General features: G+C 53.0%; 46 protein-coding genes, 1 tRNA gene, 1 pseudogene and 1 riboswitch (1 of these 49 running past the window's edge). Of the genes and pseudogenes, 19 read left to right on the top strand and 29 right to left on the bottom strand.

Annotated features, from left to right (window positions below; all coding sequences use genetic code 11):
• The first annotated feature begins 95 nt into the window (after positions 1–95).
• From HVZ39_RS01050 to nikR, 3 genes and pseudogenes are all read left to right on the top strand, one after another.
• On the top strand, positions 96–956 hold the full coding sequence (locus tag HVZ39_RS01050; RefSeq protein ID WP_181633127.1) for a LysR family transcriptional regulator: 861 nt from the start codon (positions 96–98) through the stop codon (positions 954–956).
• Positions 953–1,033 (top strand): annotated as a pseudogene (nikE, locus tag HVZ39_RS26510) (nickel import ATP-binding protein NikE); the annotation flags it as partial. The gene HVZ39_RS01050 and the pseudogene nikE, both read left to right, overlap by 4 nt.
• Positions 1,034–1,047: 14 nt before the next feature.
• A complete protein-coding gene (gene nikR / locus HVZ39_RS01045; RefSeq protein WP_005121550.1) occupies positions 1,048–1,449 on the top strand; it encodes a nickel-responsive transcriptional regulator NikR in 402 nt (133 codons plus the stop codon).
• Positions 1,450–1,528: 79 nt separating this feature from the next.
• Here nikR and HVZ39_RS01040 read toward each other — a convergent pair whose 3' ends face one another.
• The 3 genes from HVZ39_RS01040 to HVZ39_RS01030 are packed head-to-tail and all read right to left on the bottom strand — an operon-like array spanning position 1,529 to position 6,464.
• A complete protein-coding gene (locus tag HVZ39_RS01040) occupies positions 1,529–2,653 on the bottom strand; it encodes an ABC transporter permease (RefSeq protein WP_019078107.1) in 1,125 nt (374 codons plus the stop codon).
• A complete protein-coding gene (rbbA, locus tag HVZ39_RS01035; RefSeq protein ID WP_181633126.1) occupies positions 2,653–5,400 on the bottom strand; it encodes a ribosome-associated ATPase/putative transporter RbbA in 2,748 nt (915 codons plus the stop codon). The genes HVZ39_RS01040 and rbbA overlap by 1 nt, the downstream gene beginning before the upstream one ends.
• A complete protein-coding gene (locus HVZ39_RS01030) occupies positions 5,397–6,464 on the bottom strand; it encodes an HlyD family efflux transporter periplasmic adaptor subunit (protein WP_181633125.1) in 1,068 nt (355 codons plus the stop codon). The genes rbbA and HVZ39_RS01030 overlap by 4 nt, the downstream gene beginning before the upstream one ends.
• A gap of 411 nt (positions 6,465–6,875) precedes the next feature.
• Positions 6,876–7,059: riboswitch (M-box (ykoK) riboswitch) on the top strand.
• A gap of 55 nt (positions 7,060–7,114) precedes the next feature.
• Here HVZ39_RS01030 and HVZ39_RS01025 point away from each other — a divergent pair.
• Positions 7,115–8,128: a magnesium transporter gene (locus HVZ39_RS01025; RefSeq protein WP_016154873.1), complete on the top strand. Its 1,014-nt coding sequence runs from the start codon at positions 7,115–7,117 to the stop codon at positions 8,126–8,128.
• 38 nt (positions 8,129–8,166) lie between these two features.
• Here HVZ39_RS01025 and HVZ39_RS01020 read toward each other — a convergent pair whose 3' ends face one another.
• On the bottom strand, positions 8,167–9,360 hold the full coding sequence (locus tag HVZ39_RS01020) for an NAD(P)/FAD-dependent oxidoreductase (RefSeq protein WP_046274493.1): 1,194 nt from the start codon (positions 9,358–9,360) through the stop codon (positions 8,167–8,169).
• A 229-nt stretch (positions 9,361–9,589) separates the two neighbouring features.
• Between HVZ39_RS01020 and pitA the strand changes: the two genes are divergently transcribed.
• Positions 9,590–11,089, top strand: a complete 1,500-nt coding sequence (pitA, locus tag HVZ39_RS01015; RefSeq protein ID WP_016154875.1) for an inorganic phosphate transporter PitA — start codon at positions 9,590–9,592, stop codon at positions 11,087–11,089.
• A gap of 64 nt (positions 11,090–11,153) precedes the next feature.
• Here the strand turns inward: pitA and uspB are convergent, their stop codons facing one another.
• Positions 11,154–11,489 carry a universal stress protein UspB gene (uspB, locus tag HVZ39_RS01010; RefSeq protein WP_003023371.1) on the bottom strand — a complete coding sequence of 112 codons (336 nt, stop codon included), beginning with the start codon at positions 11,487–11,489 and terminating at the stop codon, positions 11,154–11,156.
• 393 nt (positions 11,490–11,882) lie between these two features.
• Here uspB and uspA point away from each other — a divergent pair, with 393 nt between their 5' ends.
• Positions 11,883–12,320, top strand: coding sequence for a universal stress protein UspA (uspA, locus tag HVZ39_RS01005; RefSeq protein ID WP_003023368.1), 438 nt, complete (start codon positions 11,883–11,885; stop codon positions 12,318–12,320).
• Positions 12,321–12,601: 281 nt separating this feature from the next.
• Complete coding sequence (dtpB, locus tag HVZ39_RS01000) at positions 12,602–14,074, top strand: dipeptide/tripeptide permease DtpB (RefSeq protein ID WP_019078104.1); 1,473 nt, start codon at positions 12,602–12,604, stop codon at positions 14,072–14,074.
• 199 nt (positions 14,075–14,273) lie between these two features.
• Here dtpB and HVZ39_RS00995 read toward each other — a convergent pair whose 3' ends face one another.
• Positions 14,274–14,777, bottom strand: a complete 504-nt coding sequence (locus tag HVZ39_RS00995; protein WP_181633124.1) for an Rrf2 family transcriptional regulator — start codon at positions 14,775–14,777, stop codon at positions 14,274–14,276.
• A 232-nt stretch (positions 14,778–15,009) separates the two neighbouring features.
• Here HVZ39_RS00995 and HVZ39_RS00990 point away from each other — a divergent pair, with 232 nt between their 5' ends.
• Entirely contained in the window at positions 15,010–16,209 is a 1,200-nt protein-coding gene (locus HVZ39_RS00990; RefSeq protein ID WP_181633123.1) for an NAD(P)/FAD-dependent oxidoreductase, read from the top strand.
• Between the two features lie 46 nt (positions 16,210–16,255).
• Here HVZ39_RS00990 and rsmJ read toward each other — a convergent pair whose 3' ends face one another.
• A complete protein-coding gene (rsmJ, locus tag HVZ39_RS00985) occupies positions 16,256–17,005 on the bottom strand; it encodes a 16S rRNA (guanine(1516)-N(2))-methyltransferase RsmJ (protein WP_161623134.1) in 750 nt (249 codons plus the stop codon).
• An 8-nt stretch (positions 17,006–17,013) separates the two neighbouring features.
• A complete protein-coding gene (gene prlC, locus HVZ39_RS00980) occupies positions 17,014–19,056 on the bottom strand; it encodes an oligopeptidase A (RefSeq protein WP_046274490.1) in 2,043 nt (680 codons plus the stop codon).
• A gap of 214 nt (positions 19,057–19,270) precedes the next feature.
• On the opposite strand from prlC, the gene HVZ39_RS00975 reads away from it, so the two are divergent.
• Both HVZ39_RS00975 and gorA read left to right on the top strand, forming a co-directional pair.
• Positions 19,271–20,113 carry a 23S rRNA (adenine(2030)-N(6))-methyltransferase RlmJ gene (locus HVZ39_RS00975; RefSeq protein WP_016154881.1) on the top strand — a complete coding sequence of 281 codons (843 nt, stop codon included), beginning with the start codon at positions 19,271–19,273 and terminating at the stop codon, positions 20,111–20,113.
• A gap of 104 nt (positions 20,114–20,217) precedes the next feature.
• Positions 20,218–21,570 (top strand): glutathione-disulfide reductase, encoded by a 1,353-nt coding sequence (gene gorA / locus HVZ39_RS00970; RefSeq protein ID WP_016154882.1) that lies wholly within the window; start codon positions 20,218–20,220, stop codon positions 21,568–21,570.
• 41 nt (positions 21,571–21,611) lie between these two features.
• Here the strand turns inward: gorA and HVZ39_RS00965 are convergent, their stop codons facing one another.
• Positions 21,612–23,006: a cytochrome-c peroxidase gene (locus HVZ39_RS00965; protein ID WP_016154884.1), complete on the bottom strand. Its 1,395-nt coding sequence runs from the start codon at positions 23,004–23,006 to the stop codon at positions 21,612–21,614.
• 425 nt (positions 23,007–23,431) lie between these two features.
• Here HVZ39_RS00965 and HVZ39_RS00960 point away from each other — a divergent pair, with 425 nt between their 5' ends.
• Complete coding sequence (locus HVZ39_RS00960; RefSeq protein WP_016154885.1) at positions 23,432–25,081, top strand: alpha,alpha-trehalase; 1,650 nt, start codon at positions 23,432–23,434, stop codon at positions 25,079–25,081.
• Positions 25,082–25,108: 27 nt separating this feature from the next.
• Here the strand turns inward: HVZ39_RS00960 and HVZ39_RS00955 are convergent, their stop codons facing one another.
• Complete coding sequence (locus tag HVZ39_RS00955; protein WP_016154886.1) at positions 25,109–26,698, bottom strand: STY4199 family HEPN domain-containing protein; 1,590 nt, start codon at positions 26,696–26,698, stop codon at positions 25,109–25,111.
• Between the two features lie 167 nt (positions 26,699–26,865).
• On the opposite strand from HVZ39_RS00955, the gene HVZ39_RS00950 reads away from it, so the two are divergent.
• Both HVZ39_RS00950 and HVZ39_RS00945 read left to right on the top strand, forming a co-directional pair.
• The gene (locus tag HVZ39_RS00950) at positions 26,866–27,420 is read left to right on the top strand and encodes a GNAT family protein (protein ID WP_181633122.1); all 555 of its coding nucleotides are present in this window, start codon (positions 26,866–26,868) and stop codon (positions 27,418–27,420) included.
• A gap of 71 nt (positions 27,421–27,491) precedes the next feature.
• Positions 27,492–27,842 (top strand): lysozyme, encoded by a 351-nt coding sequence (locus tag HVZ39_RS00945; RefSeq protein WP_181633121.1) that lies wholly within the window; start codon positions 27,492–27,494, stop codon positions 27,840–27,842.
• Between the two features lie 18 nt (positions 27,843–27,860).
• Here HVZ39_RS00945 and HVZ39_RS00940 read toward each other — a convergent pair whose 3' ends face one another.
• Positions 27,861–28,463 carry a response regulator transcription factor gene (locus HVZ39_RS00940; RefSeq protein ID WP_181633120.1) on the bottom strand — a complete coding sequence of 201 codons (603 nt, stop codon included), beginning with the start codon at positions 28,461–28,463 and terminating at the stop codon, positions 27,861–27,863.
• A gap of 536 nt (positions 28,464–28,999) precedes the next feature.
• Positions 29,000–29,758 (bottom strand): SDR family oxidoreductase, encoded by a 759-nt coding sequence (locus HVZ39_RS00935; RefSeq protein WP_016157705.1) that lies wholly within the window; start codon positions 29,756–29,758, stop codon positions 29,000–29,002.
• A 119-nt stretch (positions 29,759–29,877) separates the two neighbouring features.
• On the opposite strand from HVZ39_RS00935, the gene HVZ39_RS00930 reads away from it, so the two are divergent.
• From HVZ39_RS00930 to HVZ39_RS00920, 3 genes are all read left to right on the top strand, one after another.
• Complete coding sequence (locus HVZ39_RS00930; RefSeq protein ID WP_181633119.1) at positions 29,878–30,777, top strand: LysR family transcriptional regulator; 900 nt, start codon at positions 29,878–29,880, stop codon at positions 30,775–30,777.
• Between the two features lie 47 nt (positions 30,778–30,824).
• Positions 30,825–31,853, top strand: coding sequence for an inner membrane protein YhjD (gene yhjD / locus HVZ39_RS00925; RefSeq protein WP_016154892.1), 1,029 nt, complete (start codon positions 30,825–30,827; stop codon positions 31,851–31,853).
• A 294-nt stretch (positions 31,854–32,147) separates the two neighbouring features.
• Positions 32,148–33,470: an MFS transporter gene (locus HVZ39_RS00920; RefSeq protein WP_003023312.1), complete on the top strand. Its 1,323-nt coding sequence runs from the start codon at positions 32,148–32,150 to the stop codon at positions 33,468–33,470.
• 93 nt (positions 33,471–33,563) lie between these two features.
• Here HVZ39_RS00920 and HVZ39_RS00915 read toward each other — a convergent pair whose 3' ends face one another.
• Positions 33,564–35,624 carry an AsmA family protein gene (locus HVZ39_RS00915; RefSeq protein WP_181633118.1) on the bottom strand — a complete coding sequence of 687 codons (2,061 nt, stop codon included), beginning with the start codon at positions 35,622–35,624 and terminating at the stop codon, positions 33,564–33,566.
• Between the two features lie 77 nt (positions 35,625–35,701).
• Positions 35,702–36,469: a cyclic-guanylate-specific phosphodiesterase gene (gene pdeH / locus HVZ39_RS00910; protein WP_016157708.1), complete on the bottom strand. Its 768-nt coding sequence runs from the start codon at positions 36,467–36,469 to the stop codon at positions 35,702–35,704.
• Positions 36,470–36,699: 230 nt separating this feature from the next.
• Between pdeH and HVZ39_RS00905 the strand changes: the two genes are divergently transcribed.
• Entirely contained in the window at positions 36,700–37,629 is a 930-nt protein-coding gene (locus HVZ39_RS00905) for a sugar kinase (RefSeq protein WP_016157709.1), read from the top strand.
• A 64-nt stretch (positions 37,630–37,693) separates the two neighbouring features.
• Here the strand turns inward: HVZ39_RS00905 and HVZ39_RS00900 are convergent, their stop codons facing one another.
• The 4 genes from HVZ39_RS00900 to HVZ39_RS00885 form a co-directional block, all read right to left on the bottom strand.
• The gene (locus HVZ39_RS00900) at positions 37,694–39,187 is read right to left on the bottom strand and encodes a pitrilysin family protein (protein ID WP_181633117.1); all 1,494 of its coding nucleotides are present in this window, start codon (positions 39,185–39,187) and stop codon (positions 37,694–37,696) included.
• A 222-nt stretch (positions 39,188–39,409) separates the two neighbouring features.
• Positions 39,410–40,696 carry a C4-dicarboxylate transporter DctC gene (gene dctA, locus HVZ39_RS00895; RefSeq protein ID WP_003023301.1) on the bottom strand — a complete coding sequence of 429 codons (1,287 nt, stop codon included), beginning with the start codon at positions 40,694–40,696 and terminating at the stop codon, positions 39,410–39,412.
• 157 nt (positions 40,697–40,853) lie between these two features.
• Positions 40,854–42,860, bottom strand: coding sequence for a biofilm formation regulator HmsP (hmsP, locus tag HVZ39_RS00890; RefSeq protein ID WP_181633116.1), 2,007 nt, complete (start codon positions 42,858–42,860; stop codon positions 40,854–40,856).
• 226 nt (positions 42,861–43,086) lie between these two features.
• On the bottom strand, positions 43,087–43,194 hold the full coding sequence (locus HVZ39_RS00885; RefSeq protein ID WP_016154898.1) for a type I toxin-antitoxin system toxin Ldr family protein: 108 nt from the start codon (positions 43,192–43,194) through the stop codon (positions 43,087–43,089).
• Between the two features lie 425 nt (positions 43,195–43,619).
• Between HVZ39_RS00885 and megL the strand changes: the two genes are divergently transcribed.
• Entirely contained in the window at positions 43,620–44,816 is a 1,197-nt protein-coding gene (megL, locus tag HVZ39_RS00880) for a methionine gamma-lyase (RefSeq protein WP_003023295.1), read from the top strand.
• A gap of 117 nt (positions 44,817–44,933) precedes the next feature.
• Positions 44,934–46,232, top strand: a complete 1,299-nt coding sequence (locus tag HVZ39_RS00875) for an amino acid permease (RefSeq protein ID WP_046274482.1) — start codon at positions 44,934–44,936, stop codon at positions 46,230–46,232.
• A 33-nt stretch (positions 46,233–46,265) separates the two neighbouring features.
• Here the strand turns inward: HVZ39_RS00875 and HVZ39_RS00870 are convergent, their stop codons facing one another.
• From HVZ39_RS00870 to HVZ39_RS00820, 11 genes are all read right to left on the bottom strand, one after another.
• Positions 46,266–47,468, bottom strand: coding sequence for a sigma 54-interacting transcriptional regulator (locus tag HVZ39_RS00870; protein ID WP_181633115.1), 1,203 nt, complete (start codon positions 47,466–47,468; stop codon positions 46,266–46,268).
• Between the two features lie 176 nt (positions 47,469–47,644).
• Complete coding sequence (dppF, locus tag HVZ39_RS00865; RefSeq protein ID WP_003827418.1) at positions 47,645–48,649, bottom strand: dipeptide ABC transporter ATP-binding subunit DppF; 1,005 nt, start codon at positions 48,647–48,649, stop codon at positions 47,645–47,647.
• Positions 48,646–49,629, bottom strand: a complete 984-nt coding sequence (gene dppD / locus HVZ39_RS00860; protein WP_181633114.1) for a dipeptide ABC transporter ATP-binding protein — start codon at positions 49,627–49,629, stop codon at positions 48,646–48,648. The genes dppF and dppD overlap by 4 nt, the downstream gene beginning before the upstream one ends.
• A 10-nt stretch (positions 49,630–49,639) precedes the next feature.
• On the bottom strand, positions 49,640–50,542 hold the full coding sequence (gene dppC, locus HVZ39_RS00855; protein WP_016154902.1) for a dipeptide ABC transporter permease DppC: 903 nt from the start codon (positions 50,540–50,542) through the stop codon (positions 49,640–49,642).
• Between the two features lie 9 nt (positions 50,543–50,551).
• Positions 50,552–51,571 carry a dipeptide ABC transporter permease DppB gene (gene dppB, locus HVZ39_RS00850; protein ID WP_016154903.1) on the bottom strand — a complete coding sequence of 340 codons (1,020 nt, stop codon included), beginning with the start codon at positions 51,569–51,571 and terminating at the stop codon, positions 50,552–50,554.
• Between the two features lie 161 nt (positions 51,572–51,732).
• On the bottom strand, positions 51,733–53,340 hold the full coding sequence (gene dppA, locus HVZ39_RS00845) for a dipeptide ABC transporter periplasmic-binding protein DppA (RefSeq protein WP_016154904.1): 1,608 nt from the start codon (positions 53,338–53,340) through the stop codon (positions 51,733–51,735).
• Complete coding sequence (locus HVZ39_RS00840) at positions 53,255–53,491, bottom strand: hypothetical protein (RefSeq protein ID WP_137398959.1); 237 nt, start codon at positions 53,489–53,491, stop codon at positions 53,255–53,257. Before HVZ39_RS00840 ends, dppA begins: the two co-directional genes overlap by 86 nt.
• Positions 53,492–53,978: 487 nt before the next feature.
• Positions 53,979–54,055, bottom strand: a tRNA-Pro gene (locus HVZ39_RS00835).
• Between the two features lie 91 nt (positions 54,056–54,146).
• Complete coding sequence (eptB, locus tag HVZ39_RS00830; RefSeq protein WP_016157716.1) at positions 54,147–55,841, bottom strand: kdo(2)-lipid A phosphoethanolamine 7''-transferase; 1,695 nt, start codon at positions 55,839–55,841, stop codon at positions 54,147–54,149.
• Between the two features lie 210 nt (positions 55,842–56,051).
• Positions 56,052–57,254 (bottom strand): MFS transporter, encoded by a 1,203-nt coding sequence (locus HVZ39_RS00825; RefSeq protein ID WP_181633113.1) that lies wholly within the window; start codon positions 57,252–57,254, stop codon positions 56,052–56,054.
• Positions 57,255–57,505: 251 nt separating this feature from the next.
• Positions 57,506–57,671, bottom strand: the final stretch of a protein-coding gene (locus HVZ39_RS00820; protein WP_016154907.1) for an autotransporter outer membrane beta-barrel domain-containing protein. Its footprint extends 536 nt past the window's final position; only the last 166 of its 702 coding nucleotides appear in the window; its start codon lies off the right edge, out of view; it ends in the stop codon at positions 57,506–57,508.

Here is a 57,671-nt window from a genome sequence, read left to right as displayed (position 1 = left end):
GTTCTCCTCTTACTTGATGCGAGGATCTTACCGCTTCAAAAATTGGATGAATAACGCTATGTTTACATCATATTCATTCAATTTTTAGATGAGTTATGCACAAGACAACGCTGGAGCAATGGGCCTTACTGGAGAAAGTCGTGGAGCTGGGCAGCTTTGCGAAAGCTGCGGAAGAGACCAACCGTAGCCAGTCTTCGGTGAGCTACAATCTGGCGCTACTGCAGGAGCGGCTTGGCGTGACGCTGCTGACGCCGGAAGGTCGCAGGGCGGTATTAACCCCTGCGGGAGAGCTACTGTTGGGCCAGGTCAAACCGTTACTGAAGTCCTTTTTATGGGTGGAAACCCGGGCAGCAACGTTGCAAAACGGCACGCGAACGCGGCTGGATTTCATGGTAGATAGCATCTTCCCACGCAAACGCCTGTTCGCGATCCTCAAGCAGTTTCAGCAGGCGTGGCCGCAGACGCAGGTACGTTTGACCGAAGTGCTGGAGAATGCTGACGATCGACTGGCAGCGCATGCCGATGCGGACGTGATGGTCCTGACCCGACGCCAGGATATCACCGGCCGCGGCGAATGGCTGATGAATATTGACTTCGTGGCCGTTGCCCACCGCGATCACCCGCTCTGCATGCTGGATGCGCCGCTGGATGAAGACGCGTTACGCGCGTGGCCGCTGATTCGCATTGCCGATCGCGACAACCCGCAGCAAGCGGTGCGCGATGCCTGGACCTTCTCGACCATTGATGCCGCGATTGAGGCGGTGATGTATCAGGTCGGTTACGGCTGGTTGCCTGAGGAGCGAATTCAGCAGCAGCTTGAGCAGGGGCTATTACGACCGCTGCCGTTAAGCCATGGCGCTCGCCGTGCCACCCCGCTGCATCTGATCGTCAAAGACACGCTCGCGCCGCTGGATGAACAGGTAACAACCCTGCTGCGTTTATTGCGAGAGCATTAACCTTTTCCCCGGATGCCGGACGTGTGTTACAAAATACGCTATTCCCCTTACTCCCTGTGCGCCCACGCGCCACATGAAAGGTTAATTGCAGATGCAACGAGTCACCATTACCCTCGATGACGATTTACTGGAAACGCTCGACAGCTTGAGCCAGCGCCGTGGCTATAACAACCGTTCCGAAGCGATCCGCGATATTCTGCGCGGCGCACTGGCGCAGGAAACCACCCAGGAGCACGGCACTCAGGGATTCGCAGTGCTCTCGTATGTTTATGAGCATGAGAAGCGTGACCTGGCGAGCCGTATTGTTTCCACCCAACATCACCACCACGATTTATCAGTCGCCACACTACACGTGCACATCAACCATGACGACTGTCTGGAAATCGCTGTGCTAAAAGGTGACATGGGCGATGTGCAGCATTTTGCCGATGACGTGATTTCCCAGCGCGGCGTGCGCCACGGTCATCTGCAGTGCCTGCCGAAAGAAGAGTAATTGCCTGTTATGTTGCCCGGCCTACACTCGTTTCCGTTTGTAGGCCGGATAAGGCGCAGCCACCACCCGGCAATAATATTTACGCCATCGTGCCAATCGTCTTTCTGAAACGCAGCAGCGCTATCAGGAAGAACGTACTGCCAATCGCCAGCAGCGTCAGGAACTGCGGCCAGACAATGTTAAACCCTGCGCCGCGGTAAAGAATCGCCTGCGCAAGGCTAACAAAATGGGTAGTCGGCATCGTCAGCATAATGTCCTGCACCGCCTGCGGCATGCTTTCACGCGGTGTAGAGCCGCCGGAGAGCATCTGTAACGGCAGCAGTACCAGAATCATCAGCAGCCCCAGTTGTGGCATGGAGCGCGCCAGCGTGCCCATAAAAATGCCGATTGATGTGGTGGCGAACAGGCTCAGCGCTACTCCCAGCATAAACAGCGGTATCGAGCCTTCAATCGGTACGCCAAGCACACCTTTTACCATCAGCATCAGCGACAGACCGGAAACCACCAGCACCACCAGCCCCATCGACCAGATTTTTGCCATCATGATTTCAAACGGCGTCACCGGCATCACCAGCAGGTGCTCAATGGTCCCGTGCTCACGCTCGCGAATCAGCGCCGACCCGGTAAGCACAATCGCCAGCATGGTGATGTTGTTGATAATCGCCATCACCGCGCCAAAGCGGGCGGGTTCCAGATTAGGGTTAAAGCGCATACGCATTTCCAGCGCCACCGGCAGCTCGCTGTTATCGCGGTAACGCGACACAAAGCTGTTCACCTCGCCACTGATGATATTTTGGATATAGCTGTTGCCGGTAAAGGCCTGGCTCATCCGCGTGGCATCGACGTTAACCTGAATATCCGGCTGCCGCCCGGCCAGTACATCGCGCTGAAAATCAGGCGGAATGTTCACGGCGAAGGTATAGCGCCCGGCATCCAGCCCGGCATCCATCTCATCGGCGGTAATCATCTCCGGCGGTAAAAACCACGGACGATAAAAACTGTTCACAATGCGATTCGACAACTGCGACTGGTCCATATCAGCAATGGCAATCGGCGCCAGGTGCAGCGACCCAGGCAGAACGGTCGCAGAAGAGTAAACCGAGACCGTGAAGGCGAAGACGATCAGCGTCAGCATCGCTTTGTCACCCAGCAGGCTGCGTAACTCTTTGATGCCGAGGTTATAAATATTCCGTAATCGGCGCATCACCCCTCCTGTTTTTTCAGCAGCAATACGCTCAGACCAATGACCACTGGAATGGCTACCGCCAGTGGAATAAACAGCGGCCAGAGATCGGTCAGATCCAGCGCTTTAGAGAACGTCCCGCGCGCGATGGTCAGAAAATGGCTGGTCGGGTAAATTTCGCCAATCCACCGTCCCGGCCCTTCCAGCGAGGCGACCGGGTCGATCATCCCGGAAAACTGCGTCGCCGGGATCAGCGTAATAATCGCCGTACCAAAAATGGCGGCGATCTGACTTTTCATAAACGTGGAAATTAACAATCCCAGCCCGGTGGCAATGGTGACGTACAGCAGCGCGGCCAGCGTCAGGGTCACAAAACTCCCCTTATGCGGGACGCCGAATACAAACACCGACAGCGCGCACAGCAGCAGGAAGTTCAGCATGCCCAGCACGATGTAAGGCAACTGTTTGCCGAGTAAAAACTCGCTGCGGGTAGTGGGCGTCACGTACAGGTTGATAATCGACCCCAGCTCTTTCTCACGCACCACGCTCAGAGCGCTGAGCATGGAGGGGATCATCATCAACAGCAGCGGGATCACCGCCGGAACAATCGCTGGCAGGCTTTTCACATCCGGGTTGTAACGATAGCGAGTTTCAATGGTCATCAGTCCGTTTTGCCCGCTGGTATTTGGCTGACGCGCCATCACATCCTGCAGCCAGGTCTGGTGCATCGCCTGCACGTAGCCTCTGACCGTTTCCGCACGGCTCGGCATTGCGCCATCGACCCAGACGCCAATCTTCACCGGCGTTCCACGCGCGATATCGCGGCCAAAATTTGGCGGGATCTCTATGGCTACCGCGACTTCGCCCGAGCGCATCCGTTTGTCCAGCTCGTCATAACTGGTGAGCGGCGGCTGCTCGATAAAATAGCGCGATCCCGCCAGATTCAGCGTCCACGCCTGGCTGCTGACTGTCTGGTCACGATCGAGCACCGAAAAACGCAGGTTTTCCACATCCATGCTGATGCCGTAGCCCATGATCAGCATCAGGATCACCGTGCCCATCAGCGCCAGCGTTGAACGTACCGGGTCACGTCGCAGCTCCAGCGCTTCGCGGCGGCTGTAGCTGAACAAGCGCCGCAGGCTAAATCCCTGGTGCGGCGGCTGACTGTTTTCATGCACTGCCGGGACATTGGCTGGCGGTAACTGAGCCTCCGGCGCCGGACCTGCCGCTTCCTGTAACCAGGAGATAAACGCTTCTTCCAGACTGGCGGCACCACGCTGTTTCACCAGCTCCTGCGGCGTACCGCTGGCCAGGACTTTTCCGGCGTGCATCAGCGACATACGGTCGCAGCGCTCCGCTTCGTTCATAAAATGGGTGGAGATAAAAATGGTCACTTTATCCTGACGCGACAGATCGACCATCAGTTGCCAGAACATGTCTCTCGCCACCGGATCGACCCCGGAGGTTGGTTCATCGAGAATGAGCATCTCCGGGCGATGGATCACCGCCACCGCCAGCGACAGGCGTTGACGGATCCCCAACGGCAGCGCGCCAGGCAACGCGTCTTCGACTTCGGTCAGCGAAAAGCGCTCACTCATCTCTTGTACCCGCCCCGGGATTTCTGCTTCGGGGATATGGAACAACCGCGCGTGTAGCTCGAGGTTTTGCCGTACGGTCAGCTCGCTGTAGAGCGAAAACGCCTGCGACATATAGCCTACCCGGCGACGGGTATCGATATTCTTCGGGTCAACCGCTTGCCCAAACAGCCACGCCTCACCTTCACTTGCGGGTAGCAGCCCGGTGAGCATTTTCATGGTAGTGGATTTACCGCAGCCGTTGGAGCCGAGAAAACCGAAGATTTCCCCGCGCGGAATACGAAAGTTAACGTGGTCAACGGCCACGAACTTGCCGAAGCGCATGGTCAGATCTTTCGCCTCGATGGCAATCTCTTCCTGCTCAGCGTGATACGGCGGGATCACCACTGGCTTATGCGCCTGGCGCTGGGCTTCGGGTAACAGCGCGATAAACGCCTGCTCCAGCGTGTCGGAGTTGGTTTTTTCGCGTAGCTGCTGCGCGCTCCCGGTGGCCAGCACCTCCCCGGCGTTCATCGCCACCAGCCAGTCAAAGCGCTCGGCTTCTTCCATGTAGGCGGTCGCAACCAGCACGCTCATGTTGGTCTGCCGTTGGCGAATGCTGTTAATCAGATCCCAGAACTGGGCGCGGGACAGCGGGTCGACCCCGGTGGTAGGTTCATCGAGAATTAACAGTTCTGGGTCATGGATCAACGCGCAGCACAGCCCCAGCTTTTGCTTCATCCCACCCGAGAGTTTCCCGGCCGGACGATCGCGAAACGGCGCCAGTCCGGTGCTGTTCAGCAGCTCGGTAATCCGCGCTTCGCGCTCCGCTTTGTCATGGCCAAACAGCCGGGCAAAGAAATCGACGTTCTCATACACCGACAGCGTGTGGTACAGGTTTTTCCCCAACCCCTGCGGCATCCAGGCAATGCGCGGGCAGACATCCCGGCGATGTTTCGGGTCGCGCATATCGCCGCCCAGCACCATCACGTTACCGTGTTCAATGACTCGCGCGCCGGAGATGAGCGACAGCAGGCTTGATTTTCCGACGCCATCCGGGCCAATCAGCCCCACCATACAGCGGGCGGGGATATCCAGCGTGATATTGTTCAGCGCTACCGTTTTCCCGTAATGCTGACTCACGCCGTCAAGGTGCGCCACGGGAGGAACGGGAACCAGCGCCAGATGCGTCATTGCGGCAACCTCACCATCAGGTCGTCAGGCCAGGCTCGATTTTCATCGATACGCACCCACGCCATGCCCGGCAGACCGGTTTTCACGTACTCGAGATGCTGCTGCAATAGCTCTGGTGGGATCCGCGCTTTAACGCGGAACATCAGCTTCAGCCGCTCATCGCTGGTTTCGACCGTTTTCGGTGTGAACTGCGCGACGCTTGCCACAAAGCTGATGGTCGCCGGAACACGCAGATCCGGTGCGGCATCCAGCACCAGGCGCGCTTCGCCGCCAATCTTCAGTAAGCCAGCCTGTTCGGTAGGCAAGAAGAACGTCATGTAGACATCGCTGAGATCGACCATATTCAGGACGCGCCCACCCGCAGAAAGCACCTCACCCGGCTCAGCAACGCGGTACTGCACGCGACCATCGCGCGGGGCTTTCAGCTCACTGTCATCAATATCAGCCGCAATACGACGTTCGGTGGCCTGCGCGGCTTCTACGCGGGTTTGCGCCTGAATGATGCTGGTGCGAGCGGCTTCAATTGCGGCTTTTGCCGCTGAGACCTGCGCCTTTGCGGATTCCAGCGCCGCACGTGCGCTTTCTGCCGCGGCCCGATCGTCATCCAGTTGTTGCTCAGACACGGCCCCACGCTGGGATAGCGAACGGGAACGCACGTGGCGTTTAGAAACCGACTGCAGCTCCGCCTCGCGCTGTTTTACTACCGACTGCGCGGCGCGCATTTCACTTTGCCGCTGTTCCAGCAGCGCTCGCGCCGCCGCCACCGCGCTTTCGGCCTCTTTGATTTGCGCGATCGCTTCCAGCCGCTGCTCCTGCAGCACGCGAGTATCCATTTTCGCCAACACCTCGCCCTGACGAACGAACTGCCCTTCCGACACAAGGATCGTGTCAATTCGCCCGGCAATCTTGGTAGCAATATCCACTTCGGTGGCTTCAATTCTGCCGTTGCTGGCTGCAAACCCCTCCGGTATTCCGGCAGGACGGAGCATCCACCATGCTATCGCAGCCACCGCGACCAGGGTGCCCGCCCCCCACCACATCACATGACGCTTAAACTTATCCATATTCGACCCGCCGTAATCCCTGTTATCAAACGATGCGTGTCACAAAGCCCACTGAATAGCTATTCAGCGGGAGATTCCATCCGGGATGAGAAGGAATAAGAAACCATGGCCAGAGAGCGGACAGGCGTTAAGGCAACCTGCGCCGCGCAGGAAGTGAATGACGAAAATGCTGTGAAATCGGGTAGTAATGTTGTCATCATCAGCGTTCCTGGCCGGAAATGAAACACGCATACTCATAACTGCTGTCTATTGAATACTAACACCTGAATTCAATATGTCTATTCGGTTGTAGTTTCCACTTCAGCCCTATCGCGCTCTGGCACAGGGAATATTTCGTATATCAACGATTGATAAACATTCACAACTATAAACATAATCAATAATTAGACATCGCTATAATAGTGGCTCATTTACCGATCTCGTTATGGCGAGGCTCCTGTACAAATACAAGTTACCGCCCTGCTGGTATCGAGAGAGGCCACTCAGGGAAATACAGGCATCCATCGAATCAAGGTGTTGCCAAGGTAACTTCTGACGATTTCACCATCGGGCAGATACGTTGTTCAGTGCTAAAACCAGGACGTAGGGATCCGCCTGCGCTAACCCTGTCTTGTTCGCCCCTATGAGAGATTTTTATAGGGAATTACACCATGTCATCTATGCCACTCTGCGCCGCCCATCATCCTATGCCGGATTTCAATGGCGATGCTATCGCGCAATATATGCGCACCGATTTTATTACCCTGCCGGATCATCTCAGCGTGAACGGCGCTCGTGAATACTTTGTCTCCCAGCTCACAACGGATGATATTCCAGGCCAGGTCTTTGTTGTAGCTGGAAAAGCGCTGCGCGGGGTGTTATCCATCAAGCGCTTATTGCAAGAAAAAGATACATCGCTGAACATCAACCATCTTACGGACAGTTGTTTGTTTCATGTAAAGCCTGATGATGAACGGGCACAGGTCGTTGCCGAGTTAGCCGAACGCGAACTCGATCTGGTGGCTGTCGTTGAGAAAGGTGAGCTGGTCGGTTGTCTGATGGAAAAAGAGATCGCTCATCTACAGGAAGATGATGTTACCGAAGATGTTCAGCTTCAGGGGGCAACGTTACCGCTGGAAAAACCCTACCTGGAGATTAGCCCGTGGACATTGTGGAAAAAACGTTCTGTCTGGCTCCTGCTACTTTTTGTCGCAGAGGCCTATACCAGCAGCGTTCTTCAACATTTTGAAGAGGCGCTGGAATCTGCTATTGCACTGGCCTTTTTTATTCCACTATTAATTGGTACTGGCGGCAACAGCGGTACGCAGATCACCTCAACGCTGGTACGTTCAATGGCGCTGGGAGAAGTGCGGCTGCGCGATATGGGTCGGGTGATCCGCAAAGAAGTTTCAACTTCGCTGCTGATCGCCCTGACGCTGGGTCTGGCAGGCTGCTTGCGCGCGTGGATGATGGGTATCGGAGTGGAAATCACGCTAATCGTTAGCCTGACGCTGGTTTGCATTACGTTGTGGAGCGCCGTGGTGTCATCAGTGATCCCCATGGTGCTCAAGCGTATCGGCATTGATCCCGCCGTGGTTTCCGCCCCGTTTATCGCCACGCTTATCGACGGTACCGGGTTGATTATCTACTTTAAAATCGCCCAGTATTTTCTTGGTCTGAACTAATGATAACGCCCGGCAGCCCAGGTTGTCGGGCACCACGGTCAGGCAGGTGTCAAATCCTGCGCGCATGCCCAGGCGCTCGACCACGCCCACTGGAAGTTATAGCCGCCCAGCCAGCCGGTGACGTCCATGACTTCGCCGATAAAGTAGAGTCCCGGCACTTTGCGCGCTTCCATCGTGCGCGATGACAGCTCGTTGGTATCGACGCCGCCCAACGTGACTTCAGCGGTACGATACCCTTCCGTACCGTTCGGCTGCACCCGCCACTCGGTCAGCGTCTCAACCAGCGTTTGCTGATCGCGCACATTAAGCTGCTTCAGCGAGACATCCGGGATTTGCCCTAACTGCTGTAAGCATTCCACCAGACGCTTTGGCAACTGCATTGCCAGGGTGTTCTTTAAGCTTTGATTAGGGTGTGCGCTACGTTGGTCATCGAGGAAGCTTGCGAGGTCAACATCCGGCAACAAATTAATGCTGACAAATTCACCTGGCTGCCAAAAACTGGAAATCTGCAGCACGGCCGGACCAGAAAGCCCGCGGTGCGTAAAGAGCAGGTTTTCACGAAATACGGTGCCGTCCTCGGCGGTGATAACGGAAGAAACGGATACGCCAGAGAGCACCTGAAGCTGCTCCAGTAGCGGCTTATGTAAGGTGAAAGGCACCAGCCCTGCGCGCGTAGGCAAAACGTTCAGGCCGAACTGTTCCGCAATTTTATAACCAAACGGCGTCGCGCCCAGACCCGGCATAGAGAGACCACCGGAGGCAATAACCAGCTTTTTCGTGCCGACACTCATCCCATTCAATTCCAGGATAAAATCGTCACCATCTCGCTCAACGCTCAGGATTTCGCTACGTAACCGCATAGTTACGTTACCTTTTTCACACTCATCCACCAGCATATCGACAATTTGCTGGGCGGAATCATCGCAGAAAAGCTGGCCTAGCGTTTTTTCATGCCAGGCAATACCGTGCTTACCCACCAGATCGATAAAATCCCACTGTGTATAACGCGCCAGCGCCGATTTGCAAAAATGCGGGTTTTGGCTCAAATACGCAGCCGGCTCGACATAAAGGTTGGTAAAGTTGCAGCGGCCCCCGCCAGACATGAGAATCTTGCGCCCGGGCTTTTTACCATTATCAATTAGCAGTACGCGACTACCTGCTTGTCCTGCCTGTGCGGCACAAAACATACCCGCTGCGCCAGCGCCTATAATAACGGTATCAAACCTTTCCACGTTGCGATCCTCTCTAAAAAGCGGGAGTGAATTGTAAAGATTCCTCAGTGGTCGCACCAGCACCAAACTACCGATAAAGGGTATTTATCTGAAATATATAGGATAATTCTTTAGTGGTGTAAAACAAAGCAGGAGACAAATCAAAAAAACTCTATATTTCACTTTGCCCGCGCCGCCAAAGTCACTGATAATGCGCCGCGTTCATGTCCTCAAAATGGCGTAACGTCCTATGCTACATTTGTTTGCTGGCCTGGATTTACATACCGGGCTTTTACTATTGCTTGCTCTGGCTTTCGTGCTGTTCTACGAAGCAATTAATGGCTTCCATGATACAGCCAATGCTGTCGCAACTGTGATCTATACCCGTGCAATGCGTTCGCAATTGGCGGTGGTCATGGCTGCGGTGTTCAACTTCTTTGGTGTTTTGCTGGGCGGTCTCAGCGTGGCGTATGCCATCGTGCATATGTTACCAACGGATCTGCTGCTTAATATGGGATCGTCACATGGCCTCGCCATGGTGTTCTCCATGTTGCTGGCGGCAATTATCTGGAACCTGGGTACCTGGTACTTTGGTCTGCCTGCATCCAGCTCCCACACGCTGATTGGCGCCATTATCGGTATTGGTTTAACCAATGCGCTGATGAACGGCACCTCGGTGGTGGATGCACTTAACATCCCGAAAGTTATCGGTATTTTTGCCTCGCTTATCATCTCACCCATTGTCGGTCTGGTGGTTGCAGGTGGTCTTATTTTCATTCTGCGTCGCTACTGGAGCGGTACGAAAAAACGTGCCCGTATCCACCTGACGCCGGCAGAACGTGAAAAGAAAGACGGAAAGAAAAAGCCGCCGTTCTGGACGCGTATTGCACTGATCCTCTCCGCTATCGGCGTGGCGTTCTCCCACGGCGCGAACGATGGTCAGAAAGGCATTGGTCTGGTGATGCTAGTGCTGATTGGCGTAGCGCCAGCAGGTTTCGTGGTGAATATGAATGCTTCCGGTTACGAAATTACCCGTACCCGCGATGCAATCAATAACGTCGAAGTCTTCTTCCAGCAGCGCCCTGACCTGCTTAAACAGGCCACAGGCGTAGACCAGCTGATTCCGTCCCCGACGGACGCGGCGCCAGCGACGCCGACAGAGTTCCATTGCCACCCGGCGAATACCATCAACGCGCTGGAACGTGCGAAAGGTATGCTGGCGAATCTGGAAACCTACGACAAGTTAAGCGTCGAACAGCGTGGTCAGTTGCGCCGTATTATGCTGTGCATCTCTGATACCACCGATAAAGTGGTTAAGCTGCCTGGCGTAAGCGCTGACGATCAGCGTCTGCTGAAGAAACTGAAATCTGACATGCTGAGCACCATTGAGTACGCGCCTATCTGGATCATTATGGCCGTCGCACTGGCGCTGGGTATTGGTACGATGATTGGCTGGCGTCGCGTGGCAACCACTATCGGTGAGAAAATCGGTAAGAAAGGCATGACCTATGCCCAGGGGATGTCGGCGCAGATGACTGCCGCAGTCTCTATCGGTCTTGCCAGCTACACCGGTATGCCCGTTTCCACCACACACGTTCTCTCCTCTTCCGTTGCGGGAACGATGGTTGTTGATGGCGGCGGTTTGCAGCGTAAAACGGTGACCAGCATTCTGATGGCCTGGGTCTTCACCCTCCCAGCAGCAATTCTTCTTTCCGGCGGGCTGTACTGGCTCTCCCTGAAGCTTATCTAAGCGAATGCGCGGTAAAAAAGCGGGTCAGGAAACTGGCCCGCTTTTTTTGTATCTGTCGTTGGAATCAGTGCCAGATAATCAGCGCAACCATGCTGATTAGCACCAGGCCGCATAGCGCGCTGGTGAGAATGAACTGACCGCGAACCCGCTCACAGCGGCGAATAAATTCATCATCATGATGATCGCGGTAACGCTGAGCGTAGATATACCACACCAGACGCATCTGCTTGTTCGGTTGCCCATGCGAGGTAAAAAAGCCCCCTCCATCTACATACTGGTAAAGCAATGGATCGCAACCACGAAGTACTACTAGCAGTGCGCGTAGCGAAGAAAAATAGCGCGCCATATTAACAATGCAAACGACACATAAAGCCCAGAACAATGCAATGGTGCTTATCATACCCCCTCCCCGGCGACCCGCCCACGGAACTCCTTTCCGGGACTACCGCTCCCCGATACCCTGCCAAACCATTCAGTGAAGAGTACTGAAGAAACCGTTCGTATTAGTATCACGCATTCGAACGCCCCTCTAGATAGTGTAGGAGATTAGTTAATTTTTTTGCCAGAAGGTTAATCGCTATCAATGCAATTAACTAAAAAATTTGTTTAACTGCTTGGCAAGCAAGGCGGATTGACGGATTATTCTGGTCGCTATAATGTAAGGATAGTCCTTATATGATACGTTTTTACGACTGGGCTAGCCCCGCGCACAAGGTTCGCAGGACGCGGATGACGCGGCGGCAGAGAAACGCCAGCAGGCTAGTCATCGACAACTTATGGAAGGAGTAACACTATGGCTTATAAACACATTCTTATCGCGGTTGATCTTTCTCCGGAAAGCAAAGTTCTGGTTGAAAAAGCGGTCTCTATGGCGCGGCCTTACAATGCTAAAGTTTCCCTTATCCACGTTGACGTAAACTATTCCGACCTGTACACCGGCCTTATCGACGTGAATCTGGGCGACATGCAGAAACGCATTTCTGAAGAAACCCACCACGCGTTAACCGAGCTGTCCACCAACGCAGGCTACCCTATCACCGAAACCCTGAGCGGTAGCGGCGACCTGGGTCAGGTTCTGGTTGATGCCATCAAAAAATACGACATGGATCTGGTCGTTTGTGGTCACCACCAGGATTTCTGGAGCAAACTGATGTCCTCCGCGCGCCAACTGATCAACACCGTCCACGTCGACATGTTGATTGTTCCGCTGCGTGACGACGAAGAAGCATAAAATGCTTGCCGCCGGGATATAGCCCGGCCTGCTGCAAGTAGTTAAGCCTGTAAACGCCCGCCTGTGCGGGCGTTTTTGTTTTTATCATTCGGACACAATTAGTACATCAATCCAACAAACAAATCATAATTAGTGTGATCAACTAATTGGATCGAAAACCATCTCTATAATACTCTACTCTCGCGGCCAATAGCCGCAGTCTATAACAAAATAAGACTTTTTCGGCGCGTTTAAGCATACGCGTTCATACTTTTCGGGATGGCTTTGAAAGGCGATGGAATATGAATAAAACTGCACCTACGGGCTTGCTGCAGCAACCTCGTCCGTTCTTCATGATCTTCTTTGTAGAATTATGGGAACGATTTGGCTATTACGGCGTTCAGGGCATCCTAGCGGTATTCTTTGTTAAGCAGCTAGGATTTTCACAGGAACAGGCATTTGTCACCTTTGGTGCCTTTGCTGCGCTGGTCTACGGCCTGATCTCGATCGGCGGCTACGTCGGCGACCACCTGTTAGGCACTAAGCGCACGCTGGTTCTCGGTGCCATTGTGCTGGCAATCGGCTACTTCATGACCGGGATGTCGCTGCTCAAGCCCGATCTGATCTTTATTGCTTTGGGTACCATTGCCGTCGGTAACGGGCTGTTTAAAGCCAACCCGGCAAGCCTGTTGTCAAAATGCTATCCACCAAAAGACGCCCGTCTGGACGGTGCTTTCACCTTGTTTTATATGTCGATTAACATCGGTTCGTTGCTGTCGCTGTCGCTGGCGCCGGTGATTGCCGATAAGTTTGGCTACGCGGTGACCTACAACCTGTGCGGGGCCGGGCTTATCGTCGCGCTGCTGGTCTACTTTGCCTGCCGTGGGATGGTAAAAAATATCGGTTCTGAGCCAGACCATAAACCGCTGAATTTCCGTAATCTGCTGTACGTGCTGGCCGGTACGGTAGTGATGGTATTTATCTGCGCCTGGCTGATGCACAACGTGCAGATTGCCAACCTGGTGCTGATCGTCCTGTCGATTGCCGTGACTATCATCTTCTTCCGTCAGGCATTCAAACTGGATAAAACCGGGCGCAACAAGATGTTCGTGGCCTTCATCCTGATGCTGGAAGCGGTTGTGTTCTACGTGCTGTACGCGCAGATGCCGACATCGCTGAACTTCTTTGCTATCAATAACGTGCACCATGAAATTCTCGGTTTCGCCATTAACCCAGTGAGCTTCCAGGCGCTGAACCCGTTCTGGGTTGTGTTGGCAAGTCCGGTACTGGCCGCAATCTATACCCGTCTGGGAAACAAAGGCAAAGACCTGACTATGCCGATGAAATTTACGCTCGGTATGTTCCTGTGCTCGTTGGGCTTCCTGACGGCAGCCGCTGCCGGGATGTGGTTTGCGGATGCGCAGGGGCTGACGTCGCCGTGGTTTATCGTGCTGGTATATCTGTTCCAGAGCCTGGGTGAACTGCTGATTAGTGCCCTGGGACTGGCGATGGTCGCCGCTCTCGTGCCGCAGCACCTGATGGGCTTTATTCTCGGGATGTGGTTCCTGACGCAAGCCGCCGCCTTCCTGATGGGCGGGTATGTCGCCACGTTTACTGCCGTACCGGAGAACATCACCGACCCGCTGCAAACGCTGCCGATCTACACCAACGTCTTCAGTAAGATAGGCCTGGTCACCCTGGCTGTCACGGTGGTGATGGCGATTATGGTGCCCTGGCTGAACCGAATGATTAATACGCCAGATAGCAGTAAATAAGCTTTTTTTAACATTAACCGCGAGTCACATCGCGGTTTTTTTGCCTTTTAAGTCCTGCATTGTAAGAACGTAGTTTATACAAACAGGTGATCATGAATGGACATGACCATGAACGATATTGCGTTGATTAAGACTTCAGTTTTATCACGCCAGCGGAAAACGCTTCTCACCGAGGATGAGCACCGGGCATTTTCAATCGCTACCCTTTGCGCGCGTTAATCCACTCCTGAACTTCGACCACAAAAGTGTCCGGCGCTTTGCGGTACATTTTGCGCGCCAAATCCAGAATCGTATGCTGACCGAGCGCTTCTTCCATTCGCTGCTGAGCCATATCCATTACCGAGCGCACACCACAAATGCCTTCACAGGCCCACTCCGGCGGATGCTCCTCAAATAGCGCCAGCCGCTGGCGAATCTCACGACACTCAAAGATGCGCTTATCGCCATCAATGGCATTCACCACGTCCAGCACCGTAATGTGTTCAGCAGGTTTAGCCAACTGGAAACCGCCCCCCTTTCCCTCAATGCTGCGCACCAGGCCCGCTTTCGACAAACGGGTGAAAATTTTCGCCAGGTAGTCATACGGCACGCTTTGCAGCTCGGCAATTTCCCGCACGCTCATATCCCGCGCGTCGCCCTTGCTGTCGACCATACACATCAGGCTATGAATGCCGTACTCAACCCCGGAACTGTAAAATGCCATTCTCTTATCTCAGCCAAAATGAATCTGAGTTAATTGTAGCTTTTTCGTCTCACTCATTCCAGACAGCAGCACAACCCATATTTATATAAAAACTTTAATCATATATTTATCAAATAGATAATCAAACACCCTACGACATCAGGACAAAAAGGTTCCTGATCGCATTGCAATCCTTAACTACGACAAATAAAATCCGAGTAAATTGTTCGTAGTCACCAGAGAGAACCCCCCAATGCGTAAACGAATTCTGATCGTGGGCGCCGGCTTTGCCGGTATGTGGGCAGCATTAAGCGCCGCACGACTGGCGGATAAATATCAGCAGGCCATTGATATTACAGTAATTGCACCACAGCCAGAGCTGCGTGTCCGCCCACGCTTTTATGAACGCGCCGTACAAACCCTGGTCGCCCCGCTGCAACCCTTGTTTGACGTTACCGGCGTCAACTTCCTGCAAGGTCACGTCGAGCAGATCATCCCGGACTCTAAAGAGGTGAGCTGGAAAGATGCCAACGGTGAAATTCATCTGCGCCGCTACGACCGCCTGGTACTCGCCAGCGGGAGTCACGTTAACCGCGACGCCGTTGTCGGTGCAGCCGAGCATGCGTTTGACCTCGACCAGCTCGAGAGCGCCACCGCACTGGAGCAGCACATTACAGACCTGGCATTACAGCCGGAAAGCGAGGCTCGCAATACGGTGGTGATCTGTGGCGGCGGCTTTACCGGGATTGAGATGGCGCTGGAATTGCCTGGTCGTCTGCGTGAGATTCTGGGTGCCGATGCTAAGACCAGAGTGGTCGTAGTTGAACGCGGCGCTCAGCCTGCCGGGCGCTGGAGCCAGGAATTACGCGACGTGATAATCGAAGCCTCCGCTGAACTGGGCATCGAATGGTTGGTAAATGCAGAAGTAGAAAGCGTGGATGCCGGCGGCGTAACGCTGAAAGATGGGCAGGTTATTGCCTCTCAGACAGTTATCTGGACCGTCGGCGTGCAGGCCAATAACCTGACAGCACAGATTAACGCCCCGCGCGATCGACAGGGCCGCCTGCATGTGAATGCCAATCTGCAGGTCGTGGGTCATGATGATATCTACGCCACTGGCGATGTGGCCTACGCCGCCACCGATGACAAAGGCAACCATGCGTTAATGACCTGCCAGCACGCTATTTTGTTGGGTAAATTTGCCGGTAATAACGCCGTTGCAAGCCTGCTAGGAGTAGAACCTTCACCGTACCGTCAGGAGATGTACGTCACCTGTCTGGATCTCGGCGCGTGGGGCGCGGTGTATACCGAAGGATGGGATCAGCAGGTCAAACTCACTCGCGCAGAAGCGAAGAAACTGAAAGTATCGATTGTCAGTGAACTGATTTACCCGCCGAAAGCGGAAAGAGCCGTCGCATTTGAGATGGCTGACCCATACGCACCGTTTGTTTAAGCAGTAATGCCGGATAGCGCGGCTAACGCCTTATCCGGCCTACAAACTACGCGGTCCCCGCGTAAATATCAAACCGATGCCCTTTCGTGACTACCGCGTTCGGCGTGGCGACATCCGCCAGCGGCGGTGCGTAATCCGGGCGCTTCACTACCACACGTTTAGTGGCTAGCTGACGCGCAGGCTCCAGCAGCCCATCCGCATCCAGGTCCGGCCCCACCAACGACTGAAACACGCGCATCTCTTTTTTCACCAGCGCACTTTTCTGCTTATGCGGGAACATCGGGTCGAGGTACACCACCTGCGGACGCGGGGTGATATCGGTTAACGCCGTCAGGCTTGAGGCGTGGATCAGTTGTAAACGTTCCTGCAGCCACGGACCGATTTCCGGGTCAGCATACCCTCGCGCCAGGCCATCATCCAACAGCGCCGCCACGACCGGGTTACGTTCCAGCATTCGCACGCGGCAGCCTACTGAGGCCAGCACAAACGCATCGCGCCCCAGCCCTGCAGTCGCATCAACCACATCCGGCAGGTAATCGCCTTTAATGCCAACCGCCTTCGCCACCGCTTCGCCGCGACCACCGCCAAATTTGCGCCGATGGGCCATCGTACCGCCAACGAAATCCACGAAGATACCGCCGAGTTTGGGCTCATCACGTTTGCGCAGTTCCAGATGTTCCGGTGTCATCACCAGCGCCATCAGGTTATCTTCATCGTGCGTAAGATTCCAGCGGACGGCAAGAACAGATAAGGCGCCGTCTCCGGCGCCAGTTTCATCTACTAAGCAGATTTTCACGTGAATAATCAGCCTTTAATCCCGTAATGCTCCAGCATTGCATCCAGTTGCGGCTCACGGCCACGGAAGCGCTTGAACAGTTCCATCGGCTCTTCAGAACCACCACGGGTGAGAATGTTATCGAGGAACGATTGTCCGGTTTGACGGTTGAAAATCCCTTCATCTTCAAAGCGAGAGAATGCATCCGCCGCCAGCACGTCGGCCCACAGGTAGCTGTAGTAACCCGCCGCATAGCCACCAGCAAAAATATGGCTGAAGGCATGCGGGAAGCGGCCCCACGTTGGGCCCGGCACCACGGCGACCTGCTTTTTAATTTCCGCCAGCGTTTCGAGGATTTTCGCCCCTTGCTGTGGGTTAAACTCCGCGTGCAGACGGAAATCAAACAGGCCAAACTCCAGTTGACGCAGAATAAACAGTGCCGCCTGGTAATTTTTCGCCGCCAGCATTTTATCCAGCAGCTCCTTGGGCAGCGGCTCACCGGTCTCAAAGTGACCAGAGATAAATGCCAGCGCTTCGGGCTCCCAGCACCAGTTTTCCATAAACTGGCTCGGCAGTTCGACCGCATCCCACGGCACGCCGTTGATACCTGAAACACCGGCAGTTTCGATACGGGTCAGCATATGGTGCAGACCGTGGCCGAACTCGTGGAACAGGGTGATCACTTCATCGTGGGTAAACAGCGCGGGTTTGCCGTTCACCGGGCGGTTAAAGTTACAGGTCAGGTAGGCAACAGGCTTTTGCAGCGTACCGTCGGCTTTACGCATCTGGCCGACGCAGTCGTCCATCCACGCCCCGCCACGTTTATGTTCACGGGCATACAGGTCAAGATAGAAACTGCCGCGCAGTTCGTTGTTTTCGTCATACAGTTCGAAGAAACGTACTTCCGGGTGCCAGACGTCAACATCAGTGCGCTCTTTAGCGGTAATGCCGTAAATACGTTTAACCACTTCAAACAGGCCGTTAACGGCTTTGTTTTCCGGGAAGTATGGACGCAGCTGCTCGTCGCTGATGCTATAGAGGTGCTGTTTTTGTTTCTCGCTGTAGTAAGCGATATCCCACGGCTGCAGCTCATCGACACCAAATTCCGCTTTCGCGAAGGCGCGCAGTTGAGCCAGCTCTTTCTCGCCCTGAGGACGGGCACGTTTCGCCAGGTCCGTCAGGAAGTCGAGTACCTGCTGCGGGTTTTCCGCCATTTTGGTGGACAGAGATTTAAAAGCGTAGCTTTCAAAGCCCAGCAGCTGTGCCAGCTCGTGGCGCAGCGCGAGGATCTCTTCCATTATCGGGCTGTTGTCCCATTTACCAGCGTTTGGCCCCTGGTCAGACGCGCGAGTGGAGTAAGCGCGATACATCTCCTCACGCAGCCCCTGGTTATCACAGTAGGTCATCACCGGCAGGTAGCTTGGGATATCCAGCGTTAACAGGTAGCCTTCCTGCTGTTTAGCATCAGCCTGGGCTTTTGCAGCCGCCAGCGCGCTTTCCGGCATGCCGGAGAGTTCCGCTTCATCAGTCACCAGCTTAGTCCAGCCCATCGTGGCATCGAGGACGTTATTGCTGTAGAGATTGCCCAGCTCAGACAGGCGGGTGGCAATCTCACCATAGCGCAGCTGTTTTTCCTTCGGCAGACCAATACCAGAAAGCTCAAAATCGCGCAGCGCGTTATCGACCGCTTTTTTCTGTGCGGTGTTCAGGGTAGCGTAATGATCGCCGTCACGCAGGTCGCGGTACGCTTTGTACAGACCTTCATGTTGCCCAACCCAGGTGCTGTATTCAGACAGCAGCGGCAGCGTTTGTTCGTAGGCTTCGCGCAATTCCGGGCTGTTTTTCACCGAGTTCAGGTGGCTAACCGGAGAGAAAATACGCCCCAGCACATCGTCAACTTCCGCCAACGGCTGGCAAAGATTTTCCCAGGTGTACGGCGCGCCCTGCGCAACCACTCGCTCAACGTTTTCGCGGCAATCGTTCAGCGCCTTAGTAACGGCAGGCACAACGTGCTCAGGCTGAATTTTAGAAAACGGCGGCAGTTCGAAGGGGGTCAGCAATGGATTGGTCATTAGCGCGGTCCTGTTGAAAAGAGTGAATGAAGCGCGTATCCGGCGCTGTGCATATTAATTTGTACAATGGGGTTAAGTGTAGAGGATTTCAATGCCAGGCGTTGCGCTTTCGCGGCAGTGACGACTTTTCTGTATACTGTGGCGATACGCTTTATTTTCGCCCGATATTGCGCTGTTTTCGGGCCTACGTTTATAACCTGGAACACGTTTACCCATGCTGAGTTATCGCCACAGTTATCACGCTGGCAACCACGCCGACGTCCTTAAACACACCGTCCAGAGCCTGATCATCGAATCGCTTAAAGAGAAAGAAAAACCGTTTCTCTATTTGGATACCCATGCTGGCGCAGGCCGTTATCAGCTGAGCAGTGAGCATGCCGAACGTACCGGTGAATATCTGGAAGGGATCGCCCGTATCTGGCAGCAGGACGATTTGCCTGCCGAACTGGAACCCTACATTGGCGTGGTGAAGCACTTCAACCGTAGCGGCCAGTTGCGCTATTACCCCGGCTCTCCGTTAATTGCTCGCCAGCTGCTGCGAGAACAGGACAGCCTGCAATTAACGGAACTGCACCCGAGCGACTTTCCTTTGCTGCGCGGCGAATTCCAGAAAGATGAGCGCGCACGCGTGGCCAAAGCCGATGGTTATCAGCAGCTAAAAGCAAAATTACCGCCGGTTTCCCGTCGCGGGCTGATCCTTATCGATCCCCCCTACGAAATCAAAAGCGACTACCAGGCGGTGGTGACCGGTATTAACGAAGGCTATAAGCGTTTCGCAACCGGCACCTATGCGCTGTGGTATCCGGTAGTTCTGCGCCAGCAAATCAAACGCATGATCCACGACCTGGAAGACACCGGTATCCGCAAAATTCTGCAGATTGAGCTGGCGGTGCGTCCGGACAGCGATCAGCGCGGCATGACGGCGTCCGGTATGATTGTAATAAACCCGCCGTGGAAGCTGGAGCAGCAGATGAACAGTGTCCTGCCGTGGTTGCACAGCAAACTGGTTCCGGCAGGAACCGGTCATACGTCGGTAAGCTGGATCGTGCCGGAGTAATCGCAGTCATCGGTGGAACCTTTTAATTTCAGGTATACAATCGCGAATATTTTGGCGGATGGCGTAACGCTTCTCCGCCCTACAATGAACATGAAGGAGCGGTCATGACCAAGCACTATGATTACATCGCTATTGGCGGCGGCAGCGGCGGTATTGCCTCCATTAACCGTGCAGCAATGTACGGCCAGAAATGCGCGCTGATTGAAGCCAAAGAGCTAGGCGGCACCTGCGTTAACGTTGGCTGCGTACCGAAAAAAGTGATGTGGCATGCCGCACAGGTCCGCGAAGCAATCCACATGTACGGGCCGGATTACGGTTTCGACACCACCATCAATAAGTTCGATTGGGATAAACTGATCGCCACGCGCACCGCTTATATTGATCGCATTCATACCTCGTACGACAACGTGCTGGGCAAAAATAATGTCGATGTGATTAAAGGCTTTGCCCGCTTTGTGGATGCCAAAACCATTGAAGTGAACGGTGAAACCATTACTGCCGATCATATTTTGATTGCTACCGGTGGTCGCCCGAGCCATCCGAGCATTCCGGGTGTGGAATACGGTATCGACTCCGACGGTTTCTTTGAGCTGCCCGCGCTGCCAAAACGCGTGGCCGTTGTTGGCGCAGGCTACATCGCCGTTGAACTGGCGGGCGTAATTAACGGTCTGGGCGCAGAAACGCATCTGTTCGTGCGTAAACACGCGCCGCTGCGCAGCTTCGACCCGATGATTGTCGACACGCTCGTTGAGGTGATGAACGCCGAAGGCCCGACTCTGCATACTCACGCGATACCAAAAGCGGTCGTTAAAAACGCTGATGGCAGCCTGACCCTGCAACTGGAAGATGGTCGTAGCGAAACGGTAGATTGCCTGATTTGGGCGATCGGTCGTGAACCTGCCACCGACAACTTCAACCTGGCGGTTACTGGCGTGAAAACCAACGAAAAAGGCTACATCGTCGTTGATAAATTCCAGAACACCAGCGTGCCGGGTATTTATGCCGTCGGCGATAACACCGGGGCCGTTGAGCTGACGCCGGTTGCCGTTGCCGCGGGCCGTCGTCTGTCCGAGCGTCTGTTTAACAACAAGCCGGACGAGCATCTGGACTACAGCAACATCCCGACCGTGGTCTTCAGCCATCCGCCTATTGGTACCGTGGGCCTGACCGAGCAGCAGGCTCGCGAACAGCACGGCGATGATCAGGTGAAAGTGTATAAATCATCGTTTACCGCGATGTATACCGCTGTCACCACCCACCGTCAGCCGTGCCGCATGAAGCTGGTTTGCGTCGGTCCGGAAGAGAAGATTGTCGGTATTCATGGCATTGGTTTTGGGATGGATGAAATGCTGCAAGGCTTCGCGGTCGCTCTGAAAATGGGCGCAACCAAGAAAGACTTTGATAACACCGTTGCCATTCACCCAACGGCATCTGAAGAGTTCGTGACCATGCGTTAATCAATAAAAAACCGGATGGCACTTTGCCATCCGGTTTTCTCTTATTTACCCTGCATATACGGTGTATATACCCCATTAAGGCTTTCGAGGAATGCCACGATATCGTCGATATCTTCCTGCGGTAGTTCTTTACCCACCTGATAACGCAGCATCAGTTTTACCGCACCGTCGAGCGTAGGCACATCACCGCGATGGAAATAAGGCGCAGTCAGCGCAACGTTACGCAATCCAGGGACTTTCTGACGCAGCTTGTCACGTAATTCATTGGTGACGTTCATGCGGCCAATATCTGCAGCAGTGACCTCGCCGAAATTAAAGTCCTTTTTCAGCCCCAATGGCTCAAATGAACGTCCGCCTAAAATAATACCGCCATGACAGGTCGCGCACTTATTATCTTTAAACAACTGATAGCCATGTTTTTGCTGAGCGGTTAAGGCCGCTTCATCACCACGCAGCCATTTATCAAACGGCGAATTTGGCGTAATCAGCGTTTTCTCAAATTCAGCAATCGCATCGGTAATATTATCCCCACTGAACCCCTGCGGATAAACGGCAATGAACTCTTGCTTAAGTTGCGGATCCTTATCCAGTTTCTGGATAATTTCATCCCAGGATTTAGACGCCATTTCGATAGGGTTCAACGGTGGACCACCGGCCTGCGCCTGCAGTGTTGGCGCACGGCCATCCCAGAATTGCTCAACGTTAAAGACCGAGTTAAATACCGTTGGCGCATTGATAGGGCCAACCGCGCCGCCTACACCGATTGACGTTTTCCGGCCATCCACGCCGCCCGCATTCAGGGCGTGACAGTGCGCACAAGAAATCGTGCTGTCGCCGGAAATACGCGGGTCATGGTAAAGCGTAAAACCAAGCGCTACTTTGCGGGCATCGGTCGGAATGCTTTCCGGTATCGGCTGTACAGGTTCATTACGATGCTGCGTGGCAGTATCGTTACTGGCGTAGTACTGCTCACGCTGTTTCGCAATCCAGCCCAGGATCTCTGCTCGCTCCGTATCGCTTACCTTGCCAGCCCAGTGCAGTGCGGTATAACGCGTCGGCGGCATGGTGTCGTACTGCATCACCCACTCAATTTTATTCAGATCGCTTTGCGAAACGGGTTTATCCGCGACCAGCGCCGCACGAACGGCCTCCAGATTGAATGATTTGTATCCCAGTTGAATATCATAATTCATCAACTGCTTAGCGACGGGAAAAGAAGAATAGAAAGGTAGTTCAGCCGAAGGAGTGTGACAATAATCGCATCCTTTTTCACGTAAGAACCCTAGTACTTTATTATTTTCTTCCAGCGTAGAGGCCTGAACATCAGCCTGTTTACTCCGTTGATTATCGTGATACCACACATAACCGGATAATCCAAAATAACAAATCGCGACGCCAGCTATGGCAATCACGGTAAGACGGGTAATGATTTTCATTATTTTACCCTCACCGTTGTGAGTTATTGTGACCCAGAAAATTAGAATAATTAATAGACAGTCTTTGTCAGACCTGACCATCATAGGAAATGAGGGGATTACTATTTTGATAAGTATCAAGCAATTACATGGAGGAGAACTATCGATAGAATAGCCTGTACCTATTATAGAGTTAAACGTTACCAGGTTGTGTTCACACCTCGTTGCAATCGAATGTTCTGAAAATGGAATATCCTCAGGTTGTGCAGAATTCAGAATTATTCATTATTTTCATTAGGATAGATTTATTTTTTGGATATTGCGCAGCACTAAAATGTGATCGACCGCACGCTTTACTCACCAGATACAGAAGCGAATGTCTACGCTTAATTGACGAGCGGGCAATAGCCTTAATCTTTCAACGTCCATCGGAGGTCTTTCGCATTATGCTCAACCAGAAACTACCCCACGCCCCTTCTGAAGAAATGACGATCGACATCGATCTGCTTTATGAAATGGATCCGTGCGAGTTAAAGCTGGATGAAATGATTGAGGCGGAGCCTGAACCGGAGATGATTGAAGGGTTACCCGCCTCAGATGCGTTAACTCCCGCCGATCGTTACCTCGAGCTGTTCGAACACGTTCAGTCGTCGAAACTGTTTGCCGATAGCAAAACCTTCCCCGACTGTGCACCGAAAATGGATCCGCTGGATATTTTGATCCGCTATCGCAAGGTTAAACGCCACCGCGACTTTGATCTGCGACGCTTCGTCGAGAACCACTTCTGGCTCCCGGAAACGCCCTCCAGTGAATATGTTTCTGACCCGGCAAATTCGCTGAAAGAGCATATCGATCAACTGTGGCCGGTGCTGACGCGCGAACCACAGGACCACATTCCCTGGTCCTCGCTGCTGGCGTTACCGCAGTCATATATTGTGCCCGGCGGACGTTTTAGTGAAACCTACTACTGGGATTCCTACTTCACCATGCTGGGTCTGGCGGAGAGCGGTCGCGAAGATCTGCTGAAATGTATGGCGGACAACTTTGCCTGGATGATTGAAAACTATGGTCACATCCCGAACGGTAACCGTACTTACTACCTGAGTCGCTCGCAGCCGCCGGTCTTTGCGCTGATGGTCGAACTGTTTGAAGAGGATGGCGTACGCGGCGCGCGTCGTTACCTTGATCATCTAAAAATGGAGTACGCGTTCTGGATGGATGGCGCAGATTCCCTGGTACTCAACCAGGCCTACCGTCACGTGATCAGAATGTCGGACGGCTCCCTGCTCAACCGCTATTGGGACGATCGTGATACGCCGCGCGATGAGTCGTGGCTTGAAGACGTCGAGACCGCCAAGCATTCGGGTCGCCCACCCAATGAAGTGTATCGGGATTTGCGCGCGGGCGCGGCCTCCGGCTGGGATTACTCCTCGCGCTGGCTACGCGATGCAGGCCGTCTTGCCAGCATACGCACCACTCAGTTCATCCCTATTGACCTGAACGCGTTCCTCTACAAGCTGGAGAGCACTATCGCCAATATTTCCGCACTGAAAGGCGACAAAGAAACTGAAGCGCAGTTTCGCCAGAAAGCCAATGACCGCCGCGATGCGGTGAATCGCTATCTCTGGGACGATGAAAACGGCTGCTATCGCGATTACGACTGGCGGCGCGAACAAATGGCCCTGTTCTCTGCCGCCAGTATTGTGCCGCTGTATGTCGGCATGGCAACGCATGAACAAGCCGACCGACTTGCCAATGCGGTCCGCAGTCGCCTGCTAACCCCCGGAGGGATTTTAGCCACGGAGCATGAAACGGGTGAGCAATGGGATAAACCCAACGGCTGGGCGCCGCTGCAATGGATGGCGATCCAAGGTTTCAAACTTTACGGCGACGACCATCTCGGGGATGAAATTGCCCGTAACTGGTTGAAAACGGTGAATCTCTTTTATCAGGAACACCACAAGCTTATCGAAAAATACCACATCGCCGACGCCGCGCCGCGCGAAGGCGGCGGCGGCGAATATCCGTTACAGGACGGCTTTGGCTGGACCAATGGCGTGGTGCGCCGACTCATCGGTCTGTATGGCGAACCCTAGCAGCTGACGGTCTGAATTATCAGACCGTCAGTTAATCGCATCGTACAGTTCGGCGTGAATTTTTTGCCATTTCTTGTTCTCTGGGCTTGGCTGCGCGCGAACGCGTAGCTCGGCCTGTTCAAGGTCATACTGCTGACGCGCGACAACCGCCGGCACCGAGCAAAAACTTTGCAGATAGCTTTTATGCAGCGATGTGAGTGACGCCCCATTCGCCATCGCATGGCTGACCGTGGTCATAAACTGCCGACATGGCTTACTCTCACTCATCTGCGAAGGGTAACGCAGCAGCAGCCTCAACACCTCGGTATTGCCTGCCGAGAATGCCTGCTCCGTCCACGCCAGCTTCCAGTCCATCCCGCCCTGTAGGAAAAGTGACGTCACACGGGTGTCGTTGCGCTCGATAGCCGCGCGCATGTTAAAGGCATCCCAGGTGATGCCCATTCGGGTCACCGACTCCCGCGCACCAGGGGCATCACGCCGTGGCTCCTCCTGCACGATTTCAACGGATAGCCCGGAAGACGCTTGTGGCGCTGGCGAAGTGAATAACCAGAACGCGCCCAGCGAAATCACCAGCACCATCACACCGACCGCTACCCACAACATGCCGGAAATCAGCTGTTCACGTTCTTCCGCCGTGCGCCTGGCCCGCTTCTCCGGCGGATCGATACTGTCTGCGATTTCCTGTTTATCGCCCCCCGCCTGCTCGTCTTTTTGCTTTGCGTTTTCCCAAAACTGGCGAACCGTCGCCTCATCGGACGCCAGATACGACGCAGGATTAATGCGCGTACGCCGTTCTTCAAATGCCCGCTGCACAGGGTGAGTAATCTGTCGGTACTGGCAATCCAGCAACAGCAGCTGTACTGAGGTTAGCGGCTGCTGCGCGATAACGCAGTTACGGGCCAGGCGGCAGTCATCCAGGAACATCCTCAGCGTGATACGTGGCTCAACAAACGACATGAGCACCGAGGTGTCGTTAAAAATCTCGCTAAAATGCCGAACGAATAACTTCTTATCGACAACCATCAGCGCCAGTTCGCTAAACATCATGCCGTCCAGCGCATCCCGACTTTCCCCCAGCTTCAACCAGCGACGCAGACGTTCACCGCCAAAGTGCTGTTTCAGGAAGCTGTTGAGCGGATGTTGATCCGGCCATACCCGCGCAATGAGGGATTTGAGGGTTAATTCTATTGCGCGAAGCTGACGCTGCGCCCGCATCTGCGCATCCGGCTCTGCACGTTCAATCTCGGTTGGATACTTCAGGAGGGGCTGTTGCTGGCGCAACTGTTCCAGAGAAGCGACAAAGCGCAGCGCAGAAATCAGCTGGTTTTCACTGACGTCCTGGCCATTTTCATATTGCGGCACGCTCTGCTGAAGATGGCGTAGCCGCAACGTGAACTGACTCAATTGCGCGTCATTCATCTGCAACCGCCTGGCGACAACGCCCCAACCTCCCAGATTCAATCGCGCCTGGTCAAGCTGCTCGAGAAACCAGCGTGGATCTTTACCTTCTGCGACGCGCACGCCAAGCATCAGTAAAATTTCTACCGAGGCCTGCCGGATTATCCCCAAACAATGTTCGAATGGTGTACATGTCGCCTGTAACGCGCTATTGGTCATTATCTTCCCTAAAAGGACCCAAAAAGTGCGGCCTCACAATGGTGTGTAGTTATCTTTTTTAAATGCAGCGCTGTGCCGCCACAGACTAAAACACATTCATATAGCAAATAAATATGTTTTACAGTGACTTCCGCACAATCATTGAAAATTATTCTGGAGATAAGCCTGTGCCTGTACTGAAAACCTCGCGTTTGATCTGCCGCCCGCTCACACATGACGACTGGGCGTTTTTCTTAACGTTACAGAAGAACGCAGATGTGATGCGCTTTGTCGCTGACTCGCGTACCGAAGAGGAGATACGGACAGTCTTTGACTCCCGCTTGCCTGAATGGTCTCCCGGCAGTCCACACTGGCTGTGCCTGGTCCTGTGCGATAAGGCATCGGGCGTACCGCTTGGGGTAACCGGATATATTCAGGATAGAAATGAATGTGCCGAGGTCGGCTTTCTGCTCACTCCCGAGGCGCAGGGCAAAGGTTATGGCGCTGAATCCCTGCATGCCGTTTGCGATTATGCGTTTACCGCCGGAGGACTACGCCGACTGACGGCCTGCGTCACCGCAGGAAACGATGCCTCACGGCGTCTACTGGAAAAGGTCGGGTTCATTCTCGAAGGCACGCTGCGAGAAAGCTACTGGCTACATCAAACCTGGCATGATGACTGGATTTTAGGCCTGTTAAAACAGGAATATCAGCCGCCCGCGCCATCAGGCGTTTTGCTGTAAAAAATGGCTGGATGGCGGCTGGCGTAACGGGGTGTGTTTCTTAAAATAGGTCTTTTTGTACAGAGATTATTATGCCGCTGCATTCGACGCAGTTCACGCCCGCCTGTATCGCATTTATTAAGCAATGGCAGGGCCTGTCGCTAGAAAAGTATCAGGACAAAAAGGGGATCTGGATCATTGGCTACGGGCACGAAATCACCGCAGATGAATCCTTTGATGCCCCAATTATGCTGATGCAGGCCGAAACATTGCTGCTCGCGGATATAAATATCTGCGAGGCATTCATCCATAAGGAAATGCCGCAAATACAAGATCGGTTTCAACAGGAAGCGTTAATTGCATGGATGCTCAGCGTGGGGATTAGCCGGTTTTGCACTGCTGAATTCTGGCCGGGGGCTATTTCACAGCCAGAAACAGTCTGACTGTGAAATATTTTCCCATTATAGGATGTCGTTTAGCATCATTGCCGCCTGCGTACGGTTTTTTACCTCCAGGCGCTGATACAGCGATTCAAGATGGGCTTTTACCGTTCCAGTGCTGATATTTAATAATCGACCAATTTGTTTATTAGATTCTCCGGCGGCCAGCATCGTCAGAATCTCCCGCTGACGCGCGCTGAGCAATCTGATATTTTGCCCGCCACATTCGGTCGCTGTGATGCAATCTCTGGGGATAAACATCATACCTATCGCGACGCTATTGAGTGCCAGCGTGAAGGTTTCCGCATCAGAATCGCGCGGAACAATGGCCAGCACGTTTAATTGTGTGACTTCCTGTAGCCATTTTTTACGGCAGTCCGTTGCGGTTACCAGCACTTTTACCTTCGCAAAGCGCTCTGCTATCTGTTGCAGCAAGCTACGGCAGAACTCAGCGTCAAAATCTCCATCCAGCATTACCAGTGCATCAGGATTGTCTTCCAGCGTCCGCCAAAGATCATCTGCCTGACTGACACCCTGAACATTCACTCCTGGAATACGCTCTTGCAAAATTACATTCATTCCATGAATAAATATTGACTGCCTGTCAAACATTATTAACTGCATTATTTATCTCCGTCTGAATAAGATATTAGCCTTAACACGCGGAAGGGTATTATCCGAGGGGCAAAATATGAAGTCACCATTTGGCGGAGGCCATTTTACCGATAGACGGAGAAGAAAGAAGCAGACGTTATAAATAGTTACAGCTGAAACCAAAGAATCACACAAAGGATCAAAATCGGGGTCAAATGTTCAGAAATTCCTTAATATTTGACGTTCAAAACTGGATTACTAATATTAACAACCCGGAGTTTATATTCTTAGCTAAAAATAAGGAACTCACGATAACAGACAAATATGTTACAAAACAAAATATCGCATTAAATGATCATTCGGGCATGAGAATGGGGAGGTGATCATGGTTTCTGATACAACAAATCCACTCTCGAAGAAGAATGAACTCTTCAGAACGTTTATCCCCGCTCTCTTTCCGCGATATCAGATTCCAAATAATACCGGCAAACGCCATCAGCTATATTTTGACCTCTGATAGCGCGCCAGTTTTCTCTTGCTCAAAAAGCTAAGTAAGAGGCGGTCGATTACAGGAACATCCCGCCAGAGACTTCGATACGCTGTGCCGTCATCCAGGCCAGCTCATCGCTGAGCAACGCAGCAATGGCGTCGCCAATATCATCCGGTAACCCAACACGCCCCAGCGCCGTCTGCGATGCAATGTAGGCATTCAATTGCGCATTATCCCGCACGTTTCCGCCGCTAAAATCCGTCTCGATTGCCCCAGGCGCAATAATATTCGCCGTAATGCCGCGCTCTCCCAGCTCCTTCGCCTGGTAACGGGTTAACACCTCCATCGCCCCTTTCATGGCAGCGTAAGCGCTGTAACCCGGTAGCGCAAAGCGCGACAATCCGGTCGAGACATTAAGAATGCGTCCGCCGTTGTTGATCAACGCCAGCAAGTTCTGTGTCAGGAAAAAAGGTCCTTTAAAATGGATGTCCAAAAGCTGGTCAAATTGCGCTTCAGTGAACGCCGGATACGGTGCGTTAATGCCAACTCCGGCATTGTTCAATAAATAATCAAAGGTGTCGCTTTGCCAGTGCGTTTGTAGGGTTTCCTGCACCTGTTTGACAAACTGAGGGAAAGTGGAAATATTTCCGACGTTCAACGGTAATGCTGCAGCTTTACCGCCAGATTGGCGAATTTCATCCACAACCTGCTGCGCTTCTTTTTCATTGCTGTTCCACGTCAGGATGACACCAATGCCTTTACTCGCCAGCTTTAGCGCCGCGTTTTTACCGAGTCCACGACCGCCGCCGGTCACCAATGCGATACGTTGCGTCATAAGAAACCTCATTTCAGGTGTTGTGAAGATTGAGACAAAGCTTATTAGGTGGTAGAAAAACAATAAATACCGCTTACTGCGCATTACTGTTTCATTTAGAACAACAATAGGGCATGAGAATGGATAAAATTCACGCAATGCAGTTGTTCATCCGCGTCGCAGAACTGGAGAGCTTTTCGCGCGCGGCAGACACCCTCGGACTTCCTAAAGGTAGCGTATCGCGCCAGATCCAGGCCCTGGAAAATCATCTGGGCACACAGTTGTTGCACCGCACAACCCGCCGCGTTCAGCTGACGCAAGACGGCATGATCTATTACGAACGAGCGAAAGATTTGTTGAGCAATCTCGATGAACTGGATGGGCTATTCCATCACGACCCGGCCAGCATCAGCGGCAAGCTGCGCGTCGATATGCCGGTTGGTGTGGCGAGAAATCTGGTGATGCCCCGCTTACCGGCCTTCTTGCATCAGTATCCGGGGCTTGAGCTCGAACTTAGCAGCAGCGACCGCCTGGTGGACTTGATCCGCGAAGGCTTCGACTGTGTGGTACGCGTGGGGACGCTGAAAGATTCAGGGCTGATTGCGCGCCCGCTCGGGAAACTCACGCAGATTAACTGCGCCAGCCCGCAATACCTCGCCCGCTTTGGTTATCCGGAAAGCCTGGAGGATTTAGCCTCGCATGCGGTGGTGCACTACTCAGTCAATTTGGGAACTCGTGCGCAAGGCTTTGAAGTGGCGACAGACAACGGTGCTAAATGGGTTAAAACCGGCGGCATGCTGACGGTGAACAGTACCGAAACGTATCATGCGGCATGTCTTGCCGGTCTGGGCATTATTCAGGTACCGCGCGTGGGCGTGCGTGATGCCCTGCGCACCGGTACGCTGATTGAAGTATTGCCGCAATATCGCGCCGAACCATTACCGGTTTCATTGCTCTATCCGCATCGCCGTAACCTCTCCCGCCGCGTACATCTGTTTATGGAATGGCTGACCGGCGTGATGAAAGACTATGTGGACTGACAAGCTATACTGTCCTGAGAATGAACAGAACAAGGATTACTGCCCTGATGACGCAGGAAAAAGAGATTAAACGCCCCATTCAGGAACTTGAGCACGCACCAATCCCAAAAATTGAGACCCTGGAGCGTAAAAATACAGAAACCAACGGTAAGACCAACCAGGCGCTGAAAACCGCCCTGACCTTCGCCGATAAAATTCAACGCCAGCCCATGATTGCCCATCTGATTCGCGCCGCGGAGAGATTTAACGATCGTATGGGAAATCAGTTTGGCGCCGCCATTACCTACTTCTCGTTTCTGTCGATGATCCCTATCCTGATGGTGTCGTTTGCCGCCGCGGGTTTTATTCTCGCTTCGCACCCTACGCTGTTGCAGGATATCTTCAGCAAAATCCTGCTCAACGTCAGCGATCCGACACTCGCCTCCACGCTGAAAAACACCATCAATACCGCCGTTCAGCAACGAACCACCGTCGGTCTGGTGGGTCTTGCCATCGCGCTCTATTCCGGAATTAACTGGATGGGAAACCTGCGCGAAGCTATTCGTGCCCAGTCGCGGGATGTCTGGGAGCGGACCCCACAGGATCAGGAAAAAATTTGGGTCAAATATCTGCGTGATTTTGTCTCATTGATTGGTTTACTGATTGCGCTGATTGTTACGCTGTCCATTACCTCCATCGCCGGTTCCGCCCAGCAGATGATTATCTCTGCGCTGTATCTCGACGGCATCGAATGGCTGAAGCCCGCCTGGCGGCTGATCGGCCTGACCATCTCTATTTTCGCCAACTACTTGCTGTTCTTCTGGATTTTCTGGCGGCTACCGCGTCACCGACCGCGCAAAAAAGCGCTCATTCGCGGCACGTTTATCGCGGCACTGGGGTTTGAAGTCATCAAAATGATCATGACGTACACGCTGCCATCACTGGTGCAATCGCCGTCAGGCGCGGCGTTTGGTTCCGTACTTGGCTTGATGGCGTTCTTCTACTTCTTCGCCCGTCTGACTCTGTTTTGCGCTGCCTGGATTGCCACAGCAGAATACAAAGACGACCCGCGTATGCCGGGGAAAACCCACCGCTAATCTTTGTTAACTGCCGGATAACGCTGCGCTTATCCGGCCAACCCAATGCTTACGTCGAAATTCTGCGCATTATCAGAATTAAAATCCAGCCCGTAACTTTTGTTTAACCAAAAACCAGTTTTATCATCCAAGTTTTAAATTATGTGAAGCATTTCATGGAAGTGAAATCTCCAGCCTAAAAATTATCCCCTTTTTGCTCTGTTTTTGACCAATCGCAAGGTTTGTTACAGATTGAAATGTCTCTTTTGCTGTGCGTAATATGACCTTTCGTTCGACCAAAAATAAGAAAATATTATGCAAGCAACAGCCACAACGCTCGACAACGAACAGGAACACACCCCGGTCAACTCGCGCAATAAAGTCGTCGTCGCCTCACTCATTGGCACTGCCATTGAGTTCTTCGACTTCTATATCTACGCCACCGCCGCGGTGATCGTGTTCCCCCATATCTTCTTCCCGCAGGGGGATCCGACCGCGGCAACGCTGCAGTCCCTCGCCACCTTTGCCATCGCCTTTGTGGCACGGCCTATCGGTTCTGCTGTGTTCGGGCATTTTGGCGATCGCGTAGGGCGTAAAGTCACGCTGGTTGCCTCACTGCTCACTATGGGGATCTCGACGGTTGTCATTGGCCTGCTGCCGGGCTATGAAACTATCGGTATTTTCGCCCCGCTGCTGCTGGCGCTGGCGCGTTTTGGTCAGGGTTTAGGACTGGGCGGTGAATGGGGCGGCGCGGCGTTACTGGCGACGGAAAACGCACCGCCGCGTAAACGCGCGCTGTACGGATCATTCCCGCAGTTGGGCGCACCTATCGGCTTCTTCTTTGCCAACGGCACTTTCCTGCTGCTCTCCTGGCTGCTGACTGACGAGCAGTTTATGAGCTGGGGCTGGCGCGTACCGTTCATCTTCTCTGCGGTGCTGGTGATTATCGGTCTGTACGTTCGCGTTTCGCTGCATGAATCCCCGGTCTTTGCCAAAGTGGCTGCGGCGAAAAAACAGGTGAAAATCCCGCTGGGTACCCTGCTGACAAAACATGTCCGCGTGACGATCCTCGGCACGTTCATCATGCTGGCGACCTATACGCTGTTCTATATCATGACCGTCTATTCCATGACGTTCAGCACCGCCGCGGCGCCTGTAGGGCTTGGCCTGCCGCGTAATGAAGTGTTGTGGATGCTGATGATGGCGGTTATTGGCTTTGGCGTCATGGTGCCGGTGGCGGGCCTGCTGGCCGATGCGTTTGGTCGTCGCAAGAGCATGCTCATCATCACCACGCTTATTATTCTGTTTGCGCTGTTTGCCTTTAAACCGCTGCTCGGCTCTGGCAATCCGGTGCTGGTGTTCGCCTTCCTGTTGCTTGGTTTGAGCCTGATGGGTTTGACATTTGGTCCGATGGGCGCGCTACTGCCGGAGCTGTTCCCGACCGAAGTGCGCTACACGGGGGCGTCGTTCTCGTACAACGTTTCGTCGATTCTTGGTGCTTCCGTTGCCCCTTACATTGCCGCATGGCTGCAGGCGAATTACGGCCTGGCGGCGGTCGGTACGTATCTGGCATCAATGGCGGCGTTAACGCTGATTGCGCTGCTGTTAACCCACGAAACCCGCCATCAGTCATTGTGATTCTTTGGCTGTAAGCACCGTCTGCGGCCTACGTTGAGCATGAAATGTAGGCCGCAGAAGTGAAGCGTTAGCGCCATCCGACAACGGCAAAAATCACTTCTTCATTTGCGACAAAATGGTCCGGCATTGATTAGCGTCTCCTTCAGAAGGTGAAATCAGCGCCAGCAAGGCCGCCGCGGGCGTCACCAACGTTGCCAGCGCGGCAGCAACCGCGCCGCGCGCAATCAGCGGCCCGGCCTTCACGCCGGCCTGCGGATTCTTAAAGGTGCCGCGAACATACAGCGGCGAACGCAGGGTAATAATACGAATGCCTTTGCTCTCCGGATCGATGGTTAAATCCAGTTGCTCCGACGCAAAACTCGCCGTACCAGTGACATTAATGACCGCGTTTTCCGTGTCGAAGGCAAAAATCTGCGGGCGGGCTACGCCGTTAACAATATCCAGATTCGCCGCCGCGCAGTTTACCCGCACCTCGTCATCACCAAATATCTGTCCAACAAGATAGTTGCCCAGATTCAAGCCAACAATTTCCATCAGATTCCGGCTGATCAAACCGTCGTTCATCAGCAGCTTCAGGTTGCCATTGCTGTTACCAAGCAGCGCCGCTACCGAGTTTCCGCTCCCGCTAAACCTGGCGTCACCGTTCATTTCACCGAGCGTTTTCTGCATCAGCTCCACATCCGGCATCAGCGCTTTTAGCTTCAGGCGGCGAGCCTGGATGTCCGCCTGCCCCCGCATCGGCTTTTTATCCCCTTCCAGATGGATGCTGGAGACAATGCTGCCTCCCGCGAGGCCAAATTTCAGCGGCTGCAGGCGCAGGTCGGCATTTTTCAGGATGATATGGGTGGAGAGATCGCTGATTGGCAGGCTACTGCCGTGCTCAATACGCCGTCCTTTGAAACGTACGTCAGCGTCCATCACGTTCCATTTGTCGGTTTCAAAACGGTCATACGGCAAGACCTTGTCCGCGGGCTGGACGCTCTTCTCACCTTTGCGCTGTTCAGATTGTTTAGCCCGCTCCGACCCTTTGCCTGAATCCACACCGATCAGCGGTCCCAAATCAGCCAGCCTCAGTTGGCGTGACTCAACATCCCCTTTCAGCATTGGGCGCGGCTTACCGGTGGTATAGGCCAGCGTTCCGTGAATATCGCTGTCGCCAATTCGGCCATTAAAATCGCGGTAATCAAAAACAGAGGATTTTTCCGGGTCAATTTTCGCGACCAGATGTCCGTCGGTTTCAAACGGCGGCGTATCCGGGAGCAGCACGCCGGTCAAATCGTACAAATCCCCTAGCGAATCTCCCGAGAATTTAAGCCGCAGATCCGCCCCGCCCATATTCATCGGATCGTTTATCGTACCCATAAACGCCACACGCGTATTACCCGAACGGAAATCAGCCTGAATCGGGAAAGGAGTTCCTTCACTGCGCAGCGCCAGCATTCCGCCTATCTTCCCGCGACCGCTTAGCGGTTCGCCGTTATATCGGCCTTGCGCTTTCAAACCAAACACGTAGTCCTCAATGTGGGCGTTGCTCTCTTTACTTTTTGCGCCAGTCACTTCGCTAAAGGGCAACGGCTTACCCAGCGGATCGACCAGGATCTCAATCTCTGACTTCGTCACCTTATCGTTAATGGCGATGCGCCCTTGGTCGAACAGAATGTTATCCAGCCGGAAAGACCAGGCTGATGGCGGCGCTTTGGGATCGCGGTTTTCATCCCCTGCCAGGTTAAAGGTCCAGTTATTGTTTTTCTCCGACAGGCGGATAAGCCGTGCATCGGGTTTTACCAGCTTGATCCACGGGAGCCAGACGGTTTTTGTCAGCAACGCCAGTGGGGCGAGCGTGGCTTCAACGCGCGGGAGATGCACCATGGTGACGTCAGGAATGTCCGGCGGGTTGCCGAGGATGATATCCTCAGCATGAACATGCGGCCACGGAACCCAGCTACGCCAGCCGGTTTCCTGTTTTTGGCGTTCCCAAACCACGCCCAGGTCACCCCGTATGGCGAAGGGCCGGTTGAGTTCTGTAGAGACTTTCTGGTTGATGGTCGGTTTGAGCCGGTTCCAGTCAAATGTCGCAATCACGATGATGAGTACGACGATCAACAACAAGAAAACCCCTATTACTGAAGTGGTTATTTTGCCTGTTCTCGTCATGTTTAACCTCCTTACTTTCTTCCTTGCCTGTCCTAAAGATAGTCCAGCAGAGGAAAAGGAGGCGTTCTACATCCTTATCAAAGCGACAGAATTACGTCTTCAAGGGTATCCAGAGGCACTGGACGAGAGAGAAAATAGCCTTGCGCAGCGAAAGCCGGCGAGTTTTGCACATCACGCCACTCTTCCAGCGTTTCAACGCCTTCGACAATCACACCGCGGCAATAGCGGTTCATCAGCTGTAACAGCAGCGTAAAGAGATTGCGGCCCTCCGGCGTCTGGCGCAGCATGACAAACAGATCCCGCGCCACTTTGATATAGTCGTAACTCACTTCGCTCAGAGCCGAGAAGTTTGCCATTCCGGTACCAAAATCATCCAGCCAGAGCGGGCCAAACTCGCACATTGAGGCGAACGACGAACCTTTCGGCAAGCGGATATGCTCCACCAGTTCAAAGCGCAGCCACGGCAGACATTCGATGATTTTCAGGATTTCGGGATCCTGGCGCATTGCAATCAGCGTTGGCCCGTCGACATTCACGGATGCCAGCAGATCGTGGGCTTTGAAAAACGCCCCTTTTTGTTCAAGCTGTACAAGCTGCTCTTTCACCACATCTACACGATGTCGTACGGCCACTTCGGCGAAATAGCGGTCTGGCGCGATACGTTGGGAGGGGTTTTCAGGATGGCTCACGACGGTCAGCAGCTCAACGGCCATCAGCCGTCCGTTGGTCTGATAAATCGGTTGGTAGGTGTAAGCACGCTCGCACTGCAGCCAATAGCGTCTCTCCTGCAAGTTTTCAATACTCGCATCGAGCGTAATTAGCTGCTGGGTAACCTGCTTTATCATCTGAGATGTCCTGTGAATAAGAGTGTGACTGACCGGACTCGTCAAAGGTTATCGGCGCTCAGGCGAAGAACTTTACGTTCAGCCCTACGCAAAATAGAAACTAAGCGGCAAAAAACGACGCAGAACACGTGCTGGCTCAAAAAAATAATGGAACGATGTTTTAATATAGTTGACCACTTACCACCCACAGCGCACACTAACGCTAATTTTTTTCAGAGCAGGTTACGACTATGTCCAGAAAGATTGCCGTGATTGGCGAATGCATGATTGAGCTGTCACAGAAAGGCGCTGACGTTCAGCGCGGATTCGGTGGCGACACGTTGAATACATCCGTTTATATCGCCCGTCAGGTCGATGCTGCGGCACTTTCCGTACACTATGTGACTGCGCTGGGTACCGACAGTTTTAGCCAACAAATGCTGGAATCCTGGCAGAGCGAAAATGTGGATACCTCATTAACCCAACGCATGGAAAACCGCCTGCCGGGCCTCTATTACATTGAAACCGATAGCACCGGCGAGCGCACCTTCTATTACTGGCGTAATGAAGCCGCCGCAAAATTCTGGCTTGAGAGCGAACAGTCCGCCGCTATTTGCGAAGAACTGGCGACATTTGACTATCTGTATCTGAGCGGAATCAGCCTGGCTATTTTAAGCCCGGCAAGTCGTGACAAGCTGCTGTCGCTGCTGCAAGAATGCCGTGCCAACGGTGGAAAGGTCATTTTTGACAATAACTACCGCCCACGTCTGTGGAGCAGTAAAGAAGAGACCCAGCAGGTGTATCAGCAAATGCTGGAATGCACCGATATCGCGTTTCTGACGCTGGATGATGAAGACGCGCTGTGGGGTGAAAAACCGGTTGCCGAGGTGATTGCCCGTACTCACGCGGCTGGCGTACAGGAAGTGGTTGTGAAACGCGGTGCAGATTCTTGCCTGGTTTCCATCGCAGGCGAAGAACTCATCGACGTTCCGGCCGTAAAACTGCCGAAAGAGAAGGTTATCGATACGACCGCTGCGGGTGACTCCTTCAGCGCCGGATATCTGGCGGTACGTCTGACCGGTGGCGATGCCGCTGATGCCGCAAAACGCGGCCACCTGACGGCAAGCACCGTTATTCAGCATCGTGGGGCGATTATTCCTCGCGACGCCATGCCGCAATAATCTGGCGTTCTGGCAGGCCGGATTAGACGTTAACGTCGCGTCCGGCCTGCAGGTCACGATTCCCTTATTGCACCGGCGGGATGTCCGTCACTTCAGAATGTGATTCATCCGTTTCTACCGACGTTGCCGCGGCGGTAACCGGCGCCATAATGCTATCCCACGTCGCCTGCAGATCCTTCATATTGAATTCAGGCTCACCCTTCGGCTGCAACAGAATTAACGCCATATCTTGCGACAGTTGCTGACGCAGGTCCTGATTCAGCATCTCAACACTCAGGTTGTTCAGGAAGCTCTGACGTAAACGCTGATACTGTTCAGGCGCAATATCTACGACCTGGTTTTGCAGCGAGCGCAAACGCTGGCTGATCAAAATATCGGTATTGGTGCGACCATAGGTGGCAAACAGCTTCTGCAGTTCCAGATTCTTTTGCGCCACCAGCGCATTAAACTCTTCTTCCGGCAGCCCCTTATCGCGCACTTTGGCCAGCTCACGCGCAACCGTGCTGAGGTTCGCGTTCAGCTTACCGTTCGGTGATTCAACGTTAATGGCACATTGCGCGCGCAGGAACAGCACCCGACAGTCAAAGCCAAGGCCAATGTCTTTGGCATTGTTTTTGGTGAGCTCCTGCTGAATGTGCCAGAACAACGCTTCACGGGCTAAATCAGCGCGCCAGTAACGTAACAGCGCGGCAGATTCACGGATCGGCTGCCACGGCGTATCCCACATAATAGACAGGCGATCCTGACGTACCGCATCGGTCATTATGCTTACGGCCTCTGCACGCAGCGGAGAGAGCGTGGGTACCGGCGCAGGCGTTTCACGTTTACCTTTTAATTCGCCAAAGGTTTTATTGATTTGATCAGCCACGCTGCGCGCATCTACGTTACCGACGATAATCAGCGTCATCGCATCCGGGGTATACCATTTCTGGTAGAAGGACTGGATTTTCGTCGCATCAACAGGCGTTTTCAGCGGATCGGCAGGATCGTGACCCAGCAGCGTCGATCCCTTCAGACGATAGCGCCACCATCCCTCTTTGGTATCTGACGGCCAGGTTGCAACCATATCTTCGCTACTCAGCGCATGATTGACCGATTCAGGGGTGATGCTCAGATTACCGGAAATATTCGCCAGATAAGAAAGTGACTCTTTCAGCAGATCGTTGCGGCTGTTAGGCAGACTGAGGTTATACAGCGTGGAATCATAGGAAACGATAACGGGCGGCATGGGACGACTGGGATCGAACCCCTGCTGCCACAGAGAACGGGCTTGCGTAGCATCGAGGCCACCGCTTTGCGTCAGCGCGATACGCGGGATCGCATGGCTGAAACCACTCTGTTGTGTACTTTCGGTGAGTGAACCGGTATTGACCAGCAGGCGAACCTCAATACGGTCGCTGGGGCGCTGGGGAGTGGCTAAAACTTGCCACTGTAACCCATTTGCCAGCGTGCCCTGTTGCCACGCCGGGTCAGGCTGGAGCGCATCTGCCTGCACATAGCCGGCAGTGGCCATCATCAGCAAGCCGCCCGCTAAAAGTCGAATTTTTGTGCCCTGCATGTGAACCCCTGATCAACTATCCTGGAAATAAAAAGACAGCCCGCGAGAGGACTCTCTGAATATGACGTTAAAAACACTTCGTGTTAGACCGCAAGAACATAAAAATGTCACGGAGGAAGTGAAAAAATCCCGACGCCGCCGAATCGGCGGTTTCAGGCACAGGGGTTAATTATGCGCAAACGCCCGCAGTCCTGGAAGGGACTACGGGCATAAGTGGAGAGATTAAGAGGATATTTCGTGCGTTTTGCCATCCGGCGCACGATTATTCAGCACATCATCCAGCTTTTTATGGTCCAGTTCTTTCACCCATTTCGCTACTACAACAGTTGCCACACCGTTACCGACCAGGTTAGTCAGCGCACGGGCTTCAGACATAAAGCGGTCAATACCGAGAATCAGCGCCAGACCAGCAACCGGCAAATGGCCCACAGCGGAGATAGTCGCGGCCAGAACAATGAAGCCACTCCCGGTCACACCCGCAGCACCTTTTGAAGAGAGCAGGAGCACCACCAGCAGGGTTATCTGATGGAAGATATCCATATGGCTGTTGGTGGCCTGAGCGATAAACACCGCTGCCATCGTCAGATAGATTGATGTCCCATCGAGGTTAAACGAGTAGCCCGTGGGTATAACCAACCCGACAACCGACTTGCGACAGCCCAGTTTTTCCATCTTATCGAGCATACGCGGCAGCGCGGACTCGGAAGAAGAGGTGCCCAGAACGATCAGCAGTTCTTCACGGATATAGCGGATGAATTTGAAAATGCTGAAGCCGGTTGCGCGCGCAATCGAGCCCAACACCACAACCACAAACAGAATACAGGTGATGTAGAAACAGATGATCAACTGACCCAACTGCACCAGCGTCCCGACGCCATATTTACCGATGGTAAAGGCCATGGCACCGAAAGCACCGATCGGCGCCAGGCGCATGATCATGTTGATGATGCCAAAAATAACCTGCGAGAAGCTTTCAATCACGTTGAAAATCATCTGGCCTTTGCTACCTAAACGATGCAGCGCAAAACCAAACATAACCGCAAACAGCAATACCTGCAGGATGTTGCCACTGGCGAACGCGCCAATGACGCTACCCGGGATAATATCCATCAGGAAGCCTACGATCCCCTGGTCTTTTGCCTGTTCGGCGTAAATCGCAACCGCTTTAGCATCCAGCGTCGCCGGATCGACGTTCATACCGGCACCGGGTTGCACCACGTTGACAATGATAAGGCCGATGATCAGCGCAATCGTACTGACAATTTCAAAATAAAGCAGTGCAACCGCACCGGTGCGGCCTACGGCTTTCATACTTTCCATGCCTGCAATGCCGGTCACGACAGTACAGAAGATGACAGGTGCGATGACCATTTTGATGAGTTTCACGAAAGCATCACCAAGTGGCTTCATTTGGGCGCCTAATTCAGGGTAGTAATGGCCAAGGAGGATACCTATGGCAATTGCTGTCAGGACCTGAAAGTAAAGGCTTTTGAATATAGAGGTTTTCATAGGGTGTCCTTAAAGTAAAAACCACAGGTCTTGTAAGGTTTTGTTTAACCTGCGGCCTTAAAGTAACACCCACACAACATGACAGAAATGCGCCTGGATCATAATTGATACAGAAATGTTAAAAATTTTGAGCTGGCTCGCACAAGCGAGACCTTTTTTAACTTTTGTAATCAGCGTTTTTCGGCGTCAGATAACGTTCTTCGAAGATATTCGCCGGAACCGGCCGGGCAAACAGGAACCCTTGTGCCACTTCTACCCCCGCTTGTGATAACCATTCGCGTTGCGCTTCGGTTTCGACGCCCTCAGCGATCATCTGCAAATTGAGGCTATGCGCCAACTGAATGATGGCGGAGATCATGCTGCAATCTTCAGGGACGCCATCGACAAACATCTTATCGATTTTGAGTACATCCACCGGGACCGACTTCATGTGCTGCAGCTGCCGCAGGCCCGCATACCCCATACCAAAATCGTCCAGCGCGATACGCACGCCCGCGTTGCGCAGCGGGCGTAAAATAGCCACGGCGGCGTTAGGATCATCAATGTGCCGGCTTTCGGTCACTTCCAGAATCAACGTCCCAGGCTTGATGCGATAGCGGTTTAGCAACTCCAGCAGATCCGACACCATACTCGGATGCATCAGTTGTAGCGCAGACAGGTTCACCGAGAGCGGCAGCATCAGGCCGCGTTCCTGCCAGGCTGACAGCTGGCGGCATGTCTCCTCCAGCACCCAGTAACCGACCGTCACCATCAGGCCACAGGACTCAATCCTGTCGATTAACCCTTCTGGCAACTCCCAGCTTCCGTCTGGCTGCTGCATTCGCAATAATGCTTCTGCGCTCAATACCTTACCGCTGGACATCTCCACCTGCGGCTGCATCCAGAGCGCAAACTGATGGTTATCCAGCGCGGTAAGAATATCGTTCTCTTCCGTCAAACGCTGTTGCGCCTCTTCCATCTGCAACGGGTCAAAGAACTGAATCCGGTTTTTACCCTTGTGACGCGACGTTAACACGGCTGAGAGTGCGCGGTGGTAAAGCTGTTCTGCGGTCAAATCGCCATTAAACATCGCCACCCCAATGTTACAGGTTGGACGGAGTTGAATGCCCTGAATCGGTAATCGCTCGTTAACGATAGTGAGCACTTGCTGACCTAGCGTAATAGCGTGCCAGGGTTCTTTCACACCATGTGCGATGATGGCAAAGTCATAGCCGCTCACCTGGGTAAGCACCATTCTGGGGGCCAATACTGACTTCAGCTTTTCAACCAGCGTAAGCAGCAGGATTTCCCGCTGGGTCTCGGATAACACACCCGCGGTATCACGCAGGGTTTCGCAGGTGACAATCATCAACGCCGTTATCTGCTGGCGGTTCACAACCTGCTCCAGCAGCGCCATCAGAAACGACTTGTTGGGCAGCTCAGAAACCGGGAACCGCATTGAATGGTCGCTTTGCTCTTCACTGCGGCGCTGAATCAGTTGCTGATTGAGGTTGTAGCTACGCACCAGCAGGCCAATCTCGTCGTCCTGATGCAGACGCGGCAATGCCAGCTGATAGCCAATCAGATCCTGCTGGGGAATGTCGTTCAGCTCACGCGCTATTTTACGTAATGGATGCAGAATCAATCTGTTAATACACCATGAGATGGCTACCGTGAGTATTAACGAGAGAAGTAAGTAAATGGTCACTAACGTTGAGAGCGTACTCATCACGAACTTGTACATACGGTACGAATCCGCCTGTAGCACCAGATACGCCAGCGGTTGCGGATTCGCTGAACGCTCAAGAGAATAGACCGGCAGCGAAATTTGTACCGGAAGTTCAAACAGGCGAGTCACCGTAACCGGAACCGGGCGTTCAGGAATAAAGCTCATCCGCAGCGCCTGAAACTGATTGGGAAGCACCACATCGGCGCGGCTGACCACGCCTGCTGGTCGAATACTTCTTAAAATAGCTTCTGCTTCGGGAATATCCCCTTTCAGGATCGTGCCCGACAGAGGCTCACGGACGGAGCGAGCGATACTTTCCAGTTGCGTAGCCGTGTTGTAGCGATTCTGCTGGACCAGATGGAACAACAAAACGGTGCAAAAAATAAACACAAACACCATGACAACGGCCGCAACCATTGCCATCTGCTTAATTGTTAACGAGCGACTGACACGCAAACTGACTCTCCACGGATAGACGAAACTGCCGTCAGAGTATACCCGATCGTAGCGGTATTAAGAGAGGCGGTATCTGAAAACTTCCCAGCATGCATTATCCCGACAGGATAGGCACCTGGCGACGAGATTTATCTGCATTTAAGCCGAAAAAGGCCGCAAGGTTTCCCCCTGCGGCCTGGTTCGGGCGCATGTTGCCATCACGGCAGACAGACGCCCGCAAGGTGCATTACTTCCTGTTACGCAGCCAGCTCACAATCAGGCTGGCAATAATGCCAGCGATGATCGGAGCCGCTAAATCGTGCCAGAAGGCCACGCCTAACTGTGCGAGCGTCATATAGCCGCCTGTGTTGCAATGGCAACTGTTCACGGCTATTCTTGAGTTGTTCAGGTTCAAGTTAGCCCCCGTTTTGTTGCCAGGTTTATACCGAACAACGTGCGGGGGTTTTCTCTTTCCAGCAACCGATGCCGCCGGGGATCAAGCCCCCGCAACATTGCGCCTCACCGGGAATTACCGGCTTGCCGCTGATTCTACGGTAGCCCACTTGCCATATCACTGCGCAATACGCGGCTCTGCGTAGCGCCTCGCATTTCACCTGTTTTCTCACCATTACGCTGGAAAGATTCTTGCCAGTTGGCAACATTCCTGCCGCTCTTCAATACAGAAAAAGACATATCTCATTGATATCTATACCTTCATTTTCTGGCACAGCGATTGCTATTTGACTGTGAGCTGTTCTGTTCCGAATCAAAGGAGATATCATGTCTGACTGTCGTACTTACGGATTCAACACCCAGATCGTTCACGCGGGGCAACAACCCGACCCTTCTACTGGCGCGCTCAGTACGCCTATTTTCCAGACTTCAACGTTTGTTTTTGACAGCGCCGAACAAGGTGCCGCCCGCTTTGCGCTCGAGGAGTCCGGGTACATTTACACCCGTTTGGGTAACCCCACCACCGATGCGCTGGAGAAAAAGCTGGCGGTACTGGAAAGAGGTGAAGCCGGGCTGGCAACCGCATCCGGTATTTCTGCCATCACCACCACGCTGCTGACGTTGTGCCAGCAGGGCGACCATATCGTTTCCGCCAGCGCGATTTACGGCTGCACCCACGCGTTTTTGTCGCACAGCATGCCGAAGTTTGGGATTAACGTCAGCTTCGTCGATGCGGCAAAGCCTGAAGAAATCCGCGCCGCCATGCGCCCGGAAACCAAAGTAGTGTATATCGAAACGCCCGCTAACCCGACGCTGTCGCTGGTCGATATTGAAACGGTAGCCGGTATCGCCCATCAACAAGGCGCATTGCTGGTGGTGGATAACACCTTTATGTCACCATACTGCCAGCAGCCTTTACAGCTAGGCGCGGATATTGTGGTGCACAGCGTCACTAAATATATCAACGGTCACGGAGACGTGATTGGCGGCATCATTGTTGGTAAGCAGGAGTTTATTGACCAGGCGCGGTTTGTTGGTCTGAAAGATATCACCGGCGGCTGCATGAGTCCTTTCAACGCGTGGTTGACGCTACGCGGCGTTAAAACACTGGGTATACGTATGGAACGCCACTGTGAAAACGCATTGAAAATCGCCCGCTTCCTCGAGGGGCATCCATCCATTACCCGCGTTTATTATCCTGGCTTGTCTTCACACCCGCAGTATGAGCTGGGCCAGCGACAGATGAGCCTGCCAGGAGGAATTATCAGCTTCGAAATCGCTGGCGGCCTCGAGGCTGGCAGACGGATGATCAATTCTGTAGAATTGTGCCTCCTCGCGGTCAGTCTCGGTGATACCGAAACCCTCATTCAGCACCCAGCGTCTATGACACATTCGCCCGTTGCGCCAGAGGAACGGCTTAAAGCAGGTATTACCGACGGGCTTATCCGTCTTTCTGTGGGTCTTGAAGATCCAGAAGATATTATTAACGACCTTGAACACGCCATCAGAAAGGCAACATTCTGACCATTATGACCTGAACCGACGCCGATCGGTTCAGGTTGTTGAGAATCAAGGCACAACAGTCTGGTAATACGCGCAATCCTGTTTCGGGGAGAGCGCGTATTTTGGGCAGGGGGTTCTATGCAGGACGACACATTACAACTAAGCAACAATACAGCAACCACCGTACCATTCTCAAAGAAAATACCGTTTACGAAATACGACTTTGGCTGGGTATTACTGTGTATCGGTATGGCAATTGGTGCTGGAACGGTACTGATGCCGGTACAAATAGGCTTAACAGGCATTTGGGTATTTATCGTCGCCTTTATTATTGCCTATCCAGCAACCTATATTGTGCAGGATATTTATTTAAAAACATTATCAGAAAGTGAAACTTGTAATGACTATACCGATATTATCAGTCATTACCTGGGAAAAAACTGGGGTGTATTTCTTGGCGTCATCTATTTTTTGATGATTATTCACGGCATATTTATCTATTCCTTATCCGTGGTTTTTGACAGTGCCTCATATATCAAAACCTTCGGTTTAACCGATGCCGATCTTTCACAATCGATAATCTATAAAGTGGCCATTTTTGCCGTGCTGGTGGCCATTGCTTCCGGAGGAGAAAAGCTGCTGTTTAAAATCTCCGGCCCGATGGTGGTAGTCAAAGTGGGGATCATCATCGTGTTTGGTTTTGCGATGGTTCCGCACTGGAACTTCTCTAATATCAGCGCATTCCCTGAAGCATCGGTCTTCTTTCGCGACGTGCTGCTGACCATCCCGTTCTGCTTCTTCTCGGCGGTGTTTATTCAGGTATTGAACCCAATGAACATCGCCTACCGCAAACGGGTAGCGGACCGGGTTCTGGCCACCCGCATGGCAATACGCACGCATCGCATCAGTTACATTACGCTGATTGCGGTCATTCTGTTTTTCTCATTCTCTTTTACCTTTTCTATTAGTCATGAAGAGGCCGTTTCGGCCTTCGAACAAAATATTTCCGCACTGGCGCTGGCTGCGCAAGTCATTCCTGGGCAAATTATTCATATCACCTCAACGGTGCTAAATATCTTCGCCGTATTAACCGCATTCTTTGGTATTTATCTGGGGTTCCACGAGGCGATTAAGGGTATTATTCTTAATGTTCTGAGCCGCGTTATTGATGTGGAGAAAATTAATCCCCTGGTGCTTACGCTGGGTATTTGCACCTTTATTGTTATCACCCTGGTGATCTGGGTGTCATTTCGTGTATCGGTACTGGTGTTCTTCCAGTTGGGCAGCCCACTTTACGGGATTGTGTCCTGTATTATTCCGTTTTTCCTGATCTATAAAGTAACGCAACTGGAAAAACTGCGCGGGCTGAAAACCTGGCTAATCCTGTTGTACGGGATTCTGCTGTGCCTGTCGCCATTATTGAAGCTGATTGACTAATCCGTTTACAGCGCCGTCAGTCACTGACGGCGCTTAACTCACACTCTCCAGTTGATAGCTGCGAATTTTATTCAGTACCGTGGTATGTGACACCCCCAGCGCTTTAGCGATATGCCGCGACGACACATTCTCTTCCACCATCTGTTCAATAAGCTGGCGTTCAGCACACAAAACCTGTTCTTTAAAAGGACGCTCTGTCGGCGTCAGCTCAACGGTAGGCAAATTCACCATCCCTAATTCTTCCCGCGTAATGACATCGGATTCCGCCATCAGCATCAGGCGAATGATGGTATTTTCCAGTTCGCGAACGTTTCCCGGCCAGGTGTGATGATGCAGGGCATCAAAGCAGGCTTTATCCAGAATGATCCGTCGCTGGAATTCCTTCGCGTATTTCTGCACAAAGTGGCGAATCAATAGGCTGATATCCTGCGGGCGCTCCCGCAGGGGCGGAATGGTCAGTGAAAGTACATTAATGCGGTAATAGAGATCGGCGCGCAGCAGACGTTGTTCCACCATCTCTTCCAGATTGGCGTTGGTTGCCACAATAATGCGCACATTGACCGGAATAATTTGCACCCCGCCAACGCGACGGATCCCACCATCCTGAAGTACGCGCAGTAATTTAGCCTGTAAGCTCAGCGACATTTCACCAAATTCATCGAGAAAAAGGGTGCCTTTATCGGCCATTTCAAACAGCCCTTTTTTGCCTTTACAATCTGCACCGCTAAAAGCCCCTTTCTCATAGCCAAAGAATTCACTCTCCATCAACGACTCAGGTAGCGCAGAGCAGTTGACCGGAATAAACGGATAAAAACGTCGCTGCCCGGAATTATGGATAGCCCGGGCCAGTAGTTCTTTGCCAGTACCCGTATCACCGCGGATCAAAACGGTATATTTGCTGTCGGCAATTTTTATCGCCTTTTCGATAAGCGAGTGCATGCTCTGGCTGCTACAAATAATGTCAGAGAAATAGCGCGGGCGTTCCGGCTCAGGCGTTGACAGTTCGCTTATCTCTTCACACAGGTAAGCGACGTTAATAATATCGGCGCGCCGGCCTAAACAGGATTGCACGCAGGAAATATCCTGTAACTGACGGCACCAGGATTTAATCAGGATCCGTCCAGGCGTGACTTTCATGGAGATGATATTGATATCGCAGCAGGAAAATTCCTTCAGGACATCCTCAACCATCGACAGACGATCAATTGTTTTAATATCCCAGCGTATCGTGACCACATTTGCTCCTGACAGTTAGCAACTGCGAAATAGATATTTCTGTGACGAGAGGAAATCTGACTACATTTTAGACGCTTTGGAATAATGTTCTGCCAGAGGACTCACATTGTGGACGTAAAAACAAAATATAAAAAAACCGGAGCACAAGGCTCCGGTTATCAGGTCATAACCCACGTTTATTGCTGTGGATTTTCATCCTGGTCAACAGCGAAACAGGCCACGAGTTGTCCACCGTAATCCTTCAGCTGCGGCTGAAGCTGGGTACACGGACCAAAACGCCGACGGCAGCGGGCATTGAACGCACAGCCCGGCGGTGGATTCAGCGGGCTTGGCAGCTCACCGGTCAGCTTGATACGCTCGCGGCGATCGTCCGGGTTCAGGCGTGGCGTCGCGGAGAGCAGCGCCTGCGTATACGGATGACGCGGATTATTGAATATCTGATCCTTCGTTCCTTTTTCCACGCAGCGGCCTAAATACATCACCATCACCTCATCGGCAATGTGCTCTACCACCGACAGGTCATGCGAGATAAAGACGTATGACAGTCCCAGTTCCTGCTGCAAGTCCATCATCAGGTTCAGCACCTGCGCACGAACAGAAACGTCCAGCGCCGAGACCGGTTCGTCGGCGATCACCACGTCTGGATCAAGCATCAGCCCGCGAGCGATGGCAATACGCTGACGCTGACCGCCGGAGAACATGTGCGGATAGCGGTCGTAGTGCTCGGTTTTCAGCCCCACTTTCGCCATCATCGCCAGCGCTTTTTCACGACGCTCCTCTTTGCTTAGCGTGGAGTTGATCAGCAGCGGCTCTTCCAGAATCTGCCCTACTTTCTTGCGCGGGTTCAGGGAACCGTAAGGGTTCTGGAACACAATCTGGATTTTCTGCCGGCGCAGCTTCTGCGCCTGCGGGTCGTGCTTAAGCAGATCCTGCCCCTGGTAATACAGCTCGCCGCCGGTCGGGACTTCAATCATCGTCAGCAGGCGACCAAGGGTGGATTTCCCACAGCCCGACTCGCCTACCACCGCCAGCGTTTTGCCGCGTTCCAGGGTAAAGGAGACGCCGTCCAGCGCTTTCACCAGGCGTTCCGGGGCGAACATCCCCTTCTTCACCGGGTAGTGTTTTTTCAGGTCAATTGCCTGCAACAGCGGCTGTGGCAAAGCGGCCTTTTGCGTACTCATAGCCCAGGCCTCCCGGCATCATCAAGTGGGTAATGGCATTTCGACTGACGACCGCCTTCCAGCAGGTTCAGTTCAGGTTCTTCAGCGCGGCATTTGTCAGTCGCATAGGGGCAGCGCGGGTTCAGTAAACAACCGGTCGGGCGGTCATATTTACCAGGCACCACGCCCGGCAACGAAGCCAAACGCGCTTTATCCTGAGCGAACTCCGGCAACGCGCGCAGCAACGCCTGGGTATACGGATGACGCGGCGCGCGGAAAATATCCTGCGCGGCTCCGGTTTCCACTACCTGCCCGGCGTACATCACAATGATCTTGTGCGCCGCTTCGGCCACCAGCGCCAGGTCGTGCGTGATTAAGACCAGCGCCATGTTCTCTTTTTGCTGCAATTCCAGCAGTAGCTCGATGATCTGCGCCTGAATGGTCACATCCAGCGCCGTTGTCGGTTCATCGGCAATCAACAGCTTTGGACGACAGGCAATCGCCATCGCGATCATCACGCGCTGGCTCATCCCACCAGACAACTGGTGCGGATAGACATCCAGACGCGAGGCCGGATCGGGGATCCCCACCAGCGTCAGCAGGTCAATCGCCCGCTGAATACGCGTTTTTTTGTTGCCGCCCTGGTGCACCTTAATGGCTTCCATAATCTGGTAGCCGACGGTGTAGCACGGGTTAAGGCTGGTCATCGGGTCCTGGAAGATCATCGCCACTTCCGCGCCCACTAACTGACGACGCTCTTTCTCAGAGATGCGCTTCAGGTCACGACCATTAAACTCCAGATTTTCGGCCATAACGCGGCCTGGATAGTCAATCAGTCCCATAATCGCCAGCGAGCTGACGGACTTACCAGAGCCGGACTCCCCTACAATGCCAACCACTTCACCCTGGTTCACGCTGTAACTAATGCGGTCTACGGCACGGAATTCGGCCCCCACATCGCCGAAGTGCACCGATAATTTATCTACATTTAATAACGCCATCTCGAACCTCTTACTGCTTCAGTTTGGGATCGAGCGCGTCACGCAGACCGTCACCCATCAGGTTAAATGCCAGCACCGTCAGCAGGATTGCCAGCCCCGGGAAGGTCACGACCCACCAGGCGCTTTGGGCAAATTGCAACACGTCAGAGAGCATGGTGCCCCATTCCGGCGTAGGCGGCTGTGCGCCCATCCCCAGGAAGCCGAGGGCAGCCATATCGAGAATGGCGTTAGAGAAGCCAAGCGACGCCTGAACAATCAGCGGCGCAAGACAGTTAGGAAGAATATTGACGAACATCTGGCGCATCGCACCGGCTCCGGCCACGCGGGATGCGGTAACGTAGTCGCGGTTAACCTCCACCAGGACGGCGGCGCGCGTCAGACGCACATAGTGCGGCAATGCCACGAACGTCAGCGCCAGCGCGGCGTTGCCAATCGAGGGCCCAAATACCGCCACCAGCACCAGCGCCAGTAGCAGGCTCGGCAGTGCCAGCATGATATCGACCACACGCATGATGACGTTATCGACAATCCCGCCAAAGTAACCGGCAATCAGCCCGAGAATCACGCCCATCAGCAGGGAGAGCACCACCACCAGACAGCCGACCAACAGAGACAAACGCGCACCGTACATCAGGCGGGACAGCACATCGCGGCCCACATCATCAGTACCAAACAGATGCGCCATGGTACCGCCTTCCTGCCACGCAGGAGGAGCCAGCAGCGTATCGCGGAACTGCTCTGCCGGGTTGTACGGCGCGAGGACGTTGGCAAAGACCGCAATCAGGATCATCACGACAACGTACACCAGCCCAACAACCGCACCTTTGTTGCGTTTAAAATAGTGCCAGAACTCCTGCAGCGGGGTCATGGGCACCGGTGCAGCAATAACTTTATTTTCAGTAACCTGTGACATGATGGCCCCTTACTTCCTATGCCGAATACGCGGGTTCACCACGCCGTACAGCAGGTCTACCAGCAGGTTGACGAGGATAATCATCGTCGCGACCAGCAGCACCCCGCCCTGTACCACTGGATAATCACGGCGTTGTAGCGCATCGATCAACCAGCGTCCCAGTCCCGGCCACGAGAAAATAGTCTCGGTCAGGATCGCCCCAGCCAATAACGTACCGACCTGCAGGCCGATAACGGTCACAACGGGAAGCATCGCGTTACGCAGAGCGTGAATGATGATGACGCGCATACGGGTCAGGCCTTTGGCGCGTGCGGTACGAATGTAATCTTCACCCAGTACTTCCAGCATTGATGAACGAGTCATACGCACAATTACCGCCAGAGGAATGGTGCCAAGCACCATTGCCGGCAGGATCATATGCGCCAGCGCATCGATAAAGTTGCCCTCTTCACCCCAAATGGCGGTGTCAATCAGCATGAAACCGGTCAGGGGATTGGAATCATCAAGGAACACCATGTCGCTCACCCGACCGGAAACCGGCGTCAGGTTCCACTGCACGGAAACCAGCATGATCAGCATCATGCCCCACCAGAAAATCGGCATGGAGTAACCCGTCAGCGCCAGGCCAACGGCAGTGTGATCGAAAATGGAGCCGCGCTTAACGGCAGCAAGTACCCCCACCGGAATACCCACCGCAACGGCGAAAATCATCGCGCAGACGCCAAGTTCCAGCGTTGCTTTAAAGCGAGGAACGAACTCTTCCCACACCGGTAATCGGCTTTTCAGCGAGATACCTAAATCACCATGCATAACCCCCCAGATGTAATGGAGGTACTGCTGCCACATCGGTTTATCCAGACCGAGTTCAGCCAACAGTTGAGCATGACGCTCAGGGGAAATTCCACGCTCACCCGCCATGATCATTACCGGATCGCCGGGGATCATATGAACGAAAGCAAAGGTGAGAAGAGTGATACCGATAAACGTGGGGATGACGAGTCCCAAACGTCGGAGAATGAACTGCAACATAACCCGGATTCTCTCTAATGACGCACGGCCTGGAACCGTGAATCTGTATTGCTCACAAATCTTATCTCCCCCTCCAGCGAGAGGGAGATAAAGCATTACTGTCAGGTGGCGCTACGGTGACCCGACTTAACGGTCCGTAGCGCTGCCTGGCTTGCTTTTAATTATTCGACAGAGACGTTTTCGAAGTGATGTTTGCCTAATGGATCAACCACATAGCCTTTCACTTCTTTACGCACTGGTTCATACACGGTGGAGTGAGCAACAATCAGAGCCGGGGCCTGATCGTGCATAACAACCTGAGCTTGCTTGTACAGTTCAATACGTTTGTTGTGATCGTCGGTCGCACGCGCCGGCTGGATCAGATCTTCAAACGGCTTGTAGCACCAGCGAGAGTAGTTGGAACCGTCTTTCGCTGCCGCACAGCTGAACAGGGTGGCGAAGAAGTTGTCCGGATCCCCGTTGTCACCGGTCCAACCCATCATCACCGCCTGATGCTCACCCGCTTTGGCGCGTTTCAGATATTCGCCCCACTCGTAGGTCACAATCTTGGCCTGAACGCCAATTTTCGCCCAGTCAGCCTGAACCATTTCCGCCATACGGCGGGCGTTCGGGTTGTAAGGACGCTGTACCGGCATGGCCCACAGCTCAACGGTGAAGCCTTTATCCTGACCCGCTTCCTTCAGCAGCGCTTTAGCCTTTTCAGGATCGTAGGTGTAGTCTTTAACGTCGTCGTTATAGCCCCACATGGTCGGTGGGATCAGGTTTTTCGCGGCAACGCCAGCGCCCTGATATACCGCTTTAATGATGGCTTCTTTGTTCACCGCGTAGGTCAGCGCCTGACGGACTTTCACGTCATCAAACGGTTTCTTCTCGGTGTTGAAAGAGAGGTAGCCAACGTTCAGACCGGCCTGCTCCATCAGGTTAATGTTTTTATCCTGCTTCATGCGCGCGATATCTGCCGGGTTCGGGTACGGCATCACCTGGCACTCGTTCTTCTGCAGTTTGGCGTAACGCACGGAAGCGTCAGGTGTAATGGAGAAGACCAGACGGTCAATCTGTGGCTTGGTGCCCCAGTAACCTTCGAATGCTTTATACAGAATACGGGAGTCTTTCTGGTACTGCTGCAGCTGGAACGGACCGGTCCCAATTGGGTTCAGATCCACTTTCTCCGGGGAACCGGCTTTCAGCATGTTGTCTGCATATTCTTTGGAAAGAATAGAAGCGAAGTCCATCGCCAGGTCAGCCAGGAAAGGCGCCTCCGGGCGAGTCAGCACGAACTGAACGGTTTTATCGTCCACTTTTTTCACTTCGGAGATCAGATCTGGCAGACCCATCCCTTCGAAGTATTCATAGCTACCGCCAGAGACTTTGTGGTACGGGTTCTGGGCATTTTTCTGACGATCGAAAGAGAACACCACGTCATCGGCGTTTAAATCGCGCGTCGGTTTGAAATCTTTGTTGTCCTGCCACTTCACGCCCTGGCGCAGGTGGAAGGTATAGGTTTTACCGTCTTCGCTGATTTCCCACTTCTCAGCAAGGCCCGGGATCACTTCAGTTGTACCGGTTTTGAACTCGACCAGGCGGTTATAGATCGGTACGGAGCTGGCATCATAGGTCGTGCCAGAGGTGAAAAGCTGTGGGTTAAAGCCTTCAGGAGATCCTTCTGAACAATAAACCAGAGTTTTAGCCTGTACGCTTGCGGCGCAGGTCATAGCCACCAGGCTCAGACCAAGCTTCAGCATCCCTGACTTCTTCAAGGAAATACTCATTCTTCTGCTCCAAATGTGATGTTTGTTGTTTTACCCTTTGCAGTGGGTTTGCACCGCCTGGCCTTTTTTGTTTTTTACCCGGCCGGGTCGGCGTTAAGAGGATAGGGATTCCGTTCACATAAGCGACTGAGTTGCAGTGCGGATTCTCCATGAAATGCCCCTCATGCCCTACAATCTGTCAACAGAATGTGAAAACGTCAATACAGGTAACCGTGATTTACACCAACGGTGAGAATTCGCAAACAAAGATTAAAAAAAGTGCAGAAGGACATTTTCAGCAGGGAAATTTGTGCTACGCGCACTATGCCAGAATAAACATCTTCATATTTCGCAACATTTGGTGATTAACATTTATGCAAATTATTAAAACTTTCTAAATTAATGCTGCATATCTGAGCGATTAATGCCATGAACGCTAAAGCGCACAGCGGAAAATGCCAGGTTCAGCCATAAGTAGCGCAAAAAAAGTTTCAAGCAAATATAAAAAAAGGCAATGGAATATGTCACAGAATCGTTAACAGTCAGTGGGAAGTGGTGCACAATTTTTGCAGATAAAAGGAAGGTCAATTTTGGTCGGTGAGAGAGGATTACTCGCCACTAATGCAAAAAACCCTGCTCGTTGAGCAGGGTTTTGAATTTGGTCGGTGATAGAGGATTCGAACCTCCGACCCCTTCGTCCCGAACGAAGTGCGCTACCAGGCTGCGCCAATCACCGAATGCGGGGCGCATCTTACTGCTCAGCCGCGCCCCCGTCAATCCCTTAGTATCAAAATGCCATTTGATCGGCGAGAAAGTCAGCAGCCCAATTACTGAGCCGTAACCTTCTTCGCGTCCGGGATACGGCACCAGTTGTTATTCTCGTTAATACCGCCATTTGGCGAGGTATAACCGAGGCAACCCAAAATAGTGTCGTACAGTTCCACATGACGACGCGGCACCTTCATATCCGCTTCTTGCTTCAGGTGTGCAAACGCCTTCGCATGGTCTGGGTCTTCCAGATATTTGTCTGACATCCACACCAGCATTGGAACGCGGAACTGCTCTGGCGGAGCCATTTTACGCGGCGTACCGTGCAGGTGCTCACGCTCGTTAATCGACTCACCGTGATCGGCGGCGTAGAACACTATCGCTTTCTTATCCCGCAGTTGATCAAACACTTTGGTAATAAAGTGATCAACATAGGTTACCGAGTTATCAAAAGAGTTAATCATCTCGGCTTTCGAGCAACCGCTATCCACATTGACACACTCCGGCTTCCACTGCGCATATTCGCGGGTGTAGCGCTGCGTGTAGTTAAAATGCGAACCTTTGGTATGCAGAATAATCAGACGTTTGCCATCATCATCCGTCGGTTGCAGAGACTGCTGCATTTCGGTAATCAACAGCATATCGTCAACGTTCTTGCCACGGTTACGCGGCTCTGCGCCAATCTGCTCTCGGTAAGCGATGTTCTCCGCCATGGTATTGCTGTAGAACCACATCTCGCTTTGCATCGCGTAGAGGTCTGTCTTGAACCCTAACTGACCGAGCACGGAAAAGACGTTTTGTTCTTTCAGGGTACGCTGCGGGTTTTCTTCCGCCCCACCTTCACGCACAAACATACAGCGCAGCGAAAGCTTGGTCGCCGTGTCACAGGAATATCCACGGAACGCGGCCAGGTTTTTCTCCTGGGCGAGCCTTGGCGTGGTATTTCGCTCATAGCCAAAAATCCCCATATGGTCCCAGCGGGTGGTTTCGCCGATAATAAAGACCACATAGGTGTCGTCGAGGTTCTTGGGCTCAACATAGGTAAATTTCTTCGCCGGGTTCATCAACGATTTGTTGTCTGAGGATTCATCCACCTGTGCCCAGGCGTACAGACCCAGCGCAGAGAGCCAGTTTGACGGCAAATAAGAGTTCGCCACAACCCCGCCATAGCTGGGTAAATCGATACCTGTTTCTCGCTCTACGCTTCTCTGTTGCATGCTCAGCAGGCGAATCGGCGCCCACACCATCAGGCCGGCCAGTAAAACTACCGCTACGCTACGCCACCTCATGCCCGGTGTACGAATTTGTCTCATCAACGTGTAGCGGCAGCGGTTACTCCAAATCAGCACCAAGGGAATAATACTGACCGAAACCAGCCACACGATGAAATGCCAGCCGACGACTTCTTTCGATAAATCAATATCCGTGGTCATTACGGAGGCGATAATACCGTAACCAATTACCACGTTCAGGAAGGTCATATAATAACTGGCGCCGGCAGAACACAGCACCAAACAGGTTGCCAGGACACGCCAGGCGCGGCGGCCAAACAAAGAGAGAAGTCGTAGTAAAAAGAAGGTCACCAGCACAGTGCCGGCCAATTCAACAACCGCGGAGAGTCCTTTCCAGACGGTAAAATCGTGCGCATATCCGCTGAAACGACGGAAAAATACAGCACAGTTCATAAACAAACCGATATAGATTGCCAGCAAGAAACTGAGTTTCTGCTGCGTCATCGACTTAATGTATCTCATGCAAACAAACCCTGGAAATCGGGATAAAAAACCCTGAGCAGCGATCAATCAGACCTGACAGAGGAAAAATGCGACAACAGCAGAGGTGAAATGTCTACGAGCGCGGGTAAGTAGACCACAGGAGGGAGCAAAAGTGCTTATAGAGAATGAAAATGGCGCATAAATTTTTGTAAATATATGCGCCAGGTATTAATCATACTACTAATAGATTTAGGCGTGCGCCTCGGTATAGACGCTACGTTGTGGCTGACGAATAGTGGTAGAAAGCGCCAGCGAAATGATTAACAGCGCAAAGATGACGCAGAAGGTCACATAGAACCCGCCAAACAGCGAGGCGATAATGGAACCGCAAATGCTACCGATACCGAAGCCCAGGTAAATAACACCGTAGTTTTTAGCCAGGTTATTCAGACCGAAGAACTCGCTGACCAGTGACGGGAATACGGTGATGGTGCCGCCAAAGTTAAATGCGACACAGGCAATAGCCATAAAGAAGCTTACGTCATTCAGCGGCGCGAACAACAGTGCAGCCATACCGACCAGAGAAACGACCTGACCAATGGTGATCACGCGAATACGGGAGATTTTATCGGACAGAATCCCCAGCACCAGACGACCCGACAGGTTCGCGATAGAAATGACGGTAACCGCATTCGCCGCCGTCGCCACATCCATATGCGCCAGGCTTTGTGCGATATCTTTCGCCACGCCAATGACGTACAGACCGCTCATACACGCTGTCAGGAACATGACTGCCAGCATCCAGTACTGCGGTTTGCGCATGGACTGCGCCAGGGTGTAGTCGTTCTCAACTACGCCATTCTTCGCTTTCACTTCCTGATTCGGCGCATCTTTCATCAGCGTGGAGCCAAAGACGATCATCACCAGTACGATCGCCCCCCAAATCATGAAGGTTTTTTCCAGGCCCACGGTGCTCAGCAGTTGGCTGTCGATAAATTTAAAACCGAGGCTGCCAAGGCCATAAGAACCGATGGCAAAGGCGGAAATCAGCCCTTTACGCTCAGGGAACCATTTTACGCAGTTGGAAAGCGTTAACAGGTAACCTGCGCCGTCCGCCAGACCAACCAGCACACCGGCGCTCAGCCACAGCATAATCAGGCTGTTGGAATAGGCGGTTAAGAAGAAACCGACGCCGAGTAAAATACCGGAGGCCATGGTGACGCGTTTCACGCCAAAACGTTCCTGCAGCTTGCCGGCAACGGAAGAGGAAATCGCCAGCCCGAGACTCAGCAGGCCAAAGGAAAATGCCACCTGACTTACCGGCGCATCGAGCTTAGAAGAGAGCGCGCCATTAAACAGGCTCCAGGTATAAACAGAACCTAAAGCAAATTGGGTAATAATCGTGCCGATCAGTGTTAGCCAGCGAGTGCGCTGATAATCAGAAGTTTTCATGGCAGTCTTCCTGCATAAGCAAAATGGGAAATTCTCTGCCAACAACCATACCGAAGCGCTTTTATGGCCAGGAGAAAACGGCATGAAATGCCACCAGGACGGAATGAAATGCCTGGAATGCGGAATGAATGACGAGACAAAAAGTCGGGTTACTGAATTTTATCGTAAGAGTTAGTACACGCTATCGCTGAGGGGCGTGTGATTGTTGATCTCAATATGTAACAGAGATGTTTATATGATGATTGTTTGCGTTAAAATTTGGCACTCACTCCCATGGTGTACATATAGTCGCTGTTATTGGTGCTATTTTCCGCCTGCGAAAGCGCCGCGTAAGCCGCCATGTGCCGGTTCAACAGCATATCTGCGCCAACGGTAACATCCAGCCAGTTACCGTCTTGACCCGCCGCCGTCATGCGA

Source organism: Citrobacter sp. RHB35-C21 (genome assembly GCF_013816515.1).
GTDB classification, from domain to species: Bacteria; Pseudomonadota; Gammaproteobacteria; order Enterobacterales; family Enterobacteriaceae; genus Citrobacter; species Citrobacter braakii.
The sequence above is the reverse complement of the archived record's forward strand: the minus strand, read 5'-3'. Positions and strand labels throughout refer to the sequence as shown.

What these genes read in the sequence shown, in the direction of transcription:
- HVZ39_RS01050 (WP_181633127.1), top strand. Translation starts at nt 96, where the DNA reads ATGCACAAGACAACGCTGGAGCAATGGGCCTTACTGGAGAAAGTCGTG.
- nikR (WP_005121550.1), top strand. Translation starts at nt 1,048, where the DNA reads ATGCAACGAGTCACCATTACCCTCGATGACGATTTACTGGAAACGCTC.
- HVZ39_RS01040 (WP_019078107.1), bottom strand. Translation starts at nt 2,653, where the DNA reads ATGCGCCGATTACGGAATATTTATAACCTCGGCATCAAAGAGTTACGC.
- rbbA (WP_181633126.1), bottom strand. Translation starts at nt 5,400, where the DNA reads ATGACGCATCTGGCGCTGGTTCCCGTTCCTCCCGTGGCGCACCTTGAC.
- HVZ39_RS01030 (WP_181633125.1), bottom strand. Translation starts at nt 6,464, where the DNA reads ATGGATAAGTTTAAGCGTCATGTGATGTGGTGGGGGGCGGGCACCCTG.
- HVZ39_RS01025 (WP_016154873.1), top strand. Translation starts at nt 7,115, where the DNA reads ATGTCATCTATGCCACTCTGCGCCGCCCATCATCCTATGCCGGATTTC.
- pitA (WP_016154875.1), top strand. Translation starts at nt 9,590, where the DNA reads ATGCTACATTTGTTTGCTGGCCTGGATTTACATACCGGGCTTTTACTA.
- uspB (WP_003023371.1), bottom strand. Translation starts at nt 11,489, where the DNA reads ATGATAAGCACCATTGCATTGTTCTGGGCTTTATGTGTCGTTTGCATT.
- uspA (WP_003023368.1), top strand. Translation starts at nt 11,883, where the DNA reads ATGGCTTATAAACACATTCTTATCGCGGTTGATCTTTCTCCGGAAAGC.
- dtpB (WP_019078104.1), top strand. Translation starts at nt 12,602, where the DNA reads ATGAATAAAACTGCACCTACGGGCTTGCTGCAGCAACCTCGTCCGTTC.
- HVZ39_RS00995 (WP_181633124.1), bottom strand. Translation starts at nt 14,777, where the DNA reads ATGGCATTTTACAGTTCCGGGGTTGAGTACGGCATTCATAGCCTGATG.
- HVZ39_RS00990 (WP_181633123.1), top strand. Translation starts at nt 15,010, where the DNA reads ATGCGTAAACGAATTCTGATCGTGGGCGCCGGCTTTGCCGGTATGTGG.
- prlC (WP_046274490.1), bottom strand. Translation starts at nt 19,056, where the DNA reads ATGACCAATCCATTGCTGACCCCCTTCGAACTGCCGCCGTTTTCTAAA.
- HVZ39_RS00975 (WP_016154881.1), top strand. Translation starts at nt 19,271, where the DNA reads ATGCTGAGTTATCGCCACAGTTATCACGCTGGCAACCACGCCGACGTC.
- gorA (WP_016154882.1), top strand. Translation starts at nt 20,218, where the DNA reads ATGACCAAGCACTATGATTACATCGCTATTGGCGGCGGCAGCGGCGGT.
- HVZ39_RS00965 (WP_016154884.1), bottom strand. Translation starts at nt 23,006, where the DNA reads ATGAAAATCATTACCCGTCTTACCGTGATTGCCATAGCTGGCGTCGCG.
- HVZ39_RS00960 (WP_016154885.1), top strand. Translation starts at nt 23,432, where the DNA reads ATGCTCAACCAGAAACTACCCCACGCCCCTTCTGAAGAAATGACGATC.
- HVZ39_RS00955 (WP_016154886.1), bottom strand. Translation starts at nt 26,698, where the DNA reads ATGACCAATAGCGCGTTACAGGCGACATGTACACCATTCGAACATTGT.
- HVZ39_RS00945 (WP_181633121.1), top strand. Translation starts at nt 27,492, where the DNA reads ATGCCGCTGCATTCGACGCAGTTCACGCCCGCCTGTATCGCATTTATT.
- HVZ39_RS00940 (WP_181633120.1), bottom strand. Translation starts at nt 28,463, where the DNA reads ATGCAGTTAATAATGTTTGACAGGCAGTCAATATTTATTCATGGAATG.
- HVZ39_RS00935 (WP_016157705.1), bottom strand. Translation starts at nt 29,758, where the DNA reads ATGACGCAACGTATCGCATTGGTGACCGGCGGCGGTCGTGGACTCGGT.
- HVZ39_RS00930 (WP_181633119.1), top strand. Translation starts at nt 29,878, where the DNA reads ATGGATAAAATTCACGCAATGCAGTTGTTCATCCGCGTCGCAGAACTG.
- yhjD (WP_016154892.1), top strand. Translation starts at nt 30,825, where the DNA reads ATGACGCAGGAAAAAGAGATTAAACGCCCCATTCAGGAACTTGAGCAC.
- HVZ39_RS00920 (WP_003023312.1), top strand. Translation starts at nt 32,148, where the DNA reads ATGCAAGCAACAGCCACAACGCTCGACAACGAACAGGAACACACCCCG.
- HVZ39_RS00915 (WP_181633118.1), bottom strand. Translation starts at nt 35,624, where the DNA reads ATGACGAGAACAGGCAAAATAACCACTTCAGTAATAGGGGTTTTCTTG.
- pdeH (WP_016157708.1), bottom strand. Translation starts at nt 36,469, where the DNA reads ATGATAAAGCAGGTTACCCAGCAGCTAATTACGCTCGATGCGAGTATT.
- HVZ39_RS00905 (WP_016157709.1), top strand. Translation starts at nt 36,700, where the DNA reads ATGTCCAGAAAGATTGCCGTGATTGGCGAATGCATGATTGAGCTGTCA.
- HVZ39_RS00900 (WP_181633117.1), bottom strand. Translation starts at nt 39,187, where the DNA reads ATGCAGGGCACAAAAATTCGACTTTTAGCGGGCGGCTTGCTGATGATG.
- dctA (WP_003023301.1), bottom strand. Translation starts at nt 40,696, where the DNA reads ATGAAAACCTCTATATTCAAAAGCCTTTACTTTCAGGTCCTGACAGCA.
- HVZ39_RS00885 (WP_016154898.1), bottom strand. Translation starts at nt 43,194, where the DNA reads ATGACGCTCGCACAGTTAGGCGTGGCCTTCTGGCACGATTTAGCGGCT.
- megL (WP_003023295.1), top strand. Translation starts at nt 43,620, where the DNA reads ATGTCTGACTGTCGTACTTACGGATTCAACACCCAGATCGTTCACGCG.
- HVZ39_RS00875 (WP_046274482.1), top strand. Translation starts at nt 44,934, where the DNA reads ATGCAGGACGACACATTACAACTAAGCAACAATACAGCAACCACCGTA.
- dppF (WP_003827418.1), bottom strand. Translation starts at nt 48,649, where the DNA reads ATGAGTACGCAAAAGGCCGCTTTGCCACAGCCGCTGTTGCAGGCAATT.
- dppD (WP_181633114.1), bottom strand. Translation starts at nt 49,629, where the DNA reads ATGGCGTTATTAAATGTAGATAAATTATCGGTGCACTTCGGCGATGTG.
- dppC (WP_016154902.1), bottom strand. Translation starts at nt 50,542, where the DNA reads ATGTCACAGGTTACTGAAAATAAAGTTATTGCTGCACCGGTGCCCATG.
- dppB (WP_016154903.1), bottom strand. Translation starts at nt 51,571, where the DNA reads ATGTTGCAGTTCATTCTCCGACGTTTGGGACTCGTCATCCCCACGTTT.
- dppA (WP_016154904.1), bottom strand. Translation starts at nt 53,340, where the DNA reads ATGAGTATTTCCTTGAAGAAGTCAGGGATGCTGAAGCTTGGTCTGAGC.
- HVZ39_RS00840 (WP_137398959.1), bottom strand. Translation starts at nt 53,491, where the DNA reads ATGGAGAATCCGCACTGCAACTCAGTCGCTTATGTGAACGGAATCCCT.
- eptB (WP_016157716.1), bottom strand. Translation starts at nt 55,841, where the DNA reads ATGAGATACATTAAGTCGATGACGCAGCAGAAACTCAGTTTCTTGCTG.
- HVZ39_RS00825 (WP_181633113.1), bottom strand. Translation starts at nt 57,254, where the DNA reads ATGAAAACTTCTGATTATCAGCGCACTCGCTGGCTAACACTGATCGGC.